51 protein-coding genes, 1 tRNA gene and 2 pseudogenes (2 of these 54 only partly in view) are annotated in these 57,475 nt (G+C 71.2%); 17 read left to right on the forward strand and 37 right to left on the reverse strand.

The annotated features are described in order from the left end of the window. From KYY02_RS09810 to KYY02_RS09870, 13 genes and pseudogenes are all read right to left on the reverse strand, one after another. Positions 1–72 (reverse strand): annotated as a pseudogene (locus tag KYY02_RS09810) (ATP-binding protein); it reaches 1,540 nt to the left of the window's first position. Between the two features lie 378 nt (positions 73–450). Further along, the gene (locus tag KYY02_RS09815) at positions 451–3,309 is read right to left on the reverse strand and encodes a DEAD/DEAH box helicase (RefSeq protein WP_371237311.1); all 2,859 of its coding nucleotides are present in this window, start codon (positions 3,307–3,309) and stop codon (positions 451–453) included. A 40-nt stretch (positions 3,310–3,349) separates the two neighbouring features. Further along, positions 3,350–4,240, reverse strand: coding sequence for a diacylglycerol kinase (locus KYY02_RS09820; protein ID WP_371237313.1), 891 nt, complete (start codon positions 4,238–4,240; stop codon positions 3,350–3,352). A 31-nt stretch (positions 4,241–4,271) separates the two neighbouring features. Beyond that, a complete protein-coding gene (tatC, locus tag KYY02_RS09825; RefSeq protein ID WP_371237314.1) occupies positions 4,272–5,141 on the reverse strand; it encodes a twin-arginine translocase subunit TatC in 870 nt (289 codons plus the stop codon). A gap of 92 nt (positions 5,142–5,233) precedes the next feature. Next, complete coding sequence (gene tatA / locus KYY02_RS09830; protein ID WP_371237315.1) at positions 5,234–5,515, reverse strand: Sec-independent protein translocase subunit TatA; 282 nt, start codon at positions 5,513–5,515, stop codon at positions 5,234–5,236. Between the two features lie 596 nt (positions 5,516–6,111). After that, entirely contained in the window at positions 6,112–6,306 is a 195-nt protein-coding gene (locus tag KYY02_RS09835; RefSeq protein ID WP_371237317.1) for a hypothetical protein, read from the reverse strand. A gap of 10 nt (positions 6,307–6,316) precedes the next feature. Then, the gene (locus KYY02_RS09840) at positions 6,317–6,610 is read right to left on the reverse strand and encodes a hypothetical protein (protein ID WP_371237319.1); all 294 of its coding nucleotides are present in this window, start codon (positions 6,608–6,610) and stop codon (positions 6,317–6,319) included. Continuing rightward, positions 6,607–7,647: a helix-turn-helix transcriptional regulator gene (locus KYY02_RS09845; RefSeq protein ID WP_371237320.1), complete on the reverse strand. Its 1,041-nt coding sequence runs from the start codon at positions 7,645–7,647 to the stop codon at positions 6,607–6,609. The genes KYY02_RS09840 and KYY02_RS09845 overlap by 4 nt, the downstream gene beginning before the upstream one ends. A gap of 18 nt (positions 7,648–7,665) precedes the next feature. Further along, positions 7,666–8,619 carry a helix-turn-helix transcriptional regulator gene (locus tag KYY02_RS09850; protein WP_371237322.1) on the reverse strand — a complete coding sequence of 318 codons (954 nt, stop codon included), beginning with the start codon at positions 8,617–8,619 and terminating at the stop codon, positions 7,666–7,668. A gap of 123 nt (positions 8,620–8,742) precedes the next feature. Then, on the reverse strand, positions 8,743–9,114 hold the full coding sequence (locus tag KYY02_RS09855; protein WP_030835713.1) for an FKBP-type peptidyl-prolyl cis-trans isomerase: 372 nt from the start codon (positions 9,112–9,114) through the stop codon (positions 8,743–8,745). Between the two features lie 61 nt (positions 9,115–9,175). After that, positions 9,176–10,177, reverse strand: a complete 1,002-nt coding sequence (locus KYY02_RS09860) for an FKBP-type peptidyl-prolyl cis-trans isomerase (RefSeq protein WP_371237323.1) — start codon at positions 10,175–10,177, stop codon at positions 9,176–9,178. A 138-nt stretch (positions 10,178–10,315) separates the two neighbouring features. Beyond that, a complete protein-coding gene (gene pafA / locus KYY02_RS09865) occupies positions 10,316–11,677 on the reverse strand; it encodes a Pup--protein ligase (RefSeq protein WP_037932358.1) in 1,362 nt (453 codons plus the stop codon). 9 nt (positions 11,678–11,686) lie between these two features. Then, positions 11,687–12,946 (reverse strand): MFS transporter, encoded by a 1,260-nt coding sequence (locus KYY02_RS09870; RefSeq protein WP_371237325.1) that lies wholly within the window; start codon positions 12,944–12,946, stop codon positions 11,687–11,689. Between the two features lie 94 nt (positions 12,947–13,040). Between KYY02_RS09870 and KYY02_RS09875 the strand changes: the two genes are divergently transcribed. Next, entirely contained in the window at positions 13,041–14,063 is a 1,023-nt protein-coding gene (locus KYY02_RS09875) for a LacI family DNA-binding transcriptional regulator (protein ID WP_371237327.1), read from the forward strand. A gap of 469 nt (positions 14,064–14,532) precedes the next feature. Here the strand turns inward: KYY02_RS09875 and prcA are convergent, their stop codons facing one another. The 6 genes from prcA to arc form a co-directional block, all read right to left on the reverse strand. Next, complete coding sequence (gene prcA / locus KYY02_RS09880; protein WP_371237329.1) at positions 14,533–15,285, reverse strand: proteasome subunit alpha; 753 nt, start codon at positions 15,283–15,285, stop codon at positions 14,533–14,535. A gap of 64 nt (positions 15,286–15,349) precedes the next feature. Beyond that, on the reverse strand, positions 15,350–16,195 hold the full coding sequence (prcB, locus tag KYY02_RS09885) for a proteasome subunit beta (protein WP_371237330.1): 846 nt from the start codon (positions 16,193–16,195) through the stop codon (positions 15,350–15,352). Between the two features lie 51 nt (positions 16,196–16,246). Further along, positions 16,247–16,618, reverse strand: a complete 372-nt coding sequence (locus KYY02_RS09890; protein ID WP_371237332.1) for an endonuclease domain-containing protein — start codon at positions 16,616–16,618, stop codon at positions 16,247–16,249. 159 nt (positions 16,619–16,777) lie between these two features. Continuing rightward, positions 16,778–16,996, reverse strand: a complete 219-nt coding sequence (locus tag KYY02_RS09895) for a ubiquitin-like protein Pup (protein ID WP_217130297.1) — start codon at positions 16,994–16,996, stop codon at positions 16,778–16,780. 177 nt (positions 16,997–17,173) lie between these two features. Continuing rightward, the gene (gene dop, locus KYY02_RS09900; protein ID WP_371237333.1) at positions 17,174–18,685 is read right to left on the reverse strand and encodes a depupylase/deamidase Dop; all 1,512 of its coding nucleotides are present in this window, start codon (positions 18,683–18,685) and stop codon (positions 17,174–17,176) included. A gap of 231 nt (positions 18,686–18,916) precedes the next feature. Next, entirely contained in the window at positions 18,917–20,683 is a 1,767-nt protein-coding gene (arc, locus tag KYY02_RS09905) for a proteasome ATPase (RefSeq protein WP_371237335.1), read from the reverse strand. 246 nt (positions 20,684–20,929) lie between these two features. On the opposite strand from arc, the gene KYY02_RS09910 reads away from it, so the two are divergent. Continuing rightward, positions 20,930–21,235 carry a ferredoxin gene (locus KYY02_RS09910; RefSeq protein WP_371237336.1) on the forward strand — a complete coding sequence of 102 codons (306 nt, stop codon included), beginning with the start codon at positions 20,930–20,932 and terminating at the stop codon, positions 21,233–21,235. A 79-nt stretch (positions 21,236–21,314) separates the two neighbouring features. On the opposite strand, the gene KYY02_RS09915 is transcribed toward KYY02_RS09910, so the two are convergent. From KYY02_RS09915 to KYY02_RS09925, 3 genes are all read right to left on the reverse strand, one after another. Beyond that, positions 21,315–21,893: a hypothetical protein gene (locus tag KYY02_RS09915; protein ID WP_371237338.1), complete on the reverse strand. Its 579-nt coding sequence runs from the start codon at positions 21,891–21,893 to the stop codon at positions 21,315–21,317. 171 nt (positions 21,894–22,064) lie between these two features. Beyond that, positions 22,065–22,967, reverse strand: coding sequence for a tRNA (adenine-N1)-methyltransferase (locus KYY02_RS09920; RefSeq protein ID WP_073933638.1), 903 nt, complete (start codon positions 22,965–22,967; stop codon positions 22,065–22,067). Between the two features lie 60 nt (positions 22,968–23,027). Continuing rightward, on the reverse strand, positions 23,028–24,461 hold the full coding sequence (locus KYY02_RS09925; protein WP_371237339.1) for a site-2 protease family protein: 1,434 nt from the start codon (positions 24,459–24,461) through the stop codon (positions 23,028–23,030). A gap of 310 nt (positions 24,462–24,771) precedes the next feature. Here KYY02_RS09925 and KYY02_RS09930 point away from each other — a divergent pair, with 310 nt between their 5' ends. Further along, the gene (locus tag KYY02_RS09930; protein WP_371237340.1) at positions 24,772–25,698 is read left to right on the forward strand and encodes a RecB family exonuclease; all 927 of its coding nucleotides are present in this window, start codon (positions 24,772–24,774) and stop codon (positions 25,696–25,698) included. A gap of 14 nt (positions 25,699–25,712) precedes the next feature. Continuing rightward, positions 25,713–26,384, forward strand: a complete 672-nt coding sequence (locus KYY02_RS09935; RefSeq protein ID WP_371237342.1) for a response regulator — start codon at positions 25,713–25,715, stop codon at positions 26,382–26,384. 58 nt (positions 26,385–26,442) lie between these two features. On the opposite strand, the gene KYY02_RS09940 is transcribed toward KYY02_RS09935, so the two are convergent. The 4 genes from KYY02_RS09940 to metH all read right to left on the reverse strand — a co-directional run bounded on the left by KYY02_RS09940 (position 26,443) and on the right by metH (position 34,486). Beyond that, on the reverse strand, positions 26,443–28,026 hold the full coding sequence (locus KYY02_RS09940) for an ABC transporter substrate-binding protein (RefSeq protein ID WP_371237344.1): 1,584 nt from the start codon (positions 28,024–28,026) through the stop codon (positions 26,443–26,445). Positions 28,027–28,088: 62 nt separating this feature from the next. After that, positions 28,089–29,696 (reverse strand): ABC transporter substrate-binding protein, encoded by a 1,608-nt coding sequence (locus KYY02_RS09945; RefSeq protein WP_371237345.1) that lies wholly within the window; start codon positions 29,694–29,696, stop codon positions 28,089–28,091. Positions 29,697–30,142: 446 nt separating this feature from the next. Beyond that, a complete protein-coding gene (locus KYY02_RS09950; RefSeq protein WP_371237347.1) occupies positions 30,143–30,844 on the reverse strand; it encodes an HAD family hydrolase in 702 nt (233 codons plus the stop codon). A 117-nt stretch (positions 30,845–30,961) separates the two neighbouring features. After that, positions 30,962–34,486, reverse strand: a complete 3,525-nt coding sequence (metH, locus tag KYY02_RS09955; RefSeq protein ID WP_371237349.1) for a methionine synthase — start codon at positions 34,484–34,486, stop codon at positions 30,962–30,964. A 300-nt stretch (positions 34,487–34,786) separates the two neighbouring features. On the opposite strand from metH, the gene KYY02_RS09960 reads away from it, so the two are divergent. From KYY02_RS09960 to KYY02_RS09985, 6 genes are all read left to right on the forward strand, one after another. Next, a complete protein-coding gene (locus tag KYY02_RS09960) occupies positions 34,787–35,551 on the forward strand; it encodes an IclR family transcriptional regulator (protein ID WP_371237350.1) in 765 nt (254 codons plus the stop codon). Positions 35,552–35,880: 329 nt separating this feature from the next. Further along, positions 35,881–36,675: an MIP/aquaporin family protein gene (locus tag KYY02_RS09965; RefSeq protein WP_371237352.1), complete on the forward strand. Its 795-nt coding sequence runs from the start codon at positions 35,881–35,883 to the stop codon at positions 36,673–36,675. A gap of 65 nt (positions 36,676–36,740) precedes the next feature. Beyond that, positions 36,741–38,279: a glycerol kinase GlpK gene (glpK, locus tag KYY02_RS09970; RefSeq protein WP_371237354.1), complete on the forward strand. Its 1,539-nt coding sequence runs from the start codon at positions 36,741–36,743 to the stop codon at positions 38,277–38,279. A gap of 8 nt (positions 38,280–38,287) precedes the next feature. Beyond that, a complete protein-coding gene (locus tag KYY02_RS09975; protein WP_371237356.1) occupies positions 38,288–39,904 on the forward strand; it encodes a glycerol-3-phosphate dehydrogenase/oxidase in 1,617 nt (538 codons plus the stop codon). A 132-nt stretch (positions 39,905–40,036) separates the two neighbouring features. Beyond that, positions 40,037–40,708: a FadR/GntR family transcriptional regulator gene (locus KYY02_RS09980; RefSeq protein WP_371237357.1), complete on the forward strand. Its 672-nt coding sequence runs from the start codon at positions 40,037–40,039 to the stop codon at positions 40,706–40,708. A 127-nt stretch (positions 40,709–40,835) separates the two neighbouring features. Next, positions 40,836–41,840: a PAC2 family protein gene (locus KYY02_RS09985; protein ID WP_371237358.1), complete on the forward strand. Its 1,005-nt coding sequence runs from the start codon at positions 40,836–40,838 to the stop codon at positions 41,838–41,840. A 51-nt stretch (positions 41,841–41,891) separates the two neighbouring features. On the opposite strand, the gene mshC is transcribed toward KYY02_RS09985, so the two are convergent. The 4 genes from mshC to KYY02_RS10005 form a co-directional block, all read right to left on the reverse strand. Then, positions 41,892–43,121, reverse strand: a complete 1,230-nt coding sequence (gene mshC, locus KYY02_RS09990) for a cysteine--1-D-myo-inosityl 2-amino-2-deoxy-alpha-D-glucopyranoside ligase (protein WP_371237359.1) — start codon at positions 43,119–43,121, stop codon at positions 41,892–41,894. 103 nt (positions 43,122–43,224) lie between these two features. Then, positions 43,225–44,058 (reverse strand): SCO1664 family protein, encoded by an 834-nt coding sequence (locus KYY02_RS09995; protein WP_371237360.1) that lies wholly within the window; start codon positions 44,056–44,058, stop codon positions 43,225–43,227. Then, the gene (locus KYY02_RS10000) at positions 44,022–44,612 is read right to left on the reverse strand and encodes a DUF3090 domain-containing protein (protein ID WP_371237361.1); all 591 of its coding nucleotides are present in this window, start codon (positions 44,610–44,612) and stop codon (positions 44,022–44,024) included. Before KYY02_RS10000 ends, KYY02_RS09995 begins: the two co-directional genes overlap by 37 nt. 100 nt (positions 44,613–44,712) lie before the next feature. Next, entirely contained in the window at positions 44,713–45,399 is a 687-nt protein-coding gene (locus tag KYY02_RS10005; RefSeq protein ID WP_371237363.1) for a histidine phosphatase family protein, read from the reverse strand. A 62-nt stretch (positions 45,400–45,461) separates the two neighbouring features. On the opposite strand from KYY02_RS10005, the gene corA reads away from it, so the two are divergent. After that, entirely contained in the window at positions 45,462–46,454 is a 993-nt protein-coding gene (corA, locus tag KYY02_RS10010) for a magnesium/cobalt transporter CorA (RefSeq protein WP_371237364.1), read from the forward strand. Positions 46,455–46,480: 26 nt separating this feature from the next. Here the strand turns inward: corA and KYY02_RS10015 are convergent. Both KYY02_RS10015 and KYY02_RS10020 read right to left on the reverse strand, forming a co-directional pair. Then, a pseudogene (locus KYY02_RS10015) lies at positions 46,481–47,252 on the reverse strand (ferritin-like domain-containing protein). Positions 47,253–47,504: 252 nt separating this feature from the next. Further along, positions 47,505–48,560: an LLM class F420-dependent oxidoreductase gene (locus KYY02_RS10020; RefSeq protein ID WP_371237366.1), complete on the reverse strand. Its 1,056-nt coding sequence runs from the start codon at positions 48,558–48,560 to the stop codon at positions 47,505–47,507. A gap of 719 nt (positions 48,561–49,279) precedes the next feature. Between KYY02_RS10020 and KYY02_RS10025 the strand changes: the two genes are divergently transcribed. Beyond that, positions 49,280–50,266 (forward strand): aldo/keto reductase, encoded by a 987-nt coding sequence (locus KYY02_RS10025; RefSeq protein WP_371237368.1) that lies wholly within the window; start codon positions 49,280–49,282, stop codon positions 50,264–50,266. Continuing rightward, the gene (locus KYY02_RS10030) at positions 50,263–52,308 is read left to right on the forward strand and encodes a helix-hairpin-helix domain-containing protein (RefSeq protein ID WP_371237369.1); all 2,046 of its coding nucleotides are present in this window, start codon (positions 50,263–50,265) and stop codon (positions 52,306–52,308) included. Before KYY02_RS10025 ends, KYY02_RS10030 begins: the two co-directional genes overlap by 4 nt. A gap of 56 nt (positions 52,309–52,364) precedes the next feature. Here KYY02_RS10030 and KYY02_RS10035 read toward each other — a convergent pair whose 3' ends face one another. Beyond that, positions 52,365–53,051, reverse strand: coding sequence for a hypothetical protein (locus tag KYY02_RS10035; RefSeq protein ID WP_371237371.1), 687 nt, complete (start codon positions 53,049–53,051; stop codon positions 52,365–52,367). Between the two features lie 47 nt (positions 53,052–53,098). Between KYY02_RS10035 and KYY02_RS10040 the strand changes: the two genes are divergently transcribed. Next, positions 53,099–53,287, forward strand: coding sequence for a DUF5703 family protein (locus KYY02_RS10040; protein WP_371237373.1), 189 nt, complete (start codon positions 53,099–53,101; stop codon positions 53,285–53,287). A 72-nt stretch (positions 53,288–53,359) separates the two neighbouring features. On the opposite strand, the gene KYY02_RS10045 is transcribed toward KYY02_RS10040, so the two are convergent. From KYY02_RS10045 to KYY02_RS10055, 3 genes are all read right to left on the reverse strand, one after another. Beyond that, positions 53,360–54,025, reverse strand: coding sequence for a chaplin (locus KYY02_RS10045; protein ID WP_371237374.1), 666 nt, complete (start codon positions 54,023–54,025; stop codon positions 53,360–53,362). 166 nt (positions 54,026–54,191) lie between these two features. Continuing rightward, the gene (gene chpH / locus KYY02_RS10050; protein ID WP_217130323.1) at positions 54,192–54,425 is read right to left on the reverse strand and encodes a chaplin ChpH; all 234 of its coding nucleotides are present in this window, start codon (positions 54,423–54,425) and stop codon (positions 54,192–54,194) included. 152 nt (positions 54,426–54,577) lie between these two features. Continuing rightward, the gene (locus tag KYY02_RS10055; RefSeq protein ID WP_371237375.1) at positions 54,578–55,903 is read right to left on the reverse strand and encodes a M20/M25/M40 family metallo-hydrolase; all 1,326 of its coding nucleotides are present in this window, start codon (positions 55,901–55,903) and stop codon (positions 54,578–54,580) included. A gap of 201 nt (positions 55,904–56,104) precedes the next feature. Between KYY02_RS10055 and KYY02_RS10060 the strand changes: the two genes are divergently transcribed. The 3 genes from KYY02_RS10060 (at position 56,105) to KYY02_RS10070 (ending at position 57,026) form a co-directional block, all read left to right on the forward strand. Next, positions 56,105–56,189: transfer RNA gene (locus KYY02_RS10060), tRNA-Leu, on the forward strand. Between the two features lie 63 nt (positions 56,190–56,252). Continuing rightward, complete coding sequence (locus KYY02_RS10065) at positions 56,253–56,627, forward strand: YchJ family protein (RefSeq protein ID WP_371237376.1); 375 nt, start codon at positions 56,253–56,255, stop codon at positions 56,625–56,627. Positions 56,628–56,666: 39 nt separating this feature from the next. Further along, entirely contained in the window at positions 56,667–57,026 is a 360-nt protein-coding gene (locus tag KYY02_RS10070; RefSeq protein ID WP_371237377.1) for a winged helix-turn-helix transcriptional regulator, read from the forward strand. Positions 57,027–57,135: 109 nt separating this feature from the next. Here the strand turns inward: KYY02_RS10070 and KYY02_RS10075 are convergent, their stop codons facing one another. Next, positions 57,136–57,475 carry the 3' end of a FadR/GntR family transcriptional regulator gene (locus tag KYY02_RS10075; protein WP_371237379.1) on the reverse strand. The gene runs 362 nt beyond the window's last position, so only the last 340 of its 702 coding nucleotides appear in the window; its start codon lies beyond the right edge, outside the window; the stop codon is at positions 57,136–57,138.

The raw sequence follows: 57,475 nt of genomic DNA on the forward strand, positions 1-57,475 counted from the left end.
TCCGGCCGCCGCGGCCATCACTGTGGCCGGCAGCAGCAGCACGCGCGTGCAGGGACGTTGGTCACTCGCCATGGGAGCCCTCTGAACGAATCGACTGACGGTCGGAAAACGTGCACATAGGGGAACAAGCGCACGAATTCATCTCAACCCGGTGCACTGTGGGCGAGCTTAGTCCGACAGGATCATCGCCATGTCATATTCGGCAAGCGCCGGAAATGACCCCTGGAGCAGGGGTACGCTCAGACCGTTTGCACACTGGGCACCTGGTCGAACACGGCGCGCCAGGACGGTCGGACGTACGAAGAGCACTCACCGTCACGGGTGAGGAAGGTCCCGGGCCTCACGATCCTGCCCACGGAACCGGCCGGTGACGCCCCCGGTGAGGGGTACGACAGGAGCCCGGCACGCGCGGGGCGCGCCGGGCTCCTGCGGGGTGACGGACCGGGCGGTTCAGCCCACGGACGAGTAGGCGACCACACCGCGCAGCAGTCCGTCGACCGCCTTGCGGGCGTTCCTGGCGACCGTCGAGCCCTCGGCGGAGGGCGCGGCGGCCGAGATCTGCCCCAGCACGTCGATGACCTGCTTGCACCAGCGCACGAAGTCGCCGGCCGGCATCTCCGCCTCGCGCAGCACTTCGTCCAGGCCCTTGCCCGACGCCCACATGTAGGCGGCCCAGGCGAAGCCGAGGTCGGGCTCGCGCTGGCCCACGCCCTCCGTCTGGCTGATCCGGAAGTCCTCCTCCAGGGCGTCCAGCCGCCCCCAGATGCGGACCATCTCGCCGAGCGCCGCCTTCGCCCTGCCCGAGGGCAGCTTGGGCGCCAGCGCGTCGTCGGAGACCCGGGCCTCGTACACCAGCGCCGACACGCACGCGGCGAGTTCGGCGGGGGCGAGCCCCTCCCAGACGCCCTCGCGCAGGCATTCGCTGGCCAGCAGGTCGAGTTCGCCGTACAGCCGGGCCAGCCGCTTGCCGTGCTCGGTGACCTCGTCGCCGCGCAGGTAGTCCATCTCGGTCAGCAGCGCGACGATCCGGTCGAAGGTGCGGGCGATGGTGTTCGTCCGGCCCTCGATGCGGCGCTCCAGCTGTGAGGTGTCGCGCAGCAGCCGGTGGTAGCGCTCGGCCCAGCGGGCGTGGTCCTCCCGGTCCTGGCAGCCGTGGCACGGGTGCGCCCGCAGCGCCTTGCGCAGCCGCGCGATCTCCCGGTCGTCGACCGCCTGGGAGCGCTGCTTGCGGTGCCGCTCCGGCGCGATGTGCCCGGCCTTGGTGCGCAGCGCGGAGGCGAGGTCCCGGCGGGACTGCGGGGAGCGCGGGTTGAAGGACTTCGGGATCCGCATCCGCTCCAGCGCCTCGACCGGCACCGGGAAGTCGATCGACGCCAGCCGCTTGACCTGTCGCTCGGCGGTCAGCACCAGCGGGCGCGGACCGTCGTGGTGGTCGAAGCCGCGGTGGCCGTTGGACCGCCCCGCGGGCAGGCCGGGGTCGAGGACCAGCGCCAGTCCCGCGTACTTGCCGGTGGGCACGTGAATGATGTCACCGGGCTTGAGCTTCTCCAGCGCGACGGCGGCCTCCGCGCGACGCTGCACCGCGCCCTGCCGGGCCAGCTCGTTCTCCCGGTCCTTCAGCTCGCGGCGCAGCCGCGCGTACTCCTCGAAGTCGCCGAGGTGGCAGGTCATGGAGGCCTTGTAGCCCTCGAGGCCCTCCTCGTTGCGCTGCACCTGCCGGGAGATGCCCACGACCGACTTGTCCGCCTGGAACTGCGCGAAGGACGTCTCGAGCAGTTCGCGCGAGCGGTGCCGGCCGAACTGCTCGACCAGGTTGACCGCCATGTTGTACGACGGCCTGAAACTGGAACGCAGCGGATACGTGCGCGTGCCGGCCAGTCCCGCGAGGTGCTCGGGGTTCATGCCGCGCTGCCACAGCACGACCGCGTGGCCCTCGACGTCGATGCCGCGCCGGCCGGCCCGGCCGGTCAGCTGGGTGTACTCGCCGGGAGTGATGTCGGCGTGCTGCTCGCCGTTCCACTTGACGAGCTTCTCCAGGACCACCGAGCGGGCGGGCATGTTGATGCCGAGCGCGAGGGTCTCGGTCGCGAACACGGCCTTGACCAGACCGCGCACGAACAGTTCCTCGACGACCTCCTTGAACGTCGGCAGCATGCCCGCGTGATGGGCGGCGATGCCGCGCTCCAGGCCCTCCAACCACTCGTAGTAGCCCAGGACGTGCAGGTCCTCGGCCGGGATGGAGGCGGTGCGCTCCTCGACCAGGGCGCGGACCTTCTCCCGCGCCCCCTCGTCGTTGAGCCGGAGCCCTGCGTACAGGCACTGCTGGACGGCGGCCTCACAGGCGGCGCGGCTGAAGATGAAGGTGATCGCGGGCAGCAGGCCCTCGGCGTCCAGCCGCTCGATGACCTCCGGCCGGCTCGGCGTCCACACCCGCGAGCGCTGCCTGCGCTCCCGCTCCCGGTCCGCCTCGCGTGTGTTGCCCCGTCCGCGCCGGCGGTCGCCCCAGGAGGGACGGCTCGCCTCCAGACGGGCCATGCGCGTGAGGTCGGGGTTGACGGCCTTCTTGCCGCCCTCGCCCTCCTCGAACAGGTCGTATATCCGGCGTCCTGCGAGCACGTGCTGGAACAGCGGCACGGGCCGGTGCTCGGAGACGATCACCTGGGTGTCGCCGCGGACGGTGTCCAGCCAGTCGCCGAACTCCTCCGCGTTCGACACCGTCGCGGACAGGGACACCAGGGTCACCGACTCGGGGAGGTGGATGATCACTTCCTCCCAGACGGCGCCGCGGAAGCGGTCGGAGAGGTAGTGCACCTCGTCCATCACCACGTGGCCGAGACCGAGCAGGGTCTGCGACCCGGCGTACAGCATGTTCCGCAGCACCTCGGTGGTCATCACGACCACCGGCGCGTCGGAGTTCACGCTGTTGTCGCCGGTGAGCAGACCCACCTTGTCCGTCCCGTAGCGGCGGCACAGGTCGGCGTACTTCTGGTTCGACAGCGCCTTGATGGGGGTGGTGTAGAAGCACTTCCTGCCCTGCTGGAGGGCGAGGTGGACGGCGAACTCGCCCACGATCGTCTTGCCGGATCCGGTGGGCGCGGCCACCAGCACGCCCTTGCCCGCCTCGAGCGCCTGGCAGGCCTCGATCTGGAAGGGGTCGAGGCCGAAGTCGTACATCTCGCGGAAGGAGGCGAGCGCGGTGGCCTGCTCGGCAGTGCGCCTGCGCGCTGCCGCGTACCGCTCGGCCGGTGAGAGGTCCTCTGTCATCGTGCTTTCGAGCGTACCGGGCCGCACCGACAACAGGACGATCATTATCCGGAACCGTCCCGGTGAGCGGCGGAAGCCGCCCGGATCAGGGTCCCACGACCCGCAGGGCGCCCGGCACGCACCGCGCGGTCAGCGGCAGCGGGCCCACCGGCTCCCCGTCCGCGTAGCCGGTGACCTCCTCGGCGACCAGCTCCACGCTCGCCGCCCGCAGCACGGTGATCGCGGGGTGGTCGACGTGCGTCCCCCGGTACACCCTCGGGAACAGGCGCAGCAGCGTGGCCCGACTGCACTCGCCGACCACCGTGATGTCGAACAGCCCGTCGGTGAGATCCGCTCCGGGGCATATCCGCATGCCGCCGCCGTACGACGGCCCGTTCCCGACGGCCACCAGCGTCGCCTCGACCTCACGGACCTCGCCGCCGTCGAGGGCGAGCCGGTAGGGCAGCGGCCGGAAGGCGGCCAGCTCGGCGACCATCGCGACGTCGTACTTCAAGCGTCCGAGGGGCAGCCGCATCCGGTTGCCGCGGTCGTTGACCCGGGAGTCGAAACCGGAGGCGAGCACGGCGCCGAACCAGCGGTCGCCGGCCCGGCCGAGGTCGATGTCGCGGACCCGGCCGCACTTGAGGGCGTCGGCGATCATCCGGCCGGCCGCGGCCGGTTCCCGCAGGGGCATGCCGAGCGCGCGGGCGAAGTCGTTGCCGGTTCCGGCGGCGACCAGGCCGAAGGGGGTGCCGGTGCCGACGACGGCCTGCAGGGCGAGGTTCGCCATGCCGTCGCCGCCGACGGCGATCAGGGCGCCGGTGCCCTCCTCGACGGCGGCGCGCGCCCGGGCCAGGGCGTCCCGCGGGTCGTCGCCGAGCACGGTCCGCACCGAGAAGCCGGCGTCCCGCAACGCGGAAGCGGCCGGCCGCGCCGCGCGGGCGCCCCGGCCGCGGCCCGCGGCGGGATTGACGAAGAGGGTGATCTCGCTGGTCACGGGGATGACCCTATGAGCTGCGAGACGGTCCTCAGGTCACGTCGTCATAACCGTTGACCCGGTCCTTGGTCGTCTGCTCGGGCAGGGCGGCCACGGGCTCCACCGGTTCGATGGACTCGGGGGTGAGATCCAGCTCGGAGGCCTCGTCGTCGGCGGGGCCCTCGGCCTCCTTGCGGGCGCGCCGCTTGTCGTTGAGCAGCGAGATCGCCACGGCTACGAAGTAGAGGACGATGATCGGTCCGGAGAGTGCGATCATCCCCACCGGGTCCGTGGTGGGTGTGGCGACCGCGCCGAAGACGAAGACGCCCATGACCACACCGCGCCACCAGCCGATCATGCGGTGGCCGGAGACGATGCCGACCAGGTTCAACATGATGAGCAGCAGGGGAAGCTCGAAGGCCAGGCCGAAGACCAGCACCATCCTGATGGTGAAGTCGAGGACCTCGTCGAGCGAGAGGATGTTGGCCGACCCCCCGGGCGTGAGGCTGAGCAGCACCTTGATGCTGACGGGGAGAATCACGTACGACAGGTAGGCACCGCCGACGAACAGCGGAACCGCGGCCGAGACGAAGTAGTAGGTGTACTTCTTCTCGTGCTTGTGCAGCCCGGGGGCGATGAAGGCCCAGAGCTGGTAGAGCCACACCGGGCTGGAGACGATCAGGCCGGCCATGAGGCTCACCTTGATCGTCGTGGTGAACGGCGACGTCAGAGTGTTGAAGGAGACGATGGCGCAGTTGCCGCCGTCGCTGTTCGCCAGGTCCTCGCACTTCGGCACCGGCTCCGCGAGGAACTGCATGAGCTGCTCGCTGTAGAACGCGGCCACGATCATCACCACGACGATCGCGAGCACCGCCTTGGCGAGCCGGTTGCGCAGCTCACGCAGGTGTTCCACGAGGGGCATGCGCCCCTCGGGATCCCTCTCCTCTTTGCGGGCAGACTTGAGCAACCCACGTTCCCATCTCGTGCGGCGGGCCGGAGTTCACCGGCCCTGCGTCAGCGCTTGGTCGTGTCCGTCGGCTCGGTGACCGGACGGGAGCTGGTCACGTCACCGGGGGCCGCCTGGATGGTGCGCTGCGCCGCGGGCTGCTCGTCGGGAGCCGGCGGGTCGGCCGGGGCCGAGGACTTGTTCTCGTCCTTCATCGCCTTGGCCTCGCTCTTGAGGATGCGCGCGGACTTGCCGAGCGACCGCGCCATGTCCGGAAGCTTCTTCGCGCCGAACAGCAGGATGATGACGACGAGGATCAGAATGATCTCGGTGGGTCCGAGCCGTCCCATAAGTCTTTACCTTCTCACCGAGGCGGTTGGGTGGGTGGCTGTCCGACCGGCCGGACAGGCGTCCGAACGACGGTGCTGGCAGCGATCGTAACGCTCAGGGGTAAACGTCCGGCAATCCCCGCGCGTACTCCCGTCCGCGACCCGGGCCTCGTTCTCCGGACCGCGCTCAGCAGCGTACCTGCCGGAACCCGCAAGGTGACAGGGCGAACCGGAGGCGACCGGCACCACTCCCCCGTTCCACCTCACGCCCCCGCACCCGAACCCGCACGTCCGGGCCCTGTCCGGCTGCGGCCCGCCGCCACCGGCCGCGACGGGGATCACCCGGAGCACGGAGGCACTGTGCCCCTGTGACACCAGGGACGCGAGGAGCCGCGGGCCTCCGGCCGCCGCTCCCCCGGGAGGGGCGCGGGTCCCGGGCCGGCGGAGGCGCGGCGGGTCGCGCTCTCCCGGCAGTCGGGACGCACCGGACCCGGGCGGGTTTCGTCCGCCCGCGCTTGCCGGAGCACCTCCCCGCCTTCGAGGCACCGGGGGAGGCACCACTTGCCCGCAGGCGCGCCGGGCCCGTCGGGGCGGGACGCGTGGAGGTGCCGGGGCGGTCAGAGGGATCCGGCCGAGCGGGTCGCGGCGGTCGCCGCGTGTTCCAGGTCCTCCGCGGCACGGCCGATGCGGCGCGCCGAGTCCGCGACCTGCCTGCCGAGCCGCTCCGCCTCGACGAAGACCTTCACGGCGAGCACTCCGAGCACCAGCAGACCCAGGAACCCCACGGCAATCGCGAACATCGGCCAGAACATGAGGGCGAGCCTAGACGGTCGAGTGCAGCCGCAGCGTCCGGACCCCGCCGCCGGTCAGCAGCTCCACGATCCGCTCCCCCGCCGGCTTGCGGACGGCCGCACCGCACTCGGGGCAGGTGAAGGAGTAGAAGGTGGTGCGGCTGCTGGCACCGATGGCCAGGCGCAGCGCGCTCGCGGCGAGCTCGAAGCGCTCCCGGCAGTCCGGGCAGCCCGCCCGGAACATCACCGGGGCCACGCTTCTCATCCCCGCGAACGCGGACGCCGCCGTCATCGTCCGCGCACCGGACGTCACCGACTCGCTCAAAGCACTCGCTCCTGCCTGTCGTCCTGCCCGTGCGGCCCCGGTCGTCCGGCCGCCTCGACCCCGTCGTACGCCGCCAGCGCCTCGCGGGCCGCCTGCCGGGCGCTGTCGGCCAGCGCGCGCGGCTCGACGATGCGGCCGTCGCGGCCGAGCCGCAGGGCCAGCCGTCTGAGCGAGGCCGGGTCGGGCGTGCGCAGGGTGATACGCAGCCCGCCGTCGGGAAGCTCGTCCGCGCTGTCGTGCGGGTAGTACTCGGCGACCCAGCGGCCGCCCGGCCCGACCTCGACCACGACCTCCGGGTCCTCGGCCGCGGGCTGCACCAGCGCTTCCGACAGGTCCCGCAGCTCGACCTCGGGCGGCGCGGACGGCTCGTCGAGGATCCTGATCTCGGCGACCCGGTCGAGCCGGAAGGTGCGGCGCGCCTCGGAGCGCCGGCACCATGCCTCGACGTACGTGTGCCCGACGCTGACCAGCCGGATGGGGTCGATCTCCCGCTCGGTGACCTCGTCGCGCGCGGGCGAGTAGTAGCGGATCCACAGTCTGCGGCGCTCGGCGATGGCCCGGTCGACGTCCGCGAAGACGCCTCCCTCGGACTCGAAGGTCACCGACAGCCGGGAGCTGGCGCCGGCCGTCTCGCCGGCCGCGGTCTCCACCTTCGCGGTGGCCCGCAGCAGCGCCTGCCGGTCGCCCTCGCGCAGTCCGGGCAGCGTGGCCACGGCGCGGGCGGCGACCAGCAGCGCGGTGGCCTCGTCGGCGGCGAGCCGCAGCGGCTCGGCCGCCTCCGCGCCGAGGGCGGCCGGGTTGTGCCACCAGATGCGCTCACCGTCGGTGTCGATGTCCAGCAGATCGCCGCCGCGGAAGCTGGTGCCGCACATGGGCAGTACGTCGAGGTCGGAGACCAGCTCGTCCTCGGTGATCCCGAAGGCGCGCGCCACGTCCTCGATCCGGGCGCCGGGGCGCTCCCGCAGATACGTCACCAGGGACAGCATCCGCCGGGTCTGGTCGATGGCGTTCACGGGCCTGACCGGTTTGCCTGCCACGTTCTTGTCCGCTCCCCCTCAGCCCTTGGCCACGGCACGCAGCCGGTCCACCACGTCGGCCCGCAGCTCGGCGGGCTCCAGGACCACCACGTCCGGTCCGAACTCCACCAGCCAGGCGTCCAGACCGTGCCCGTACGGAATCTCCAGCTCGTCCCAGCCGTCACCGACCTCCCGCACCACCGTGGCCTTCGCCCGAAGGGGGTAACCGGCGCCGGAACGCAGCCGGATCCGCGCCGAGCGGTCGGCGGTCTCCCCGGCCCAGCTCGCCACGGTCTCCCGCACGGTGACGACGTCCGGCACCGGGACGGTGAACCGGCCGCTGCGCGAACGCACCTTCCCGGTGATCCGGGAGAGCCGGAAGACCCGCTCGGCGCCCCGGTCGCGGTCCCAGCCGGCCAGGTACCAGTGGCCGCGCCAGCACTCCAGCGCCCACGGTTCGACGTGCCGCTGCCCGGGCTGGGCGGCGCTGGCCTTGCGGTAGTCGAAGACGACCGGCCGGTGGTCGCGGCAGGCCAGCATCAGCGGCTCGAACGCCGCCTCGTGCACCGGGATGCGCGGCTCCAGCGCGCCATGGGCACCGTACGGGTCGACGTCCTCGGGGAGGCCGGCCGCGCGCAGTTTCTGCAGGGCGCCGCTGGCCGCTCCGGCGAGCCGGGCCTGCTGCCACACCTTGGCGGCGAGCCCGAGGGCGGCGGCCTCCTCGGCGTCGAGGGTGATGGGCGGCAGCCGGTTGCTGTCGCGGCGGGCGAGGTAGCCGACCTCGCCGTCGAGGTTCTCCACGGTCTCGATCACCAGTCCGAGTTCGCGCAGATCGTCCTTGTCGCGCTCGAACATGCGGTTGAAGGAGTCGTCCGAGCCCGCTTCGAGGTACGCCTCGATGGACTCGCGCAGCTCGCGCTTGCTGAGCGGCCGCCGCGTCCCGAGCAGACACAGCGCCAGGTTCATCAGCCGCTCGGCCTTGGCAATGGCCATCGACCCGCTTCGCCTCCCTACGGTGCTTACGACCGATGACCGTACCGCCCCGAGGTGGCGCGGCAAAAGCCGAGGGCCCACGCCCGGACAGGCATGGGCCCCGGATGATCGACTCCGGTCGGATCAGACACCGAGCAGGTCGACCACGAAGATCAGGGTCTCACCGGGCTTGATCGCCGGGGTGGGGCTCTGGTTGCCGTAGGCGAGGTGGGCGGGGATGGTCAGCTGACGGCGGCCGCCGACCTTCATGCCCTGCACGCCCTGGTCCCAGCCCTTGATGACCCGGCCGCCGCCCAGCGGGAAGCGGAAGGGGGTGCCGCGGTTCCAGCTGGCGTCGAACTCCTCGCCCGTGCTGAAGGCCACGCCGACGTAGTGCACGGTGACGGTCTGGCCCGCCTGCGCCACCTCGCCGTCGCCCTCCCAGATGTCCTTGATCTCGAGGTCCGCCGGGGGCTCGCCGCCCGGGAAGTCGATCTCGGGCTTGTCGATGCTCACGTCTAACGCTCCTGCTTGTCTGCGGAAAGGCGAACACGCACAGTCTTACATCCTCACGGCGTCACAGCTTCGCGAGGATGTCCACCGAGAAGACCAGGGTCGAGTCCTTCTTGATACCGCTGCCCTCCGGCGGGTTGTCCCCGTACCCCAGCTCCGGCGGGATGACGATGAGGACCCGGCTGCCGACCTTCCTGCCGGTCAGCCCCTGCGCCCAGCCCTTGACGACCTGCTGCAGCGAGAACGACGTCAGCTGGCCCCGGCCGTACGTGGAGTCGAACTCCTTGCCGCCGTCCCACAGCACCCCCTTGTACTGCACCAGGACGCTGTTCTCGGCGCCGACCTCCTCGCCCTCGCCCTCGATGACGTAGCTCGACACGAGCTTCTTCGGGGCGTCCGCGTCGGGCACCTCGATGGCGGGGGCCTTGCCGTCGGTGTTGGTGCCGACCTCGGGCAGGTCCTTGTCGTCCTGCGCCACCTCGGTGCCCTTGGCGGAGCTCTTGGCGTTGAACGCGTCCTGCACGTCCACCACGAACACCAGCGTGTCGGTGCCCTCGATACCCGCCTTCTCGTTGCCCTGCTCGCCGTACCCCCACGTGGGCGGGACGGCCATCTGGACACGGCTGCCGGTCTTCTTCCCGGTCAGCGCGTACCGCCAGCCGTCGATGATGGAGCCCTGGGCGAGCTGGATGGCCAGCGGGCTCTTGCGGTCGTAGGAGTTGTCGAACACCTTCGCGGTGCTCCACACCTGGCCCAGGTAGTGAGCGACGATGAAGTCGTTCTCCGCCACCGTCTTGCCGCCGCCCGCGACGACCGTCTTGACCGCGAGGTCCTTGGAGGGGTCCCCGCTGCCCTTGGCGACCGTGGGCTTCTCACCGAACTCCGTGCCCGCCGTGATCGCCGGCAGCGGTCCGTCGACGATCTTCGGCGGGGACGCCGCGGACGTCTGGGGCGTCGAGGGCGACGCGCTGTCGCTGGCCTTGCCCGATTCGGCCTTGTCGTCGCCGCACGCGGCGAGGGTGGCCAGTCCAGCGGGAACGGCAATGAGGAGTGAGCGTCGGCGCACGGTGGGGGCCTCGTAATCATCGATCTTGTGGATGGCGTCCGCGCAACTCTACGGCGTGAGAAGGGCGCCGCACGGTGTAACGTACGGCGCCCGTGTGACGTTCCGGGAATTTTCCGATCCCCTGGCGGAACGCGCCTCTCACATTCCGGCGATCAGCTTCTCCACCCGTTCGTCCACCGAGCGGAACGGGTCCTTGCACAACACCGTGCGCTGAGCCTGGTCGTTGAGCTTGAGGTGCACCCAGTCGACGGTGAAGTCGCGCCGCTGTTCCTGGGCCCGCCGGATGAAGTCGCCCCGCAACCGGGCCCGAGTGGTCTGCGGCGGAACGGACTTGCCCTCGAAGATCTTCAAATCGTTGCAGATCCGGGCCGCCTGCCCCTTCTTCTCCAGCAGGTAGTACAGGCCCCGCCGACGGTGGATGTCGTGGTAGGCGAGGTCTATCTGCGCGACCCTCGGGTGCGACATCGTCATGTTGTGCTTGGCCCGGTACCGCTCGAGGAGCTTGTACTTCATGACCCAGTCGATCTCGGTCCCGATGCGGTCGAGGTCCTCGGACTCGATCGAGTCCAGCGTACGGCCCCACAGCTCCAGCACCTGCTCGACGGTGCCGGTGCGGATGCCCCGGCGCTCGCAGAAGTCCAGCGCCTTCTCGTAGTACTCGCGCTGCACCTCCAGCGCGGAGGCCTCCCGGCCACTGGCCAGGCGCACCTTGCGCCGCCCCGTGATGTCGTGGCTGACCTCACGGATCGCCCGGATCGGGTTCTCCAGGGTGAGGTCGCGCATCACGGTGCCCGCCTCGATCATGCGCAGCACCAGGTCCGTGGCGCCGACCTTGAGCAGCATGGTCGTCTCGGACATGTTCGAGTCGCCCACGATGACGTGCAGCCGTCGGTAGCGCTCGGCGTCCGCGTGCGGCTCGTCGCGCGTGTTGATGATGGGCCTCGAGCGGGTCGTCGCCGAGGAGACCCCCTCCCAGATGTGCTCGGCGCGCTGGCTGACGCAGTACACCGCCCCGCGCGGCGTCTGCAGCACCTTGCCCGCCCCGCACAGCAGCTGGCGGGTGACCAGGAACGGGATGAGGATGTCCGCCAGCCGGGAGAACTCCCCGTGCCGGGCCACCAGGTAATTCTCGTGGCAGCCGTAGGAGTTGCCGGCGGAGTCGGTGTTGTTCTTGAAGAGGTAGACGTCGCCCGCGATTCCCTCCTCGTGCAGGCGTCGTTCGGCGTCCACCAGGAGCCCTTCGAGAATGCGCTCGCCGGCCTTGTCGTGGGTGACCAGTTCGGTCACGTTGTCACATTCCGGTGTCGCGTATTCCGGATGTGATCCCACGTCGAGATAGAGGCGGGCGCCGTTCCGCAGAAAGACATTGCTGCTGCGGCCCCATGACACGACACGGCGGAAGAGGTACCGCGCCACCTCGTCAGGCGACAGCCGGCGCTGTCCCCTGAACGTGCACGTGACGCCGTACTCGTTCTCCAGCCCGAAAATGCGGCGGTCCATGAGGGAACATTACGCCCGATCCGCCGACCTGAAACGAGGTTCGACGGCACGATCTGGATCATTTTCCGAACGGGCCGCAACCGCCACCCTCCCGGCGGGAACCGCCAGTACCCGCCCCGTGGCGGTCAGAACCAGCAGCGACACGCCGCCCGCGGCCCCCGGCACGGCGAACCCCCACAGCGCCCCGCCCGCCTCGACGACCGGGCCGGTGAGACCCGTTCCGACCGACGCGCCGACGGTGAAGGTGGTCACCAGCCAGGAGAACGCCTCCGTGACCGTGCCACGCGGCGCGTGCCGGTCGACCAGCACGAAGGCGCAGGCGATGGCCGGGGCGAGGAAGAGACCGGCGACTACGGTGAGCAACGTCATGGCCACCACACCCGGCATCAGCATCAGCGGCAGGTAACACACCGCCAGAAGCGCCACCAGCACCCGTAGTCGCCGCGCGGGCTCGCCGCTCCACTGTCGTGCGCCGTACACCGCCCCGCCGATCAGGGCGCCCAGCCCGATCCCCGCCATCAGCCAGCCGTACACATGGTCCCCGCCGTGCCCGTCCGCGTACGTCACGGCCGCCACGGTGATGGACCCCAGCGCCATCCCCACGGCCAGGAAGGCGCCCAGCAGCGCGAGCAGCCCCGGCGAGCGCAGCGCGCCCAGCCAGTGTGCCTCGCGCGGCGCCGACCGCCAGGCGCGCGAGGGCGGCGAGAGGGCCACGGAGAGGGCGCCCAGCACGCCGATGACGTTCAGCACCAGCAGCGCGGCCTGCGCCGACCACACCGAGGTGCACACCGTCACCAGCAGCGGCCCGACGGTGAACATGACCTCCTGGGCCACGGCGTCCATGGCGTACGCCCGGTGGACATGGTCCTCCTCGGGCAGCACGGACGACCACAGGGCGCGCAGCCCGCCCTCCAGGGGCGGCGTGAGGAGCCCCGCGGCGGCCACCGCGCCGTAGGCCACCGTGAGCGACCCGGTCCCCGTGAAGGCGAACAACGCCATCGCCAGCGCCGACAGCACGGCGGCCGGCAACTGCACCCGCGGCTGCCCGCGCAGATCCACCAGCCGCCCCAGCACCGGCTGCCCCACGGCGTTGGCGACGCCGTACACCGCGGCCAGGGCGCCGGCCAGGCTGTACGTACCGCCCTCCGCACGCACGAACAGCACGATCGCGATGGCGGCGGTCGCGTTGGGCAGCCGCCCCACGAGCGTGCCCACGAGCAGCCGGGCGGCGTGCCGTACCCGGAGGATCTCCAAGTATCCCGTGGCCATCCAGGCCCCTCCACTGGAAGTTTTACGTATAACTGAGATCTCCATACGTACCATGGCCGCTGTCCACCAGTCCAGACGAAGGAGCGGCCCGACGATGCCCCGAGCCGGCACCCGCCCCACCAGCCGGGACGTCGCCCGGGCCGCAGGCGTCTCGCAGGCCGCGGTCTCCCTGGTCCTCGGCGACAAGTGGCGTGGCCGGGTGTCCGAGACCACGGCGGAGCGCGTCCGCGAGGCCGCGCGCACCCTGGGCTACCGCCCCAACCTGGCCGCCCGCAACCTCCGCCTGGGCCGCACCCGTACGGTCCTCCTGGTCGTCCCCGCCCTCACCACGGAGTTCTTCGCCGGCGTCTACACCGGGGCCGCCCGGGTGGCCTCCCGGCACGGCTTCGGCGTGGTCCTCTACCCCTCCCCCGAGGGCACCGGCCCCGCCCGCGACCCTTTCGCGTCCGCGCAGGCCGCCCTGGACGGCGTCATCGCCTCCTCCATGGCGGCGGAGGCCCTCACCGCGATCCGCGGCGACCAGCTGCCGCTGGTGATGCTGGACAGCGACCCCGAGGGCAGTGTGGGCACGGCCACGGTCAACCTCGACATCGCCCACGGTGTCCGCCAGGTCACGGACCACCTGCTCGGCCTGGGACACCGGCACTTCCTCCACCTGGCGGCGGATGTGGCGTCCTGGACCTTCGAGGTACGCGCGCGGGAGCTGGCGGCACGGCTGCGGGAGGTCCCGGGCACGTCGCTGCGCACCGTGCGGGCACCCATCTCGATCAGGGGCGCGGAGGCCTCGGCGAAGGCCTCGCTCTCCGAGGCGCCGGCCCCCCGTCCGACTGCCGTGATCTGCGACGACGACCAGCTGGCGGCCGGCGCCTACAAGGCGGCGCGGCGGCTGGGGGTGCGGATCCCGGAGGAACTGTCCGTCACCGGGATGGACGACCTGGCGCTGGCGACGGCGATCGACCCGGAGCTGACGACCGTCCGGCTGGACGCGGAGCTGTTCGGGGAGCGGGGGATGCAGGCCCTGCTGGCGGTCCTGGAGGGACGCTCGCCCTCGGCGGGCGACATCCCGGTCGAGCTGGTGGTACGGGGCTCCACGGCCCCGGCGCGCTCCCCGCACTGACGGCTTGCGGCCGGCCGGGGAATTCGTGCAGCCCGGCCCTTGGTGGGCACCTCCTGCCGGGGCGGACCGGGGGCGGCTTCACCACCCGGCGCCCCACGAGGAGCCCCGCCCTGGTACGGGCCGGGGGCGCAGCCCGGTGCCTTCGGGGTGTCTCCCCCGCTCCCGGCTCCACTCGAGCGGGAGACCCTCCTCGCCCTGCGGCACGACTGCCCGCGGGGACGCGGTAGCGGCGGCCGCGTACGGCGCGGAGGGGGCGGGGCGGGGGTGGCCGCCCGCAGCGGCCGGCGCGTCCGCACCCCGCACCCCCTCCGGCAGACGTGGTCCGCGCCGGCCCGAGGCCGGACACCCCCGACACGGCCCCGCCCCACCCACCGACCGCAGGCGCCGCCCGATCCCCGCCGGAACCGGCCGCAGGCGCCACCCGATCCCCCACTGGAGCGGAAGCCGCGCCGCAGGCGACCCAGCCGCGCTACTCGGCGTCTCCGCCGGAGTCCGCCTCCGCCTCGGAGGCCGTCTCCGCGCCACCGGCTTCCAGCAGACGGGACAGCTGACGCCCCCCGATCCGCTTGAACTTCCGCTTCTGCGGGCGCGTACGGTCCAGCACCGCCACCTCCAGCCGCTCCGCGGGAATCTCCCGTTCACTGCCGTTGGTGTCGCGGGACAGCGACTGCACCGCCAGCTTCAGCGCCTCCGCCAGCGTCATCCCGTCCCGGTGCCGCTGGTCCAGGTACCCGCTGATCTGCTCCGCGTTGCCCCCCACCGCCACCGAGCCGTGCTCGTCCACGATGGACCCGTCGTGCGGCAGCCGGTAGATCTGGTCGCCCTCCGCGGTCTCCCCGACCTCGGCCACCACCAGCTCCACCTCGTACGGCTTCTCCCCCACACTCGAGAAGATCGTCCCCAGCGTCTGCGCGTACACGTTCGCCAGGCCCCGGGCCGTCACGTCGCCCCGGTCGTAGGTGTAACCCCGCAGATCGGCGTACCGCACGCCCCCGATCCGCAGATTCTCGTACTCGTTGTACTTGCCGGCCGCGGCGAACCCGATCCGGTCGTAGATCTCGCTGAACTTGTGCAGCGCACGGGACGGGTTCTCACCGACGAACACGATCCCGTCGGCGTACTGCAGCACAACAAGGCTGCGGCCACGGGCGATGCCCTTGCGGGCGTACTCCGCCCGGTCCGCCATCGCCTGCTGGGGTGAGACATAGAACGGCGTCGACACCGGTTATCCGTCCCTTTCTGTCGAAGTCACTGGACCACCAAACAACCGAACGAACCGCCCGTACTCACAGCAGCGGGGCCCGCGGCCCGTCCGGCTGCTCCAGCCGCCGCTCCAGCACCGACCGGGCGATGTCGGACGCCTCGTCCTCGGTGAGCCGGCGGAAGCCGTCGTCGGTGATCACGGTGACGATCGGATAGATCCGGCGGGCGACATCGGGACCACCGGTCGCCGAGTCGTCGTCTGCCGCGTCGTACAGCGCCTGCACCACCAGCGTGGTGGCCTCGGCCTCGCTCAGGTCGTCCCGGAACAGCTTCTTCATCGCACCGCGCGCGAAGATCGAACCGGAACCGGTCGCGGCGTACCCGTGCTCCTCCGAACGCCCGCCCGTGACGTCGTAGGAGAAGATCCGCCCCTTCTCCCGGTCCACGTCGTACCCGGCGAACAGCGGGACCACGGCCAGCCCCTGCATGGCCATGCCCAGATTCGAACGGATCATCGTCGACAGCCGGTTCGCCTTGCCCTCCAGCGACAGCTGCGCGCCCTCGACCTTCTCGAAGTGCTCCAGCTCCAGCTGGAACAGCTTCACCATCTCCACGGCCAGCCCCGCCGTACCGGCGATACCCACCGCCGAGTACTCATCGGCCGGGAACACCTTCTCGATGTCCCGCTGCGCGATGACGTTCCCCATGGTGGCCCGCCGGTCACCGGCGAGAACCACGCCGCCCGGGAACGTGACGGCCACGATCGTCGTCCCGTGCGGGGCCTCGATCACGCCCTTCACGGGCGGCAACGACCTCCTGCCCGGCAGCAGCTCCGGCTGGTGCTCGGAGAGGAAGTCCATGAAGGAGGAAGAGCCTGGCGTCAGGAAGGCAGCTGGTAGACGCCCGGTGCTACGAGTGTTGGCTTCCACGCGATTCCTTCCACGTATGCGGCAGCCCGCCTTATGGCATCGGGCCGGTCCTTAGAACTGCCCCAGCGCCGCGTTGCGGCTGAAGCACAGTACGCCACGGACCCTACCCGTCCCGTGGCGGTGATCCACATGCTCGGCCGGAGCGGCAGGACATACGCAGCAGATGCCCCGCCGCTCCGCGGCCGGCGCGTCCAGGTCCGCCGGTGTCAGCCCGTACTCGCACGTGAAGCAGCCGACCCGATTCCGTTCCGCCCGGCGGTGGCTCGCCCAGACGTCCGACGAGGACTTGTCGCGCTCCCACTCGGAGCGCGCCTTCACCCCTCCGCACCGCGGGCAGCACTTGCGCCCCGGTGGGACCGACGCCTTCTCCCGGACCTTCCTCCCTCGGCCCCCTGACGCTGCCGGCAGTACTCGGCGGAGCACTTCCGGCAGTACGCCTGGAGACCATCGGGCACCGCCTCGTCACTCGCGGACGCCGCACGCGGCAGGAACTGTCGGCAGCGCGAACGGCGCCTTGCGTCCGGCTCCTGGTTCACTTCGGACTTCCTCCGACTCCACCTTCGGACAGAAGGTGGAAGTGGCCTACTGGCCACCCTTCTGGACGAAGGACCTCACGAAATCCTCGGCGTTGGCTTCGAGTACGTCGTCGATCTCGTCCAGGACGTCGTCCACGTCCTCGCTCAGCTTTTCCTGACGCTCCTTGAGGTCCTCCGAAGCCTGCGCCTCCGCCGCCTGCTCCTCGACCTCCTCCGTGGACCGGGTGGCCTTCTGCTGTCCGCCGCCGGTGTCCTTGGTCGCCATCACCCTCACCCCGCTCGGTTCGCCCGACACACTTGCTCGATCAAGATCAGACCCTACTCGCCGGGTCCGACAATGCCCCGTGGTTGCTCCAACCTACGGGGATCACTCCGATGATTCCCGGACCCGGCGTTTTCCACCCTGTCCGGCCGGCCCTTCCCGGGCGCCCGCGGTACCCGCTCAGTCTCCCGACAACACCCTGACCAGGTCTTCTGCCGTACGGCAGCGGTCCAGGAGCTCCTTGACGTGATTACGCGTTCCGCGAAGCGGTTCCAGGGTTGGGACCCGCTGCAACGAGTCCCGGCCCGGCAGGTCGAAGATCACCGAGTCCCAGGAGGCAGCCGCGACGTCGTCCGCGTACTGCTCCAGACAGCGCCCGCGGAAGTACGCACGGGTGTCCTCCGGAGGCTTCGTACGGGCCCGCTCGACCTCTCCCTCGTCCAGCAGCCGCTTCATCCTTCCCCGGGCCACCAGACGGTTGTAGAGGCCCTTCTCGGGGCGCACGTCGGCGTACTGCAGGTCCACCAGGTGCAGCCGGGCGGCGTCCCAGTCCAGGCCGTCCCTGCGCCGGTAGCCCTCCATGAGTTCCCGCTTGGCGACCCAGTCCAGCTCGCCGGCCAGGCTCATCGGGTCGTTCTCCAGCCGGGTGAGCGTGTCCTCCCAACGTGCGAGGACGTCCTTGGTCTGGTCGTCGGCGTCCGCCCCGAACCGCTCCTCGACGTACTTGCGGGACAGCTCGAAGTACTCCATCTGGAGCTGTACGGCGGTCAGGGTGCGCCCGCTGCGCAGCGTGACGAGTCGTTTCAGGGTCGGGTCGTGCGAGACCTGGTGCAGGGTGCGTACCGGCTGGTCGACCGCCAGGTCCACCGCGATGAACCCGTCCTCGATCATGGACAGGACCAGCGCCGTCGTACCCAGTTTCAGGTACGTCGAGATTTCGGACAGGTTCGCGTCGCCGATGATCACGTGCAGTCGGCGGTACTTCTCCGCGTCGGCGTGCGGCTCGTCCCGGGTGTTGATGATCGGGCGCTTCAGAGTCGTCTCCAGGCCCACCTCGACCTCGAAGTAGTCCGCCCGCTGGCTGAGCTGGAAGCCGTGCTCGTGGCCGTCCTGGCCGATGCCGACGCGGCCGGCGCCGGTGAAGACCTGGCGGGAGACGAAGAACGGGGTGAGGTGGCGCACGATGTCCGAGAAGGGGGTCTCCCGCTTCATCAGGTAGTTCTCGTGCGTGCCGTAGGAGGCGCCCTTGTTGTCGGTGTTGTTCTTGTACAGGTGGATCGGCTGGGCGCCGGGGAGCTGGCCGGCGCGTTCCGCCGCCTCGGCCATGATCCGCTCGCCGGCCTTGTCCCAGAGGACGGCGTCGCGCGGGTTGGTGACCTCGGGGGCGCTGTACTCCGGATGGGCGTGGTCCACGTAGAGCCGCGCGCCGTTGGTGAGGATGACGTTGGCCAGGCCGATGTCCTCGTCGGTGAGCTGGCTGGCGTCGGCGGCCTCGCGGGCGAGGTCGAAGCCTCGCGCGTCCCGCAGCGGGTTCTCCTCCTCGAAGTCCCAGCGGGCCCGGCGGGCCCGGTGCATCGCCGCCGCGTAGGCGTTCACGATCTGGGACGAGGTGAGCATGGCATTGGCGTTGGGGTGGCCGGGGACGGAGATGCCGTACTCCGTCTCGATGCCCATTACTCGCCGTACGGTCATGCGGCCCTCCTTGCCCGGCGGCGTCCCCGGTCGGGGGCGCTGCTGTACCGCCGGCGCTCCGGTGCGTGTGCGGTGCCCGTCCCCGCACTGCGCGATTCGGCGGTACGGAAGAGCCTAGAACGCCTTTGTGCTGGTGGGGAGATCATTTGCGTCATTGCTGTGCTCCAGCCGTGGCCCGAAAAGCAGTCGGCTGCGGGTACCCGTCGAAGGCACCCGCAGCCGCCCTGGCTTTTACAGGTACTGACCGGTGTTCGCCACCGTGTCGATGGAGCGTCCGGTGTCCGCGCCCTGTTTTCCGGTGATGAGGGTGCGGATGTAAACGATCCGCTCGCCCTTCTTTCCGGAGATGCGGGCCCAGTCGTCCGGGTTGGTGGTGTTGGGCAGGTCCTCGTTCTCCTTGAACTCGTCCACGCAGGCCTGGAGCAGGTGGGAGACGCGGAGGCCCTTCTGGTTCTTCTCGAGGAAGTCCTTGATCGCCATTTTCTTGGCGCGGCCCACGATGTTCTCGATCATGGCACCGGAATTGAAGTCCTTGAAGTAGAGGACTTCCTTGTCGCCGTTGGCGTAGGTGACTTCCAGGAAGCGGTTCTCCTCGGATTCGGCGTACATCTGTTCCACGGCGGTCCGGATCATGCTCTGGACCGTCATGGCCTTGTCGCCGCCGTGCTCGGCGAGGTCGTCGCCGTGCAGCGGGAGGCGTTCGGTGAGGTACTTGCCGAAGATGTCCTGGGCCGCCTCGGCGTCCGGACGCTCGATCTTGATCTTCACGTCCAGCCGGCCGGGCCGCAGGATGGCGGGGTCGATCATGTCCTCGCGGTTGGAGGCGCCGATCACGACCACGTTCTGCAGGCCCTCCACACCGTCGATCTCGGCGAGCAGCTGCGGGACGATGGTGTTCTCCACGTCCGAGCTGACGCCGGAGCCACGGGTGCGGAAGAGGGATTCCATCTCGTCGAAGAAGACGATGACGGGGGTGCCCTCGCTGGCCTTCTCCCGAGCCCGCTGGAAGACCAGGCGGATCTGCCGCTCGGTCTCGCCGACGTACTTGTTCAGCAGCTCGGGGCCCTTGATGTTGAGGAAGAAGCTCTTGCCTGCGGCCTGGCCGGTGACCTCGGCGACCTTCTTGGCCAGCGAGTTGGCGACGGCCTTGGCGATGAGCGTCTTGCCGCATCCGGGGGGCCCGTAGAGCAGCACGCCCTTGGGCGGCCGCAGTTCGTGCTCCTTGAACAGGTCCGGGTAGAGATAGGGCAGCTCGACCGCGTCGCGGATGGCCTCGATCTGGCCGCCGAGGCCGCCGATCTGCTCGTAGCCGATGTCGGGGACTTCCTCGAGGACGAGTTCCTCGACCTCGCTCTTGGGAACGACCTCGTAGACGTATCCGGAGCGGGGCTCCATGAGCAGGGCGTCACCGGGGCGGATGGTGACGTCCAGCAGCGGCTCGGCGAGCCGCACCACCCGTTCCTCGTCGGTGTGCCCGACCACCAGGGCGCGCTCGCCGTCCTCCAGGATCTCCTTGAGGGTGACGATGTCGCCGACGCGCTCGAACTCCATGGCCTCGACCACGTTGAGCGCTTCGTTGAGCATCACCTCCTGGCCGCGCCGGAGCTCGTCGAGCTCGATGCTCGGGCTGACGTTCACCCGCAGCTTGCGGCCGCCGGTGAAGATGTCGGCCGTGCCGTCCTCGTTCGCCGTGAGGAAGACTCCGAAGCCGGCCGGAGGCTGTGCGAGCCGGTCGACCTCCTCCTTGAGGGCCACGATCTGGTCCCGGGCCTCGCGGAGCGTGCCGGCGAGTCGTTCGTTCTGGGCGGACACGCCGGCCAGGTTGGTCTGCAGCTCGACGATCCGCTCTTCGAGAATCCTCGTGTGTCGCGGAGAGTCGGCGAGCTTGCGTCGCAGGACGGCGATCTCCTGCTCGAGATAGGCAATCTGCCCGGCCGGGTCGTCGGACCCGCGTCCCGGGCGGATGCCGCGGTTCATGTCGTCGTCGTGGGCTGCCACGGTCCTCACCTCCTCCAAGGGGAGCTGGACGCTTCCAGACCCTACCTGGGCGGGTGTCGATTGAAACCCCTAGATCACAAAGACGGTCGGGGTGTGTCCGATCTTCACCCTTGCGCTCTCCCTCACGCCAGGGGGAATACCCACCGAGGATGATTGGAATCCAGGCGAAGGTAGGGTCGAAGTGTTCAACACCCGTCAGAGCTGGCCGGATTCCCGTTCGGTTCGACGCAGGAAACGGCAGGAGACATGAGCGTGCAGCAGGAGGCCGGAGTCGGTGGCGAGGCCCTGGAGGTCTGGATCGACCAGGATCTGTGTACCGGCGACGGCATCTGCGCCCAGTACGCGCCCGAGGTGTTCGAGCTGGACATCGACGGTCTGGCCTATGTGAAGAGCCCGCAGGACGCGTTGCTGCAGGACGAGGGGGCGACCGCTCCCGTGCCGCTGCCGCTGCTCACGGACGTGGTCGACTCGGCGAAGGAGTGTCCGGGCGAGTGCATCCACGTCCGTCGGGTTTCGGACGGCGTCGAGGTGTACGGCCCGGACGCCGGGTGACGGGTTCGGCACGGCGCGTCACGTCCGTCCGATGTCCCGCACGCGAGTGCGCGCCCTTCGCCGCACGTCCGCGCGCGGGTCACACGCTCCTGGCGCCGGAGGGGACGGACCGCACGAACGCGCCGTCCTCCCACCGCCACTTCACGCTCTCGCGCACATCGGGGCAGCAACTGGGCACGTCGGCGGAGGAGTAGCCGAGGAGTGCGGCGGTGACCTCGCCGTCACGTACCGCGAAGCCGTCGACGTTGGTGCGGTCCTCGGGGTCGACGAGGGTGGCCACCACCCGCGGTTCGGCGCTGTCGGCAATCCGGGTGAGGACGTACACGCCGTCGGGCGGGGTGCCCATCGGGGCGTCGCAGTGGACCACGGCCACCGTCTCCGGGTGTCCGTCGCCGTCGAGGTCGCCGGATGCCTTCTTCTCCACCACGGCCTTCACCCGGCCGCAGTCGAGGGGGAACTCGACGGCCGCGGGGTCGGGCGGGGCGATGCGCGCCGGGGCGCTCTTCGTGTGCGGTCCGGGCGTCGGGGCCGCGGTGGCGGCGTCGGGGTCCAGGACCGAGGAGAGGGCCACGACACCGGCGAGGGCCGTGGCGGTGGCGACCCAGTGGATGGGCCGGGTGTGCGTGTGGGCGAGCTCCGGAACGGCGGAAGGCTGCACGAGGAGTGTCTCCTGTGAGGGCTGTGCCGGTGGGGGTGGCCAGCATCGTGCCACACGTCACAGGACGAGGGAACGTCGGGGGGCGCGGTTCCGGTACGGGGGACCTGGAAGGGTTCCCCGCTGGGCGCCGTCGGTCGGGCCGCCTGTCCGTTGTGGAGTGGCGGGCCCGCCTCAGCGGGCGGCGCCTCCGTCGGCGTTGGGACCTGCGTAGTCCTCGCCGTAGGCGCCCTTGGCGGGGCGGCGACGACGCATGGGCGGCTCGACGCCGTCGGCGAGGCGGCGGGCGGTGAGCAGGAAGCCGGTGTGGCCGATCATCCGGTGGTCCGGGCGGACGGCCAGGCCCTCGATGTGCCAGTTGCGGATCATCGTCTCCCAGGAGGTCGGCTCGTTGAAGCAGCCGATCTCGCGGATGGACTCGACGGTCCGGGCGAGCTGGGTGGTGGTGGCGACGTAGCAGCACAGGATGCCGCCGGGGACGAGTGCCTTGGAGACGGCCTCCAGGCACTCCCAGGGGGCGAGCATGTCGAGGATGACACGGTCGACGTCGGTGTCGGACAGGTTGTCCTGGAGGTCGCCGACGGTGAGCTGCCAGGCGGGGTGCGGGCCGCCGAAGTAACGCTCGACGTTCTGCCGGGCGATGTCGGCGAAGTCCTCGCGGCGCTCGTAGGAGTGCAGCATGCCCTGGTCGCCGATGGCGCGCAGCAGGAAGCTGCTGAGCGAGCCGGAGCCGACGCCGGCCTCGACGACGCGCGCGCCGGGGAAGATGTCTGCGAAGGCGAGGATCTGCCCCGCGTCCTTCGGGTAGACGACGGCTGCCCCGCGGGGCATGGACAGGACGTAGTCGGGGAGCAGGGGGCGCAGCGCGAGATAGGCGACGTTCCCGGTGGTGCGGACAACGCTGCCCTCGGGAGCGCCGATCAGCTCGTCGTGGGGGAAGGAACCCTTGTGGGTGTGGAAGTTCTTCCCGGCCTCGAGCGTGAACGTGTAGTGGCGGCCCTTGGGGTCGGTCAGCTGAACCTGGTCCCCGACCTTGAAGGGCCCGCGCCTGCGGGCGGCACCGGTCGGTTCGGACATGTGAACAGCCTACCCGTCCCGGGAGTGGGCGCCGACCACCGCCGGTGCGGGCGGGGGAGGTCAGCTGGGCCGCGCCATCGCCTTCACGAAGGCGCGCTCGACGTCGGCCGCGGACAGGACGCCGTAGATCTCGCCGGTGTCCTCGACCACCAGGTACTCGGTGGCCGGGGTGGTGCGCAGCGCGTCCAGGAGGTTCTCCCCGGCGAGCTCGGCGGAGACGTGCATGCCGTCGGTGAGGTCCTGGGCGAGGGTGCCGACCGGTACCCAGGGGCGGCGGTGCTCGGGTACGCCGACGATGGCGGCCTCGCGGACCAGGGAGAGAGGGGCGCCGTCGGGGTCGACGACCACCAGGGCGCGGGCGCCTGCGGCGTTGGCGCGGCGCAGGGCCTCGGAGAGGGGCGTGTCGGTCTCCACGGGCACCGCGCGGCGGGTGAGGTTGCGGGCGCGCAGCTCGGGGAGGTGTTCGCGCAGCCGGGCCATGCGCAGGCTGTTGCCGGCGCCGGTCCAGATGATCGCGGCGAGGATGGCGGCGAGCAGGGCGTCCAGGACGGTGTCCATGCCCACGTTGTCCACGGCCTCGGAGCCGAGGGCGCCGGACTGGGTGAGCAGCGGGAGGCCGATCAGGACGGCGACGGCGAGGGCGCGGCCGACCCAGGCGGCGGCGACGGTGCCGGTCATGGGGTTGCCGCTGATCGCCCAGACGACGGCCCGGAGCATGCGGCCGCCGTCCAGGGGGAGGCCGGGCAGGAGGTTGAAGACGGCCACGATGAGGTTGGAGATCATCAGGCCGGCCAGCAGGACGCCGGGGACGCTGCTGGGGTCGACGGCCAGCAGCGCGAGGTAGAAGAGGCCGGACAGGACGAGGGAGAGCAGCGGGCCGACGAAGGCCAGCACGAATTCGCGGCCGGGGGTCTCGGCCTCCTTCTCGATCTCGGAGACGCCGCCGAAGAACTGGAGCTGGATGCGGCGCACCGGGAGTCCGAAGCGGAGGGCGGCGAGGGTGTGGGCGAGCTCGTGGACGAGTACGGAGGCGTAGAAGGCGACCGCGAAGAACAGGGAGACGAGGTAGCTGGCAGCGCCGAGCTCGGGCAGCACCCGGTCGATCTGCCCGCCGAACACCCAGGTGATGAGGATGGCGACGAGGAACCAGCTGGGCGCCACGTACACGGGCACTCCGAACGGGCGTCCCATCAGCAGCCCGCCCCGCTGCTGCTCCTGCGGCCGCTGCGGTGGCGATGTCCGGCCGGCACCGGAGCGGGCCGGCGGTCGTCCTCCGTCGTGCCCGCCGCCCGGTCCGCCCGCGGACGCGGAGGGCTCGCCGGGCCCGGCGGCCGGCGCCCGGGAGCCGGCGGGGGCGCTGTCGGCGGCGGGCTCGCCCGCGGGGCCGTCGGTGGGACGGCCGGGCTCGGGGGTGGTCGTGGGCCGAGGGCCCGTGTGGTCGGGCGACTCGTCATTGCCGGTTCGCGGCTGTCCGCGCCCGCCGCTTGCGTCCACCGGTGTCCCCTCGTTCGCTGCGTCTCCCACGCCTGCCGGGCGGGAGGGTCTCGTGTCGATGGTATGCGGCCTGCGCCGCGCGTTCCGCCCCGGCACCCTGTCTCCTCCTCCCCCTCCCCCGCCCTCCCCGCCGTCACGCGCAGCGCCCGCGACCGGTCGGGGGTCCGGCCTCGGCCCGGCGCGCGACCGGCCCGTCGAGGGGTGCGGGACACGGACGCGCCGGCCGCTGCGGGCGGCGGTGCCCGCCCCTGCCCCTCCGCTCCGTCGGCGGGTGCCCGCCCTGTCGGTGGCGGGCCGTAAGGTCTGTGTCATGGAGACCAGCACCGAGGGCGAGAAGCGGGCCGGCGACGGCCCGGGCACCGTGGGCGTACGAGCGGACACGGCCGCCATACCGCCGGCTTCGCTGTCCCCTTCGCGTGCGAGTGACTTCATGCAGTGCCCGCTGCTGTACCGGTTCCGGGTCATCGACCGGTTGCCGGAGAAGCCGAGCGAGGCGGCGACCAGGGGCACGCTGGTGCACGCGGTGCTGGAGCGCCTCTTCGACGTCCCGGCCGCCGACCGCACCGCGCCCCGGGCGAAGTCGCTGGTCCCGGGTCAGTGGGAGCTGCTGCGCGAGACCCGGCCGGAGGTCGTGGAGCTGTTCGCCGACGATCCGGAGGGCGAGCGGCTGGCGCGCTGGCTGGCGGAGGCGGAGAGGCTGGTCGAGCGGTGGTTCTCGCTGGAGGATCCGAGTCGGCTGGAGCCCGCCGAGCGGGAGCTGTTCGTCGAGGCGGAGCTGGACTCCGGGCTGAGACTGCGCGGCATCATCGACCGGGTGGACGTCGCGCCGACCGGCGAGGTGCGGATCGTCGACTACAAGACGGGCAAGGCGCCCCGGCCTGAGTACGCCGAGGGCGCGCTGTTCCAGATGAAGTTCTACGCCCTGGTGGTGTGGCGGCTGAAGAAGGTGATCCCGCGCCGGCTCCAGTTGGTGTACCTCGGCAGTGGTGACGTGCTGACCTACGACCCCGTGCTCGCGGATCTGGAGCGGGTGGAACGCAAGCTGCTCGCGCTGTGGGACGCGATCCGGCTGGCGACCGAGACGGGTGTCTGGCGTCCGCGGCCCACGAAGCTGTGCGGCTGGTGCGACCACCAGGCGCACTGCCCGGAGTTCGGCGGCGCTCCCCCGCCGTACCCCCTCCCGGTGAGGGCGCCCGAGTCCGGTGGGGCCCAACAGGGCAGAATGGGGCCGGACTAGCGAAGGAGACTCAGGTGGCCATCCGCGTCCTACTGGTCGACGACCAGCCGCTGCTGCGTACCGGGTTCCGGATGATTCTGGAGGCCGAGCAGGACATCGCGGTCGTCGGCGAGGCCGGAGACGGCCTCCAGGCCCTGGACCAGGTGCGGGCGCTGCAGCCCGATGTGGTGCTGATGGACATCCGCATGCCGCGGATGGACGGGGTGGAGGCGACCCGGCAGATCACCGGGCCCGAGCGGGACGGGCCGGCGAAGGTGCTGGTGCTGACGACGTTCGATCTCGACGAGTACGTGGTGGAGGCCCTGAGGGCGGGGGCCAGCGGCTTCCTGTTGAAGGACGCCCCGGCCAACGAGCTGGTGCAGGCGATCCGTGTGGTGGCCTCCGGGGAGGCGATGCTCGCGCCGAGCATCACGCGCCGGCTGCTGGACAAGTACGCCACGCATCTGCCGTCCGGTGACGAGCCGGTGCCGGACACGCTGCACACGCTGACCGAGCGTGAGGTCGAGGTGCTGAAGCTGGTGGCGCGCGGGCTGTCCAACGCGGAGATCGCCGCCGATCTGTTCGTCAGCGAGACCACCGTCAAGACGCACGTCGGCCATGTCCTGACCAAGCTGGGACTGCGCGACCGGGTGCAGGCGGCGGTGTACGCCTACGAGAGCGGGCTGGTGCGCCCCGGCGCGCAGTAGCGGTACGACGAGGGCGCCCTCCTCGACAGGAGGGCGCCCTCGTCGTACCGGCACGGCGTCAGCTCTTGTTCAGTTCCCAGAACCGGAACACGGTCGAGGCGTCGAGGCAGTACTCCAGGCCGTACACGCCCTCCCGGACGACCGCGTACTGCTTGGCCTGCCAGACCGGGAGGACGGGGATGTCCTCGGCGACGACGTCCTGGATCCGGCCGAAGTCCTCGTCGGTGGCGGAGCGGTCGCCCTCGGCGGCCGTACGCGGGAGGAGCGTCCTGGTGATCGTGCCCGCGTCGTAGTTGTTGTCCAGCACGTTGCCCTCGCCGAAGAAGGGCCCGGTGAAGTTGTCGGCGTCCGGGTAGTCGGGCACCCAGCCCTTGACGTAGACGCCGTACTTGCCGGCCGCGATGTCCTTCTCGTACTGGGCGAAGGGGACCGACTCGACGTCGGCGTCGAAGAGTCCGCTGGCGTTGAGCTGCCCGGCGATCGCCTTCAGTTCCTGGTCGGTGGCCGGGCCGTAGCGGGAGGGGGTGGACCACAGGGTCAGCTTCACCTTGTCGGTGATGCCCTCCTTCTCCAGCGCCGCGGCGGCCTCGGCCTTGGAGGGGCGGGCTCCGTAGGTGTCGAAGAAGGCGGTGTTGTGGCCGCCGATGCCGGCCGGGACGATCGAGTACAGCGGACTGGCCGTGCCCCGGTGGATGTCCCGGACGAGGGCGTCACGGTCGATCAGACGGGCGATGGCCCGGCGCACGCCGAGCTTTCCGGCGACCGGGTCGTCCATGTTGAAGACCAGGTGCTGGACCTCGGCGCTGCTGCCTTCGACGATCTTGATGTCGCCGGTGCCGTCGTCGGCCCGCTCGATGTCGTTGATGGCCTCGGCGTCGAGGCCCCGGTAGGCGACGTCGACCTCGGCACCCTGTACGGCCTTCTTCAGGGCGTTCTGGTCTCCGTGGAAGAACTCCAGGGTCACGCCGGAGTTCCTGGTCTCGGCGGTGCCCTGGTAGTGCTCGTTGACGGAGAAGACGGCGCGGTCGTTGGCGAACGAGTCCAGCTTGTACGGGCCGGAGCCGACCGCCTTGCCGTCCTCGCGCAGTCCGTCGGCGTCGTACTCGCGGTGGTCGACGATGGAGCCGGCGCCGGACGCGATCTTGCTGGGGAAGGTGGCGTCGGGTGTGTTGAGTTCGAAGACGACCGTCTTCTCGTCGGGGGTGCTGACCTCTTCCAGCGTGGGGAACATGACCGCGGGCCCCTCGGGGTCGCTGATCTTCATCATGCGGTCGAAGGAGAACTTCACGTCCTTCGAGGTGAGCGGGGCACCGTTGCTGAACTTCAGTCCGTCCCGCAGCGTGCAGCTGTAGACGGTGGTTCCGGCGTCCGCGAAGCCGCAGCTCTCGGCGGCGTCCGGCCGTGGCTCGGTGGCTCCCTTGGGGAAGCTGAGCAGCGACTGGAAGACGTTGTTGAACAACAGCCAGGAGCCGGGGTCGTAGCCGGAGGCGGGGTCGGTGGACAGAACGTCGTCGGACATCCCCACCACTATGTTGGAGCCGTTGGCCGCGGTGCCACCGCTCTCGGTGCCACAGCCGGTCAACAGGCCGGAGGCCAGCCCCGCCGCGATGGGCAGGACTGGCCACGGGTTACGCAGATTCACGTGTTATGCCTTGTCGTTCTTGCTGCCCGGGCCATGCCGCTGGTCCGGGTTGGTGCGGTTCGTCACCCGGTGACGCCGCGCCCGAGCTCCCACAGCTGGAGAGTCGAGGAGGAGTTGAGCGCGTAGGCGGTGCCGGTGACGCCGTCGCGAACGGCGACGTACTGCTTACCCTGCCACAACGGAATCACCGGGACCTCCTCGGCGACGATGTCCTGGATCCTCGTGAGACTGTCGGAGGCGGACAGCCGGTCGGCCTGGCGGCGCGACTCGGGGATCAGCTCCTCGATGATCTTGGCGTTGGCGTAGGGCGAGCTGAGGAAGTTGTCCTCGCCGAGGAAGGGGGCGGTGAAGGCGTCGGCGTCCGGGTAGTCGGGGAACCAACCCATGCCGTAGACGTCGTACTTCTCGTTCTGAGCGGCGGTCTTGAACTTGTTCCAGGTCTCGCTCTTGATGTCGGTCTCGAACAGACCGCTGTCGTTGAGCTGCTTGCTCAGCTGCTCGAACTCCGTCTTGGCGGCGGGACCGTAGTGGTCGTGCGTGTAGTGCAGCGTCAGCTTCACCGGGGTGCTGACGCCGGCATCCTCCAGCAGCTCGCGGGCCTTGGCCACGCTCGGGTCGCCGTACTTGTTGAAGAAGGCGTTGGAGTGGCCGGTGATGCCCGCGGGGACCAGGGAGAACAACGGCTCGGCCTGGGAGCCGTAGACGTTGCCGACCAGCTCGCTGCGGTTGATGATCTGGGCCATCGCCTGACGGACGGCCTTGTCCTTCACGGTGGCGGCCTCGGTGTTGAACGCCAGGTAACGGATCTCCAGACCGGGCGACTCGACCAGCTCGATCTCGTCGTCGGTGGAGTGGCCGAGCTCCTGGATCTGCTCGGGCGACATGGTGCGGGTCGCCATGTCGATGTCGCCCTTCTCCAGCGCCTCGCCCATGGCGTCGGCACTGTCGTAGGAGACCATCTCGACCTTGTCGTTGTTCACCTTCAGCGCGCCCTTGTAGGCGGGGTTCTTGGTGAAGGTGGCACTGACCAGCGTGTCGCCCTCGACCTTGCCCTCGAAGGTGTACGGACCGGAGCCGTCGACCTCGAAGCCCTCGCGCAGCTCGCCCTTGCGGTAGTCGTCCGAGTTGACGATGCCCGCGACCGGGGTGGACAGCTTGTACGGGAAGGTGGCGTCGGCGCTCTTGAGGTGGAAGATCACCTCGCGGTCGCCCTGCGTCTCGACGGTGTCGATGGTGGACAGCAGCGCGAACACACCACTGTCCCCCTTGAGGGAGATGGCGCGCTCGATGGAGAACTTCACGTCCTCCGCGGTGATCGCGTCACCGTTGGAGAACTTCAGACCGTCACGCAGGGTGCAGCTGTAGCGCTCGTTGCCGGCGTCGGTGAACACGCACGACTCGGCGGCATCGGGCACCGGCTCGCCGTCGCCCCGGGGCTGGACCATCAGGGTCTGCACGGTCTGCCGCAGGATGTTCCAGGTACCGACGTCATAGGCCCAGGCCGGGTCGAGGGGCGCGGGGCCGTCCTCCTTGGATGCGGTGAACCGGTCCGTGGTGCCCACGGCGATCGCGTCGCCGTCTCCGCTCCCGCCCTCGGTGTCGCCGCAGGCGGCGAGCACCGGCGCGAGCAGGCCCATCGCGGCCGCCAGCACCAAAGTCTTGCGGTTCATGCTCGAGTTTCTCCAGGACTGTCGACTCCGTGCATCCGGCATGCGGGGTTGCTGCAGCGGATCACGGGGATGGGGGCGAGGTTCTCGCGACGACATTAGTCCGCACCCGCAGGAGGGCTCGCAGCCGCCGGAGTTGAGGGCACATCACGCAGTGGAACCAGGTGTGGACGCACCGGTAAAGGGACCCGGGGAAGGATTGGTGCACCTTTTCACGAATCGGGACACAAGGGCGCGTCGATGACCCCCGAAATGGTGCGGAAGGCACAGACGGACATCGTTGTCGACCTCCTCTCATGTGGCGAACCTCACATGCGGAAACAGGGTCAGCGGAATCGGAACCCGGCCATCGGCGAGCGGGCCGAATTCCTCCGGGCGGATGCGCCCGGGAGTCCCCGAAGCCGGACTGCGGAAATTCCGGCGGTGACACCGCTGCGCTGGGTGAACGCCTAGCGCATTTCCGTCATCACACCGCGCAGGAATGTCAGGTCCACAACTTCCAGGGAGGGAACGACCGTCCGCCCGGCGGCCGGGGCGATCGGACCCACCGAGGGCACCGCGACGACCCGGCAGCCCGCCGCCTCGGCGGCGGCGACACCGGTGGCGGTGTCCTCGACGACGGCGCACCGCACGGGGTCCACGCCCAGGCCTGCGGCGGCCGCGAGATACGGGTCGGGATGCGGCTTGGTGCGCGGTACCTCGTCACCGGCGATCGACAGCGCGAAGTGCCGGTGGCCCAGCGTGTTCAGCACCTGGTCGATGATGCGCCGGTGGGAGGCGGAGACGAGCGCGGTGGGGATCTCGTACGCGGACAGCTCGGCGAGCAGTCGCGCGGCGCCCGGCATCAGCGGCAGGGCGTGGTCGATACGCTTCTCGAAGCCGTCGTTGAGCAGCACCGTCAGCTCGGGGAGGCCGATGTCGGCACCGGTGGCCTCGATGAGGAACCCCGCGCTGCGGGTCATGGGGCCGCCGACCACGACATGGCGCCAGGACTCGTCGAGGGTGTGGCCGAGGGAGGCGAAGACCTCCTTCTCGACGTCCCACCAGAAGCCCTCGGTATCCACCAGGGTGCCGTCCATGTCGAGGAACACGGCCTGCAGGGCCGAACCCTCGGCTGTCCGGGTTCCGAGCGCGGGGACCGTACTGGTCATCCACGTACCTCCTTCACAGGGACGACCAGGCCGGTCCCCACGGGGGGAACCGGCCTGCGATGGACCGACCAGTGTACGTCGTGCGGGACGCGAACGCCCGGTGCGACCGGTGGAGCCTCAGCGGGCGTTGAAGTACTTGGCCTCCGGGTGGTGGATGACGATGGCGTCCGTGGACTGTTCGGGGTGCAGCTGGAACTCCTCGGAGAGCTGTACGCCGATGCGCTCGGGTTCGAGCAGGGCGGCGATCTTGGCGCGGTCCTCCAGGTCGGGGCAGGCGCCGTAGCCGAGGGAGAAGCGGGCCCCCCGGTACTTCAGGGCGAACATGTCCTCCATCGCGGCCGGGTCCTCGCCCGCGAAGCCGAGCTCGGAGCGCACGCGGGCGTGCCAGTACTCGGCGAGGGCCTCCGCCAGCTGCACGGACAGCCCGTGCAGTTCCAGGTAGTCGCGGTAGGCGTCGGCCTCGAACATCCGGGCGGTCTCTTCGCCGATCCTCGATCCGACGGTGACCACCTGGAGGCCGACCACGTCGGTCTCGCCGGACTCCTCCGGGCGGAAGAAGTCCGCCAGGCACAGCCGGCGGCCGCGGCGCTGGCGCGGGAAGGTGAAGCGGGTGCGCTCGTTGCCCCGCTCGTCCAGGATGATCAGGTCGTCGTCCTTGGAGACGCACGGGAAGTAGCCGTAGACCACGGCCGCCTCCAGCAGGTTCTCCGTCTGGAGGCGGTCGAGCAGTCCGCGCAGCCTGGGTCGGCCCTCGGTCTCGGCCAGCTCCTCGTAGGTCGGCCCGTCGCCGGTGCGGGCCTGCTTCAGGCCCCACTGGCCCTTGAAGAGGGCGCCCTCGTCGAGCCAGCTCGCGTACTCCTTGAGCTGGATGCCCTTGATCACGCGCGTGCCCCAGAAGGGCGGGGCGGGGATGGGGTTGTCGGCGGCGACGTCGGAGCGGACGTGCCCCTCCTCGGGCCGTTCCTCGATCTCCACGGTGGCCGCGCGGACCCGGCGCTGCTTCAGTTCCGGCAGCTGTGCGCCGGGCACTCCGCGCTTGATGCCGATGAGGGCGTCCATCAGGCGCAGGCCCTCGAAGGCGTCGCGTGCGTAGCGGACCTCGCCCTGGTAGATCTCGTGCAGGTCCTGCTCGACGTAGGCGCGGGTGAGGGCGGCGCCGCCGAGGATGACGGGGTAGTCGGCGGCCAGGCCGCGCTGGTTGAGCTCCTCCAGGTTCTCCTTCATGATCACCGTGGACTTCACCAGCAGCCCGGACATGCCGATGACGTCGGCCCTGTGCTCCTCGGCGGCGTCCAGGATCGCGGAGACCGGCTGCTTGATGCCCAGGTTGACGACGTTGTAGCCGTTGTTCGACAGGATGATGTCGACCAGGTTCTTGCCGATGTCGTGCACGTCGCCGCGCACGGTGGCCAGCACGATGGTGCCCTTGCCGACGGCCTCCTCGCCGTCTGCGACTTTCTCCATGTGCGGCTCGAGGTGCGCGACGGCGCTCTTCATCACCTCGGCGGACTGGAGCACGAACGGCAGCTGCATCCGGCCGGAACCGAACAGCTCACCGACCACCTTCATGCCGTCCAGAAGGGTGTCGTTGACGATGTCGAGGGCCCTGCGGGTCTTGAGGGCCTCGTCCAGGTCCGCCTCCAGGCCGCCTCGCTCGCCGTCGATGATGCGGCGCTTGAGGCGCTCCTCCAGGGGCAGCGCGGCCAGTTCCTCGGCCTTGCCCGCCTTGAGGGACTTGGCGGTGGCGCCCTCGAAGAGCTGCATGAGCCTCTGGAGCGGGTCGTAGCCCTCGGCGCGGCGGTCGTAGATCAGGTCCAGGGCCGTTCGGACCTCTTCCTCGCTGAAACGGGCGATGGGCAGGATCTTCGACGCGTGGACGATCGCCGAGTCCAGTCCGGCCTTGACGCACTCGTCGAGGAAGACCGAGTTCAGCAGGATGCGGGCGGCCGGGTTGAGGCCGAAGGAGATGTTCGACAGGCCGAGGGTGGTCTGCACCCGCGGGTGGCGCTCCTTCAGCAGACGGATGCCCTCGATGGTGGCCAGGCCGTCCTTGCGGGACTCCTCCTGGCCGGTGCAGATGGTGAAGGTCAGACAGTCGACGAGGATGTCCTCCTCATGGATGCCCCAGTTGCCGGTCAGGTCGTCGATCAGCCGTTCGGCGATCTCGGCCTTCTTCTCGGCGGTGCGGGCCTGGCCCTCCTCGTCGATGGTCAGCGCGATCAGCGCGGCGCCGTGCTCCTGCGCCAGCCGCGTGACCCTGGCGAACCGCGACTCGGGCCCGTCGCCGTCCTCGTAGTTCACCGAGTTGATCACCGCGCGGCCGCCGAGCCTCTCCAGTCCGGCCCGGATGACGTCGACCTCGGTGGAGTCCAGGACGATGGGCAGGGTGGAGGCGGTGGCGAAGCGTCCGGCCAGTTCCTCCATGTCGGCGACGCCGTCGCGGCCCACGTAGTCCACGCACAGGTCCAGCATGTGCGCGCCCTCGCGGATCTGCTCGCGGGCCATCTCCACGCAGTCGTCCCAGCGGCCCTCGAGCATCGCCTCGCGGAACTTCTTCGATCCGTTGGCGTTCGTCCGCTCGCCGATCGCCAGGTAGGAGGTGTCCTGGCGGAAGGGGACGCTCTGGTAGAGGGAGGCCGCGCCGGGCTCCGGGCGCGGGTCGCGCTCGGCCGGGGCGAGGTCGCGCACACGCTCCACGAGCTGCCGCAGGTGCTCGGGCGTGGTGCCGCAGCAGCCGCCCACCAGGGACAGTCCGTAGTCGCGGACGAAGTTCTCCTGGGCGTCCGCCAGCTCTCCGGGGGAGAGCGGGTAGCGGGCGCCGTCCTTGGTGAGTTCCGGCAGGCCGGCGTTGGGCATGCAGGACAGCCGGACGCGGGAGTGGCGGGCCAGGTGGCGCAGGTGCTCGCTCATCTCGGCCGGGCCGGTGGCGCAGTTCAGGCCGATCATGTCGATGCCCAGCGGTTCCAGCGCGGTGAGCGCGGCTCCGATCTCGGAACCGAGCAGCATGGTGCCGGTGGTCTCGACCGTGACCGACACGATCAGCGGGACCTCGAACCCGGCGGTCTCCATCGCGCGGCGGGCGGCGATCACGGAGGCCTTGGTCTGCAGCAGGTCCTGGGTCGTCTCCACCAGCAGCGCGTCCGCGCCGCCCGCGAGCAGGCCCTCGGCGTTCCGCCGGTAGGCGTCCCGGATGGCGGAGAAGGTGGTGTGGCCGAGGGTGGGCAGCTTGGTGCCGGGGCCCATGGAGCCGAGCACCCAGCGGGTGCGGCCGTCCCGCGCGGCGTACTCGTCGGCGGCTTCGCGGGCGATGCGGGCGCCCGCCTCGGACAGCTCGGCGATGCGCTCCGGGATGTCGTACTCGCCGAGGGCGGTGAGGTTGGCGCCGAAGGTGTTCGTCTCCACGCAGTCGACTCCGGCGTCGAAGTACTCGGAGTGGACCGAACGGACGATGTCCGGGCGCGTCAGGTTCAGGATCTCGTTGCAGCCCTCGAGGTTCTGGAAGTCCTCGAGCGTGGGGTCCTGGGCCTGGAGCATGGTGCCCATGGCTCCGTCGGCGACCACCACCCGGGTGGCGAACGCCTCACGGAGGGCGGACACGCGGGTCCGGCTGTCGGCGGAAGGGGTCTGCGGCAACGAGGCCATGAAAGGGGCTCCCTCTGGGTGCGACGGCTGTCGGCTTTACGGCTGCCGGGGATTCCCCTCACGGAGCGTCCCCGGTTGAGCGCACCTCGCCAGGGTATCCGGGACCGCCCTTTGGTGTTCAGGGCGTCCACGGGACGGACGATGATGGCCGGGAGCCGACGTACGGGGCACGAGTGGCAGAACCGATCGCGACCGACCATTAGCGAGAGGTCGGCATCGACCGGTAGTGTTCGGCATTGCCGAACAGCGGCAGCGGCGCGTCGCGGGTGGACGGCCGAAGGGGACGGAGGCAGTACGGCGATGGCACGGAACATCCAGTCGCTCGAACGGGCGGCGGCGATGCTGCGGCTGCTCGCGGGGGGCGAGCGGCGGCTCGGCCTGTCGGACATCGCCTCGTCACTGGGCCTCGCCAAGGGCACCGCCCACGGCATCCTGCGCACGCTCCAGCAGGAGGGATTCGTCGAACAGGACGACGCCTCCGGGCGCTACCAGCTGGGCGCCGAGCTGCTGCGCCTGGGCACCACCTACCTCGACGTGCACGAACTGCGGGCGCGTGCCCTGGTGTGGGCGGACGACCTGGCCCGCTCCAGCGGCGAGAGCGTCCACCTCGGCGTGCTGCACCAGCAGGGCGTGCTGATCGTGCACCACGTCTTCCGGCCGGACGACAGCCGGCAGGTGCTGGAGATAGGGGCCATGCAGCCGCTGCACTCCACGGCCCTGGGCAAGGTGCTGTCGGCCTACGACCCGGTGGCCCACAGCGAGGCCCTGGAGTCCGAGCGCAAGGCCTTCACCGACCGCACGGTGTGCGACCCGGACGGTTTCGAGCACGTCCTCGACCTCACCCGCGCGCGCGGCTACGCGGCGGACGTGGAGGAGACCTGGGAGGGCGTCGCCGCCGTCGCCGCCCCCATCCACGACCGGCGGCGCATGCCGGTGGGCGCGGTGGGCATCACGGGCGCGGTGGAGCGGCTGCGCCGGGACGGCGAGCTGCGGCCCGAGCTGATCGCGGCGGTACGGGACTGCGCCCGCGCGGTTTCGCGGGACCTGGGCGCCGGGCGGTTCTGAGCGGAACACGGAGAGGACCGGGACGCGGTACGGCGTCCCGGTCCTCGGCGCGCCCCGGGGCATACCGGGCGCGAGCCGACGCAACCGCCGCGAAGATCGACAACTCGGGACGCTTCATAACGATCGCGTTTTCGACAACCAAACTCTTGACGCCTGCGGGGTGTCGGGAAAGACTCCCGTCCATCGGTCGGCATTGTCGAACACCTACCGGTAATACGAGTTAGAGTGTGACAACGCCAAGGGCCGGCATCGCTCTCATCCCTGAGGGCGCCAATCCCCGGTGGGACCCGGGGTTCGGCTTCCCTGGACGAAGGACAAAGGAGTCGCGGGTGTCCAGCTCCGACATCTTCATCGGCGAGACCATCGGTACCGCCATACTCATCCTGCTCGGCGGCGGCGTCTGTGCCGCCGTGACGCTGAAGGCCTCCAAGGCCCGCAACGCCGGCTGGCTCGCCATCGCCCTCGGGTGGGGCTTCGCCGTCATGACGGCGGTGTACATCGCCGGACCGCTCTCCGGCGCCCACCTCAACCCGGCCGTCACCGTGGCGCTCGCCCTCAAGGACGGCGAGTGGGGCGACGTCCCGGTCTACCTCGCCGGAGAATTCCTCGGCGCGATGATCGGCGCGGCTCTGGTCTGGGTGGCCTACTACGGCCAGTTCCTGGCCCACCTCACCGACAAGGAGATCGTCGGCGGTCCGGGCGCGCAGGCCACCGCCGTCAAGGCGGTCGAGGCGCAGGAGAAGGGTGCGGGCCCGGTGCTCGGCATCTTCTCCACCGGTCCGGAGATCCGGCACACGGTGCAGAACCTCGCCACGGAGATCGTCGGCACCTTCGTGCTGCTGCTCGCCATCCTCACCCAGGGCCTGAACGACGCGGGCAACGGCCTGGGCGTGCTGGGCGGTCTGATCACGGCGCTCGTCGTCGTCTCCATAGGCCTGTCGCTGGGCGGCCCGACCGGGTACGCCATCAACCCGGCCCGCGACCTCGGTCCGCGCATCGTGCACGCCCTGCTGCCGCTGCCCAACAAGGGCGGCTCCGACTGGTCCTACGCCTGGGTCCCGGTGGTCGGTCCGCTGATCGGCGGCGCCCTCGCGGCCGGCCTCTACAACATCGCCTTCGCGTAGGCCCCGCATCTTGTGACAGCGCTGTACGTACTGCCCCGTACCCAAGGAACTTTCAGGAGCACACCGTGACCGACGCCCACACCGCCGGCCCGTTCATCGCCGCCATCGACCAGGGGACCACCTCCTCCCGCTGCATCGTCTTCGACCGCGACGGGCGCATCGTCTCCGTCGACCAGAAGGAGCACGAGCAGATCTTCCCCAAGCCGGGCTGGGTCGAACACGACGCCACCGAGATCTGGACCAACGTCCAGGAGGTCGTCGCCGGAGCCGTCGAGAAGGCCGGCATCACCCGCGACGACATCAAGGCCATCGGCATCACCAACCAGCGCGAGACCACCGTGCTGTGGGACAGGAACACCGGTGAGCCGGTCCACAACGCCATCGTCTGGCAGGACACCCGCACCGACGCCCTCTGCCGCGAGCTCGGCCGCAACGTCGGCCAGGACCGCTTCCGCCGCGAGACCGGCCTCCCCCTGGCCTCCTACTTCGCCGGCCCCAAGGCCCGCTGGCTGCTCGACAACGTCGACGGCCTCAGGGAGCGCGCGGAGGCGGGCGACATCCTCTTCGGTACCATGGACACCTGGGTCATCTGGAACCTGACCGGCGGCACGGACGGCGGGCACCACGTCACCGACGTCACCAACGCGTCCCGCACCATGCTGATGAACCTGCACACCATGCAGTGGGACGAGAGGATCGCCGAGTCCATCGGCGTCCCCACCCCAATGCTGCCCGAGATCCGCTCCTCGGCCGAGGTCTACGGCGAGATCAAGGGCGGCAGGCTGGGCGAGCTGCTCGGCGGCGTCCCGGTCGCCTCCGCACTGGGCGACCAGCAGGCCGCCCTGTTCGGCCAGACCTGCTTCGCCGAGGGCGAGACCAAGTCGACGTACGGCACCGGCACCTTCATGGTGATGAACACCGGCGACAAGATCATCAACTCCTACAGCGGCCTGCTGACCACGGTCGGCTACCAGATCGGCGACCAGAAGCCGGTCTACGCCCTGGAGGGCTCGATCGCCGTCACCGGCTCGCTGGTGCAGTGGATGCGCGACCAGATGGGCCTGATCTCCACCGCCGCCGAGATCGAGACCCTCGCGCTCTCCGTCGAGGACAACGGCGGCGCCTACTTCGTGCCGGCCTTCTCCGGCCTGTTCGCCCCGTACTGGCGCTCCGACGCCCGCGGTGTGATCGCCGGCCTCACCCGGTACGTCACCAAGGCGCACCTCGCGCGCGCCGTGCTGGAGGCCACCGCCTGGCAGACACGGGAGATCGCGGACGCCATGACGAAGGACTCCGGCGTGGAGCTGGCCGCCCTCAAGGTCGACGGCGGCATGACCTCCAACAACCTGCTGATGCAGACGCTCTCGGACTTCCTGGACGCCCCCGTGGTGCGTCCGATGGTCGCCGAGACCACCTGTCTCGGCGCCGCCTACGCCGCCGGCCTCGCCGTCGGCTTCTGGAACAGCACCGACGACCTGCGCGCCAACTGGCGGCGGGCCGCCGAGTGGACCCCCCGCATGGACGCGGAAACCCGCGACCGTGAGTACAAGAGCTGGCTCAAGGCCGTCGAGCGGACCATGGGCTGGCTCGAGGACGAGGAGTAAGAAACGCCATGACCAGCCAGCCCACCCTGCAGTCCGTGCCTGCCCTGGGGACGCACCCGGCGTCCGGCTCGAACCCGAGCCGCGCCGAGACCCGGGAGCAGCTCTCCAAGGCGTCGTACGACCTCCTCGTGATCGGCGGCGGCATCCTGGGCATCTCCACCGCCTGGCACGCCGCGCAGTCCGGCCTCAGGGTGGCCCTGGTGGACGCCGGCGACTTCGCCGGCGCCACCTCCTCCGCCTCCTCCAAGCTGCTCCACGGCGGCCTGCGCTACCTGCAGACCGGTGCGGTGAAGCTGGTGGCGGAGAACCACTTCGAGCGCCGTGCGGTCTCCCGTCAGGTGGCCCCCCACCTGGCGAACCCGCTCACGTTCTACCTCCCCGTGTACAAGGGCGGGCCGCACGGCGCGGCGAAGCTCGGCGCCGGTGTCTTCGCGTACTCGGCGCTGTCCGCCTTCGGCGACGGCGTCGGGCACCTGCTCTCGCCGGCCAGGGCCGCGCAGGACGTGCCGGAGCTGCGGACCGACAACCTCAAGGCCGTGGCCGTGTACGGCGACGACCAGATGAACGACGCGCGCATGGCGCTGATGACGGTCCGCGCGGCGGCCGAGTCCGGCGCGGTCGTCCTCAACCACGCCGAGGTGACGGGACTGCGTTTCACCCGGGGCCGGGTCACCGGAGCCGAACTGCGCGACCGTCTCTCGGGCGACGAGTTCGGCGTCAACGCCCGCCTGGTGCTGAACGCGACCGGTCCGTGGGTCGACCACCTGCGCCGCATGGAGGACCCGGACGCCGCGCCGTCCATCCGGCTGTCGAAGGGCGCGCACCTGGTCCTGAAGCGGACCTCCCCGTGGAAGGCCGCGCTGGCCACGCCGATCGACAAGTACCGGATCACCTTCGCCCTCCCCTGGGAGGACATGCTGCTGCTCGGCACCACCGACGAGGAGTTCGAGGGCGATCCGGCGGACGTCGCGGTCACCGAGAAGGACACCGCGCAGATACTCGACGAGGCCGCGTTCTCCATCCGCGACCAGCAGCTCGACCGGGACCTGATCACCTACGCCTTCGCGGGGCTTCGGGTGCTGCCCGGCGGCCCCGGGAACACGGCCAAGGCCAAGCGGGAGACGGTCGTCACCGAGGGCCGGGGCGGGATGCTGTCCGTCGCCGGCGGCAAGTGGACCACCTTCCGCCACATCGGCCGCACGGTGATGCGCAAGCTCCAGGAGCTGCCCGGCCATCCGCTGGGCGACGACTTCGAGCCGATCGCCTCGCTGCCGAAGAAGCTGCCGCTGCCGGGCGTGGCCAACCCCCGCGCGGTGGCCCACCGGCTGCTGGTCGACAGCCCCGCGCCCGGCCCGCGCATGGCGGCGGACACCGCCCGGCACCTGGCCACCCACTACGGTTCGCTGGCCTTCGACATCGCCCGCCTGGCCAACGACGACCCGGCGCTCGCCCGGCGCGTCCACCCGGACGCCCCGGAGATCTGGGCGCAGGTCGTCTGGGCCCGCGACCACGAGTGGGCCGAGACCGTGGACGACGTGCTGCGCCGCCGCACCACTCTGACGATCCGGGGCCTGGCCACGGACGAGGTCCGCGCGAACGTCCAGGAGCTGCTCGACGAGAAGTGACCGGTGCTCCCCGGCTCCCCCGCACGGGAGCCGGCATACGGGTCAGGGGCGACTCCGCGCCGACGGAGTCGCCCCTGACCCGTACATTATGGGCTGGATACATCGGAGGTCCGGTCCGCAGGGAGGCGCGGTATGGCAGTGACCGACGAGGCGATCGAGAAGATCAAGACAATGATCGTCTCGGGTGCGCTGCGTCCCGGCGCCCGGCTGCCCAAGGAGAGCGAGCTCGCGGCCGAGCTGGGGCTGTCCCGCAACTCGCTGCGCGAGGCGGTGCGCGCCCTGTCGCTGATCCGCATCCTGGACGTACGGCAGGGCGACGGCACCTATGTCACCAGTCTCGATCCGCAACTCCTGCTGGAGGCGCTGAGCTTCGTCGTCGACTTCCACCGCGACGACACGGTCCTGGAGTTCCTCGCCGTACGCCGCATCCTGGAGCCGGCCGCGACGGCCCTCGCGGCCACCCGGATCGACGAGGAGCAACTGAACGCGTTGGCGGAGCAGTTGGACAGGCTCGGCGACGAGCCGTCGGTGGAGGACCTGGTCGCCGCCGACCTGGAGTTCCACCGGGGCATCGTGCGCGGCTCCGGCAACTCCGTGCTGTGCTCCCTGCTCGACGGCCTCTCCGGCCCCACCACGCGGGCCCGGATCTGGCGCGGGCTCACCCAGAAGGACGCGGTCGGCCGCACCCTGCGCGAGCACCGGGCCATCCTCGCCGCCCTGCGGGACCGGGACGCGGAGGCGGCGCGGTCCTGGTCGACGGTGCACATCGCGAGCGTGGAGCAGTGGCTGCGGTCCACGCTGTGAGTGGTGTTCCGGGAGGTGCGGCGGGTCAGTGATGGGGCACTCCCCTTGTGAAGGGGACTGCGGGCGCTCCTGCGGGCACGCCGTAAGGTTGGGGCGTACACGAGGGCACGTCGGAAGGAGGCGCTGGGTGATCGAGCTCGAGGGGGTTCCCGAGCTGGTCGACCCGGTCATGGTGGCCGCGTTCGAGGGCTGGAACGATGCCGGCGACGCCGCCTCCACCGCGGTCGCGCACCTGGACCGGGAGTGGAAGGGCGAGGTGTTCGCGGCTCTGGACGCCGAGGACTACTACGACTTCCAGGTGAACCGCCCCACGGTGTTCATGGACGGCGGGGTCCGCAAGGTCACCTGGCCGACCACGCGCTTGTCGGTGGTCCGGGTCGGCGGCGAGAAGCCGCGCGACCTGGTGCTGGTCCGCGGCATCGAACCGTCCATGCGGTGGCGCTCGTTCTGCAACGAGATCCTCGGCTTCGCGCACGAGCTCGGCGTGGAGCTGGTGGTCGTGCTGGGCGCGCTGCTCGGTGACACCCCGCACACCCGGCCGGTCCCGGTCAGCGGGACCACCTCCGACCCGGACCTGGCCCGCCGCATGGACCTGGAGGAGACCAAGTACGAGGGCCCCACGGGCATCGTCGGCATCCTCCAGGAGGCGTGCACGCATGCGGGTGTGCCCGCGGTGTCGCTGTGGGCGGCGGTCCCGCACTACGTCTCGCAGCCGCCCAACCCGAAGGCCACGCTGGCCCTCCTCAACCGCCTGGAGGACCTGATCGACGTGCGGATCCCGCTGGGCGAGCTGCCCGAGGACGCGCGTGCCTGGCAGGTGGGCGTGGACCAACTGGCCGCGGAGGACAGCGAGGTGGCCGAATACGTCCAGACGCTGGAGGAGGCCCGGGACACCGCCGAGCTGCCGGAGGCGTCGGGCGAGGCGATCGCCCGCGAGTTCGAGCGCTATCTGCGGCGCCGCGACGGGGCGTCGGGTCCGCCCGGCGGACACGCCACGGCCGACGGATCGGACGGTACGTCGTACCGGCGGGAGGGCCCGGGCGGGCGCACCCGCCCGCCGAAGCCGCCGAAGCCGGACGCGGAATCCGATCCGGACCCGGGCTCCGGCGGCGACGATTCGTCGGAGGACTGAAGGAAGGGGCGCCCCGTTCACCACGGGGCGCCCCTTCGTCGTCGTGTCCGGTTACAGCGCCACGCCGAGCAGCGCGTCCACCGCGCGGGAGACGACGCCGGGCGCGCCGGTGTCCGTGCCGCCGCTCTCCTCCTGGAGCACGGTCCAGCGGTCCACGGCGGCCAGCGCGGCCGGGGCGTCCAGGTCGTTGGCCAGGGCCTCTCGGATCTCCTCGACCAGTGCCTCGGCGGGTGGGCCGTCGGGGCGGGAGACCGCGGCACGCCAGTGGCCGAGACGGGTCACGGCGTCCTGGAGGACCTGGTCGGTCCACTCCCAGTCGGCGCGGTAGTGATGGGCGAGCAGCGCCAGCCGGATCGCCGCCGGGTCCACCCCGTCACGCCGCAACCGGGACACGAAGACCAGGTTGCCCTTGGACTTGGACATCTTCTCGCCGTGCAGGGCGACCATGCCGGCGTGGACGTACGCCTTGGCCATGGGGAACTCACCGGTGAGTACCTGGGCGTGCGAGGCGCCCATCTCGTGGTGCGGGAAGACCAGGTCGGATCCGCCGCCCTGGACGTCGAAGCCCATGCCGAGGTGGTCGAGGGCGATGGCCACGCACTCGATGTGCCAGCCGGGGCGGCCCCGGCCTAGCGAGCCGCCGTCCCAGCTCGGCTCGCCCTCGCGGGCGGCCATCCAGAGCATCGGGTCGACGGGGTTCTTCTTGCCCGGACGGTCCGGGTCGCCGCCGCGTTCGGCGGACAGCAGCCGCATGGCGGCGGCGTCGAGGTTCGAGACCTGGCCGAAGTGCGGGTCGGACTCGACGGAGAAGTAGATGTCGCCCTCGATCTCGTAGGCCGCGCCGAGCTCGCGCAGCCGTTCGACGAGCGGGACGATGCCGGGTATCGCCTCCACGGCGCCTATGTACTGCCGCGGGGGCAGCATCCGCAGGGCCGTCATGTCCTCGCGGAACAGCGTGGTCTCGCGCTCGGCGAGCGCGGTCCAGTCGACGCCGTCCCGTGCGGCCCGCTCCAGCAGCGGGTCGTCGACGTCGGTGACGTTCTGGACGTAGTGAACCTGCCGCTTGGTGTCGAGCCACACGCGCTGCACCAGGTCGAACGCGTTGTAGGTCGCCGCGTGCCCGATGTGGGTGGCGTCGTAGGGAGTGATGCCGCAGACGTAGATGCGGGCGACGGGACCGGGGTCTGAGGTGACCAGGCCCCCGGTCGTGGTGTCGTGGATCCTCAGGTCGCGGCCCTGACCGGGCAGGGCGGGGACCTCGGAAGCGGGCCAGGCATGCATGTCATGAGCCTAACCGGACCGCGGTTCGGAAAACGAACGGGAGCAGGCCGGATGACCGGGAAGGCGCTCTTGCGCCGCGCCGTCCGGCGTGCTCACGGTCCCGTCAGACCGGGGGCCAGGGAATGGCCGGCCAGTCGCCGCCCGGCTGCGGGTGGGTGCCGGTGGCGAGGAGGTTCTCGACGCGTGCGCGGGTGGCGTCGATCTCCGCACGGGTGAGGAGGGGGGTCAGGGCGGTGGTGAGGGGACCGGTGTCGGTGAGGGCCGTTCCGAGTCCCTCCAGGACGTCCAGCGCCTCCGCGGTCAGGGGCTCGCCCGCCCAGCCCCACAGCAGGGTGCGGAGCTTGTTCTCGGTGTTGAAGGTGACCCCGTGGTCGATGCCGTACAGCAGGCCCTCCGCGGTGGGCAGCAGGTGTCCGCCCTTGCGGTCGGCGTTGTTGATCACCGCGTCGAGGACCGCGAGCCGACGCAGCCGCTCGTCGTCGGCGTGCACGAGCAGCGCGGTGCGGCCCTCGCCGACCTCGGCGAAACCGATCGCCTTCCAGCCCGGCTCCGGTTCCTCGCCGTCGACCAGGGCGAGGAGTTCCGCGCCGGGCGCCGTCTCGATCCACAGCTGGCACATGCCCTCGCCGTAGGGGCCGTCGCGGAGCACGGTGGGCGGGACCAGGCCCCAGCCGGTCGCCTCGGAGACCGCGTGGGCGGCGACCTCGCGGCCGGCGAGCGTGCCGTCGGGGAAGTCCCACAGGGGCCGCTCCCCGGCGACCGGCTTGTAGACGCACGCGGCTTCCCGGCCCTCGTGCGTCACGGTGCAGTACAGCGCCGCGTTCGACGCCTCGTGGATGCGTCCGCGCACGGTCAGCTCGCCCTCGGCGAGCAGCACCGCGGCGGCCGGGTCGGCGGCCGTCACGCTCCGCGGCGGTATCCGTTCTGGCGCGGACATACGTGTCCTTCCGGGTCGAGCGGGAGGCTGCACAGCGGGCACGGCGGCCGCCCGGCGTTGACGACGTCGAGGGCGCGCTTGGCGAAGGCCCGGGCCTGCGCGCCGGTGAGCCGGACGCGGAGCATCGGGGGCCCGTTCTCCTCGTCCTGGAGCAGCCGCTCCTCGGCCTCGGCGAGGTCCTCCTCCGAGTCGGCGTCCAGTTCGACGAGCGCCTGCGCCTCGACGATCATGCGCTGTTCCTCGCCGTCCCAGGCGAGCGCCATGGTGCCGACGCGGAACTCCTCCTCCACGGGGGTGTCCAGAGGGGCGCTGTCGGCGATCTCGGCCGGCGTCATCGCGGGCACCGCGGCGCTGCCGCCGCTGCGGCGCACGACCTCGTCGAGCAGTTCGTCCATCCGTTCGGCGAGCGCCGCGACCTGGGTCTTCTCCAGGGCCACGCTGGTCACCCGGGAGCCGGCGGAGGCCTGGAGGAAGAACGTACGGCGCCCTGGCAGCCCGACCGTACCGGCCACGAAACGTTCCGGCTGGTCGTAGAGGAACACCTGACGGGACACGTCCTGTCTCCATTGAGAGTCGTGGTGGGCGTGGGGGACGGGCGGTTGGTCGAAACGGGGACGCACTGCTGCGACCGCTTCACCCTACTGCGCCCGGCGATCACGGTGCGCCCGCGCCGCCCCCTACCGTGGCGTCGTCGGCCGGCGGCTCCTCGCGCGGCGCCAGGGACGCGAGGTCCCCGGTGTCGCCGAGGCGGACGAGGAAGGGGCGCAACCGTGTGTAACGGATGGCGGTGATGGAACACGGTTCAACGGAAATTCGCTGGAAGAGGTCGAGATGAAGTCCGAGCGCGTCCGCGACGAGGGACTTGATGATGTCGCCGTGCGAGCACATGAGGTACACGGCGTCGGCGCCGTGGTCGCGCTCCACACGCGCGTTCCACTCGTGCACCGCCTCGGCGGCGCGCGTCTGCATCGCGCGCATGGACTCCCCGCCGGGGAAGGCCGCCGCCGACGGGTGCGCCTGCACCACCTCCATCAGGGGCTCGTCCTTGAGCTCGGCGAGTTTGCGGCCCGACCAGTCGCCGTAGTGGCACTCGCCGATGCGGTCGTCGGTGTGCGGGGTGAGGCCGGGACGGGCCTCCAGCAGCGGCCGGAGGGTCTCCCGGCAGCGCTGGAGCGGGCTGGTGACGATCTCGGCCAGGGGCAGCTCGGCGAGCCGTCCGGGCAGTGCGGCGGCCTGGGCCGCGCCGCGGTCGTCGAGGGCGACGCCGGGCGTCCAGCCTGCGAGCAGTCCCTCGGTGTTGGCGGTGGAACGTCCGTGCCGGACCAGCAGCAATGTGGGCATGCGGCCCAGGGTAGGCGCACACGCGCGTGGTGTGTCCGTCGTGGGAAGGGAGAAGGCGTCTCGTGATCGTCGACTGTGCCGTCTACCGGGAGGGGCGGCGGTCGGAGGGGCCTCACGACTTCTCCGACGCGCTGGACCAGGCCCGGTCGGCCGGGGGGTTCGTCTGGGTCGGGCTGCACGAGCCGACGGCGGACGAGTTCGACCTGGTCGCGCAGGAGTTCGGTCTGCATCCGCTGGCGGTCGAGGACGCCCTCAAGGCCCATCAGCGGCCCAAGCTGGAGGTGTACGACGACTCGCTCTTCGTGGTGCTGAAACCGGTCGGGTACGAGGCGCAGAGCGACACCGTGTCCTCCGGTGAAGTCATGATCTTCCTCGGTGACTCCTTCGTGGTGACCGTACGGCATGGAGAGGACGTGCCGCTCGGGGCCGTGCGGGGGCGGCTCGAGCATGAGCCCGAGCTGCTGGGCGAGGGGCCCACGTCCGTGCTGTACGCGGTCGCCGACGCCGTCGTCGACCACTACCTGGACGTGGCGACCGAGCTGCAGACCGACCTGGAGGAACTGGAGGCGGAGGTCTTCACCCCCGACGGGGGTTCGCGGCACACCGCGTCCAGGATCTACGACTTCAAGCGGCAGATCCTGGAGTTCCGCCGGGCGACCGGACCGCTGGCCCTGCCGATGACGCGGCTGGCGGGGGCGGGCACGTACGGGGGGAAGGTGCCGTTCGTGGAGGACGGGGCGCTGCCCTTCTTCCGTGACGTGCACGACCACCTCACCCGGGTGAACGAGTCCGTGGAGGGGCTGGACCGGCTGGTCTCGGACATCCTCTCGGCGCATCTGGCGCAGATGAGCGTGCGGCAGAACGACGACATGCGGAAGATCTCCGCGTGGGCGGCCATGGCCGCGGTCCCCACGATGATCGCGGGGATCTACGGGATGAACTTCGAGCACATGCCGGAGCTGCGGTGGAAGTGGTCGTACCCGGTGGTGGTCCTGGTGATGGTGGGGCTGGAGGTGCTGCTGTTCCGCCTGTTCAAGCGGCGGGGGTGGATGTGAGGGCCCGGCCCGGCGCCCGTGCGTGGTCACGCGGACTCCGGTTCCGGGCCGCCGGGCGCGTCGCGGCGGCCGGGCGTCCTGAGGGAGACCATGCGGCGCCAGCCGCCCAGGCGTTCGTACGCGTACACCGCGTGGATGCCTGCCGCGAGGATCGCCGCCCTGGGCCAGCCCAGGACGCGGCCCGTGTGGGCCATCACCGCCGGGCTGACGTCCCGGTGGACGCGGATCTCCGCGAGCGCGCACTCGCGCAGCGTGCGCTGGACGGCGCGGCCGTGTCCGGCGTGCGCGAGGCCCAGCAGTTCCTCGTGGCAGTGGGCGAGGTGGTCGTCCTCGTCGTCGGAGATCATCCTGACCGCGCGGCCGAGGTCGGGGTGGTCGGCGAAGTGCTTGCGGAGCAGGTCCATCCGCTCGGAGGCACGTTGTTCGGTGACCCTGCTGTGGGCGAGGTAGGTGACGACGTCCTGGACGGTGAGCGGCTCGTCGCGTTTCAGCCGGCCGTGGGCCAGACCGATGCCGTTGTTCTCGAGGAGCATGGTGCAGTCGGTCTCCGGAGGGCCGGGACGGGTTTCAGGCCGCGCTTCTTCGGCGGGGCGTCGAGGATGCGGCCGTGCTTGTCCTCGTCGGCACCGCGCCTGGTGATCTTGGGGCGAGTTCGCGCCGGCTCTCGGGGACCAGTGCGGCGGTACGGGCGTTCTCCCAGCCGCCCTGCGACTCGCCGCTCGCGGCGGCGGAGCAGAACAGGGCGAAGGACTCGTCGTTGTCGACGATCCCCTGGAACGGACTCTTGGCCGAAAGCATGGTGGGCCACCTCTCCGCAGGCTTTCCGCTCTCCGCGGGTTTCTGCGGTTCCGGAGTCCCGGAGTCCCGGAGTTGCGCGAGGGACGAGTCAAGTACGCGGGGCGGTGGGCGGCAACAGGTACGCCGGGCAACTCCGCCGAAAGGAGTACGGGGCCGGGGGCTCGGGAGCGTGACCGGGCGGGTCGACGGGCGTTGTGGTGGGTGACGGCCGTGGCGGGGTGGGCCCCCGAGCCCCCACCACGGCCGTGGGACCTACGCGAGGCCCGCGCGTTCCAGGGCCTCGGTGCCGGCGCGGAGCGAGGCGAGGCGCTCGTCGAGCGTGAAGCCTGCCGGGGCGAGGGTGAGGGTGGTGACTCCGGCGGCGGCGTAGGCCTTCATCCGGTCGGCGATGCGGTCGACCGAGCCGAGGAGGGTCGTCCTGTCGATCAGGTCGTGCGGAACGGCTGCTGCCGCACCCTGCTTGTCGCCGGTGAGGTACTTGTCCTGGATCTCGGCCGCCTCGCGCTCGTAACCCATGCGTCGGGCGAGCTGGTTGTAGAAGTTCTGCTTGCGGCTGCCCATGCCGCCGACGTACAGCGCGGTGTAGGGGCGGAAGGTGTCGGCGAGGGTGGTGACGTCCTTGTCGTCGCCCACGGCGAGGGGGACGGTGGGGCAGATGTCGAAGCCGTCGAGGGTCCTGCCGGCCTTCTCGCGGCCGGCGCGGAGGTGTCGTACGGCGGTGTCCTCGAGGTGGTCGGCGGAAGGGAAGATCAGCAGGGCGCCGTCGGCGATCTCGCCGGTCTGTTCGAGGTTCTTCGGGCCGATGGCGGCGATGTAGAGGGGGATGTGCTCGCGCTGGGGGTGCACGGTGAGCTTGATGGGCTTGCCGGGGCCGCCGGGGAGGGGCAGGGTCCAGTGCCGGCCCTCGTAGGAGAGGCGTTCGCGGGTCATGGCCTTGCGGACGATCTCGACGTACTCGCGGGTGCGGGCGAGCGGCTTGTCGAACTCGACGCCGTACCAGCCCTCGGACACCTGGGGGCCGGAGACACCGAGGCCGAGGCGGAAGCGGCCCTGGGAGAGGGAGTCCAGGGTGGCCGCCGTCATCGCCGTCATCGCGGGCTGGCGGGCGGGGATCTGGAAGATGGCCGAGCCGACGTCGATGCGGCGGGTCTGGGCGGCGACCCAGGTGAGGACGGTGGCGGCGTCGGAGCCGTAGGCCTCCGCGGCCCAGCAGACGGCGTATCCGAGGCGGTCCGCTTCCTGGGCCACGGCGAGGTTGTCCGCGTCCATTCCGGCACCCCAGTAGCCGAGGTTGATCCCTAGCTGCATGGCGGCTCTCCCCTTACCGATGAGTAACGTCGCTTGTGCGGAGACCTTATACCTCCGACGGTCCTGTGGGGTGCCTGCGGCGCAGGGTTCGGTCCGGTGGGAACGCGGGCCCTGTGCCCGCGGCGCGGCTTCCGGCCCGGCGGGGGCGGGCCCAGCGCCCGTGGTCGGTGGGTGGGGCGGGGCCGTGTCGAGGGTCTCCGTCCTCGGACCGGCGCGGATCACGTCCGCCGGAGGGGGCGGGGCGCGGACGCGCCGGCCGCTGTGGGCGGCCACCCCCTCCCCGGCCCCTTCCCGCCGTACACGGCCGCCGCTCCCGCAGGGGGCGTGCCCTGTGTCGCGGTGCGGGGGATCAGGCGTCACGCGTTCCGGTACGTGGCCCCGGACGATCTCCGCGGAGGCTGTGGCCACGGGGCGCCCTGCCGGGGCGCGTCGACACCCGGTCCGGGGTCCACCGCCTCCGATCCGCGGATCCCGGCGCGCTGACCACCCGCACCACCAGGCGGGACGCCGTCCCCGCGGGCAGTCGTACCGCGGGGCGGTGGGGGAGGCACCCCGTGAGCGCCGGGCTTCGCGAACGTCCCCCGGCCGGCGCCGTACGGGGTCCCCCGGTCGGTGCCGGAGCACGCGGGCCGACCGGCCCGCACCAGCGCCGGGCCGGTCGGAAATCCCTCGTCCACAGGTCCCCACACCCAAGGCTCTGGCCAGTAATCTCGGCGTTCATGGAGCAGAGGCATCTCGGCCGTACCGGCCTGCGTGTGTCCCGGATCGGGCTCGGGACTCTGACCTGGGGCCGGGACACCGACGAGCACGGCGCCGCGGACCTCCTGAAGACCTTCTGGGAAGCCGGCGGGACCCTCGTCGACACCGCCGACGTGTACGGGGACGGGGAGTCCGAGTACCTGCTCGGCAGGCTGATGGACGGACTCGTACCCCGCCGGGACCTCGTCATCTCGACGAAGGCCGGGAACGTGGCCGACCCGGACCGCCGGGTCGACGGCTCGCGCGGCCATCTGCTCTCCGCCCTGGACGCCTCGCTCGCCCGCCTCGGCACCGACTACGTCGACGTGTGGCACGTCCACGCCTACGACCCCGCCACCCCGCTGGAGGAGACGCTCGCCGCGCTCGACACCGCCGTCGGCAGCGGGCGCGTGCGCTACGCCGGTGTCTCCGACTTCTGCGGCTGGCAGCTGGCCAAGGCGGCGACCTGGCAGCTCGCCGCGCCGGGGACGCGGACCCGGCTGGCGAGCACCCAGATGGAGTACTCCCTGCTCCAACGGGGCATCGAGCGAGAGGTCCTTCCCGCCGCCCTCGACCTGGGGATCGGACTGTTGCCGTCCTCGCCGCTCGGCCGGGGCGTGCTCACCGGCAAGTATCGCAACGACGCCGCCCCGGCGGACTCCCGGGGCGCCTCGGAGCACCTCGCCCCGTTCGTCGCGCCGTATCTCGACGACACGGCGAGCCGCATCGTGGACGCCGTGACCACGGCGGCGGACGGGCTCGCCGTGACCGCGCTGCAGGAGGCCCTCGCATGGGTCCGTGACCGGCCCGGTGTGGCCGCCCCCATCGTCGGCGCGCGCACCGCGCAGCAGCTCACGGCGGCATTGTCAGTGGAGGCCCTTACTCTTCCTGACGAGATCTGCCGGGCCCTCGACGATGTGTCGGCGCCCGTGCACCGCTATCCCGATCACGACTGGAGCACGCTGTGAGCACGGAGCCGCCCGAGACCGCGGAGGACGCCGAGGAGCCGGGGACGTCTGCCGAGGGCGCGCAGGTGTCCGAGGCCGGGGCCGAACTGGCCGCGCAGCGCGTGGAGCGGGAGCGGATCGAGCGGCGGAGGGCGGAGCGGCAGGGGCCGATCGAGGCCGGGGGCAAGCTGAGCGGCACGGCCGCGGATCTGCTGGCCGCCGTGCGGGCCGTGGAGAGCGGGGAGAAGCCGGCCGTCACCGTGTTCGCGGAGGCCGCGCCCACACCGCGGCGGCCCGAGCCTGAGCCCGTACGCCGGGTCGCGGCCGTGGCTCCGGGGCCGGCGGCTCCCGCCGCCGACGCCGTCGAGGACGTGCGGGGAGTGCTGGTCCAGGGGGGTGCGCCGGAGGGGATCGCCGTACAGGCCGCCGCTGCGCTCGGGGACGGGGGCGCCGACGTGCTGCGCGCCGATCCCTGGCAGCTGCTGCGGGTCCCCGGGGTGCGGCCCGAGCAGGCGGACGGTTTCGCCCGGGCGTTGCTCGGCGCCGGGGCCGGACCGGACGACGAGCGGCGGGGGCGGGCGGTCACCGTGTGGCTGCTGGAGCAGGCCGCGCTGGCCGGGCACACCGTGCTGGACATGGCCGCGCTGGTCGCCGCGCTGGGGCGGCAGGGAGTGCCCGGGGCCGAGGAGGCCGTGCGGAACGCCGTCTCGGAGGGGGACGTACTCGTCTTCCAGGACGCCGTCGGCGAAGCCGGTGGCACCGAGGAGGACGAGGAGCGGCCGGTGCGGGTGCTGGTGGGGCTGGAGCGGTGTGCGCTGGCCGAGGAGAGTCTGGCCGACGGACTGGCCCGCCTGGCCGACTCCGTGACCGGGCAGGACGGCGCGGGCGAGGAGTGGGAGCGTGCGGCCGCCGCGGCGGAGGGTTCCGCGGGGGAGCTGATCCGGGCGGTCGCCGGGCACGGGCTGGTGCTGCACACCGGTGGGGAGGCCTCGCTGACCGAGCCGGCGGCCCTGGTGCGCGCCGCGCGGGGTCTGGGGTTGCGGGTCTGGGCCGCCACCCACGGTCCGGTCGGGCGTGCCCGGTTCGCGGGCCTGGTCGAGGGGACCGGGGTCGCCACCGTCGCGGGACTGCTGTCCGGTGCCGAGGGGCCCGGGCGGGACGCCGACGGGGCGCTGGACGTGGATCTGCTGGTGGTGCTCGACGCACCGCAGCTGGATGTCGAGACCGCCGCGCTGGTGACGGAGTCGCTGCCGGACGGGGCGCGGCTGGTGCTGGCCGGTGATCCGGGAGTGCTGTGGTCGGCGGGGCCCGGGCGGGTGTTCGCGGATCTGCTGGCGGCGCGGGTCTGCCCGCAGATCGCCTCGCGGCGGCCGGACCCCGGCCCGCTGGGCGAGCTGCTCTCGGGTATCGGAGCCGGCGAACTGAACCATGTGGCGGCGCCCGGCAAGGAGGTCGTGATCGTGCCGGTGCGGGACGCGGGAGAGGCCGTGCACCGGACCGTCCAACTGGTGGTGGACTCGGTGCCGCGCGCCATCGGGGTACCGGCCGAGGAGACCCAGGTGATCACCCCGGGGCACGGGGGTGCGGTGGGCACGCGGGTGCTGAACGCCGCGCTGAAGGAACGGCTGAATCCGGGGCCGGGGCGCTTCGGCGGGTTCGATCCGGGTGACCGGGTCGTCTACTCCCCTGTTCCGGGACGTACGCTGCCGGGCCGCGTGGTACGGGCCGACGGCGAGGGACTGCGCCTGGAGTGCGGCGACGAGGAGATCGTCGTATCGCGGGAGCGGGTGGAGTCATCCGTGCGGCACGGGTGGGCACTGACCGCGCACCAGGCGGTGGGATGCCGGTGGCCCGCGGTGGTCGTGGTGCTGCCCGGTGACGCCGTACAGGTGCTGAGCCGGCCCTGGGTGTACACGGCGTTCGGCCGGGCCGACCGGCATCTGTCCGTGGTGCACGGTGCGGACCAGGCGCTGCCGCGTGCCGTGGCCGAGGTGTCGGCGAAGCCGCGGACCACCCGGTTGCCGGTACTGCTCGCCCCGCAGGTTCCGGCGGCGAAGGGCTGAGCCCACCCCGCACGGCGGCGGCACCGGGGTGCCGCCGCCGTGCGGGGTGGGTGCGGTCAGCGGTCAGCGTCGAGGGGGTCCAGGCCCCCGTCCTCGTCAGGGCCGGGGGTCAGCTCGTCCTCCAGGTCGTCCTCGTCCTCGAGGCCCTCCTCGTCGTCGAAGACCGCGCTGACGTCGAAGCGGCACACCACCCGCTGCGGGTCCACCTGCTCGAACGGCGCCTCCAGCCACTCGCCGGGTTCCGCAGGGGCGTCCGATGCCGTCACCCAGAGCGTGGAGTCGCCTTCCTCCAGCCCGAACTCCTTGTGCCGGGAGGCGATCTCGTCCGGCTCGAACTCACCGAACAGCAGGCCGAGCGCACCGTGGACGGTGCTCGACGTCTGCGCGCTCCCGTCGTCCGCCGCCTCGATCCGCTGGGCGTGCGCGCGCAGCCGCCGGGGTTCCACGACGGCGTAGTCGCGGCGGATCAGCACGCTGAGCCCGGCCGGTTCCTCGGGGCCGGTGTACGGCGGCGCGTCCTCCACGCCGGGGATCTCGAAGGGGGTGACCTCGTCGTAGCGGTCGTAGAGCAGTTCGTCGTACGTCTCCGCGGCCGCGGCCAGCTGGTTGAACGCCTCGTAGACGGCCGGGTCGTCCTCCCCCGACCGGCGTTCGACCGCGGCCAGGTGGCGGTCGAGCGCGGTCTTCACCGCCTCGGCGGCGGCGCGTACCTCGGCAGCGGTGGGCTGCGCAGCATCAGACATAGTGCAGACGCTATCCGTAGCGGGGCCCGGACCGCACAATAGATGCGATGCCGGAATACGAATTTGTCGATGTGCACGTACCGCGCGGGGTCACCCGCAGCGAGACGGCACGTCTGCTGACGGACCATGCAGAGTACGGTCACTGGGAGTTGTACCGCCTGACGCTGATGCGTGACGGCAGCCGCAGGGTACGGCTGCGGAGGCGGATCATCCGCCAGGTGCGCGCCACCTGGTGATCTTCGACACCCGACCGGAATCACACACGGAGCGGACCCCGCGGTCGCGGGGTCCGCTCCGTGTGTCCGGTGTCACGCGGCGGCCCGTGCCTTGCGGTAGAGGACCGCGCCGGCGAGCAGCGCGCCGGCGCCGACGGGAAGGAAGAGGCCCATCGGCAGCTCGCTGCCGGTCTGCGCGAGCTGTGCGTCGTGCCGGGGCCGGGTGAGGGAGTGGACACCCTGCCGACTGTCGGCCGACAGGCGGTCCGGGGCGCCCGGTTCGTCGCCGGGACGCCCGGGGTCGCCGGGCTTTCCCGGGCTGTCGTGGCCCGAGCCGCCGTTCGCGCAGTCGCCGCCCTCGGCGGCGTTGCCGGCGCCGAGGATGTCGACGTCGTTGCCGCAGACGTTCACCGGGACGTGGATCGGGACCTGGATGTGGTTGCCGGAGCCCACACCGGGCGAGCCGGCGGTGTGTCCGTCGGCGTGCGAGCCGCCGTGTCCACCCGGTGAGAAGGCCCCCTGGCCGGCGCAGGAGTTCCCCACCGACGGATCGAGGACACCGACCACGTCGACCGTGTTCCCACAGACGTTCACCGGCACATGCACCGGCACCTGCACCGTGTTCCCGGAACCCACACCGGGCGAGCCGGCGGCATGGCCCGACACGCCGGAGTCGGCGTGTGCGGCCCCGCCCGCGGCGGCGAGGACGCCCGTGGCCGCTGCCATGGTCATCAGGCCCTTGCGGGTGACCTGTCGCATTGCTGAAATCCCTGCCTTCGACCTGGTGCCGGGAATCGGCGTTCCGCAGGATCCCCGGTGTTCCGACGTTCGATGAGACCGGTCGGCCCCGGAGCGCATGGCGCGCGCTCCGGGGCCGACGGGCTCAAGCCCTCAGCGGGCGTGCCCTAGAGGGTGAGGCACAACGTCACTTGTTGATGCAGACGTTGCCGAAGGCAGGGTTCAGCAGCCCGATCACGGAGATCGTGTTGCCGCAGACGTTCACGGGGACGTGGATCGGGGCCTGCACGACGTTGCCGGAGAGGACACCCGGGGAGTGCGCGGCGACACCCTGGGCACCGGAGTCGGCGGCGGCCATGCCCGCGCCCGCGAGAACCAGACCACCGGTGGCAGCCGCGACGGCGACGACCTTCTTGAGCATTGTTCCTCCTTGTTGGCAAAGCGATCCAAAGTCGCGGATCACATCACGGCCAACGAGGGCGGAGTAATGAGGCTACGAGCCTATCGTCGCATTCACTCTTTCCAGTCAACTCTGCACACCTGCACGATTGTTGAGGACACCGGACCACCGTCTCAGATCGCGTCGAGAAAGCGGTCGAGCACCCGCACGCCGAACTTCAGACCGTCCACCGGCACCCGCTCGTCGACCCCGTGGAACATGCCGGCGAAGTCCAGCTCCGGGGGCAGCTTCAGCGGCGCGAAGCCGAAGCCGCGGACACCGAGGTCGTCGAAGGACTTGGCGTCCGTCCCGCCGGAGAGCATGTACGGGATGGCCTTGGCGGCCGGGTCCTCGGCCACCAGCGCGGACTGCATCGCGTCCACCAGGGCTCCGTCGAACGTGGTCTCGACGGCCTTGTCGGAGTGGACGTCCTCGCGCCGCACCTTCGGGCCGAGGATCCGGTCCAGGTCGGCGAGGAACTCCTCCTCGTATCCGGGCAGGAACCGGCCGTCCACGTGCGCGGTCGCCTCGCCCGGGATGACGTTGACCTTGTAGCCCGCGCCCAGCTGGGTGGGATTGGCGGTGTTGCTCAACGTCGCGCCGATGAGCTTGGCGATGCCGCCGAGCCTGGCGAGGGTCCCCTCCATGTTCTCCGGGTCGAGCTCGGTCCCGAGGGCGTCGCCCAGTTCGTCGAGGAAGGCCCGGGTCGTCTTCGTGACGCGGACGGGGAACTTGTGCCGGCCGAGGCGCGCGACGGCCTCCGACAGCTCGGTGATGGCGTTGTCGCGGTGGATCATCGACCCGTGCCCGGCGGTGCCGGCCACGGTCAGCTTCATCCAGTGCATGCCCTTCTCGGCCGTCTGGATCAGGTACAGGCGGCGCTGCTCGCTGACGGTGAACGAGAAGCCGCCCACCTCGCTGATCGCCTCGGTGACGCCCTCGAAGAGGTGCGGGTGCTCGTCGACCAGGTGGCGGGCTCCGTACGTGCCGCCGGCCTCCTCGTCCGCGAGGAAGGCGAGGACGATGTCGCGCGGGGGCTTGCGTCCGCTGCGCAGCCGGTCGCGGACGACCGCGAGGGTCATCGCGTCCATGTCCTTCATGTCGACGGCCCCGCGTCCCCACACGCACCCGTCGGCGATCTCGCCGGAGAAGGGGTGGTGGGTCCAGTCGTCGGCGTTGGCCGGTACGACGTCGGTGTGGCCGTGGATGAGCAGCGCCGGCCGGGACGGGTCCTCGCCCTCGATCCGGGCCACCGTGGAGGCGCGTCCGGGGTGCGACTCGAAGATCTTCGGTTCCAGGCCCACCTCGGCGAGCTTCTCGGCGACGTACTCCGCCGCCTTGCGCTCGCCGGGGCCCGAGTGGTCGCCGTAGTTGCTGGTGTCGATCCGGATCAGCTCGCGGCAGAGGTCCACGACCTCGTCCTCACCGGTGACGCTCCTGGCCGTGTCCGTCTCGCTCACGTGCTTCCTCCCGCTGCTGGTGTCCCCGCTGATGGTCGTCCCCTCATCCTCCCTCCCCCGCGGTCGCGCCCCAAGACCCGGCCCGGCCCGTCACACGCCGTTCACGCGACGGCGCGGCCGGGCGGGGTGATCGGCCACCCCGGAACACCTGGTAATGTTTACGTCGTCGCCAAGGGGGGAACCCCGCGCGACAGACACCTTGTCCGGGTGGCGGAATGGCAGACGCGCTAGCTTGAGGTGCTAGTGCCCTTTATCGGGCGTGGGGGTTCAAGTCCCCCCTCGGACACGAGAAGCCCGAGGGCCGCGACCACGAGGTCGCGGCCCTCGGGCGTTGTCGCGGAGGCCGACCATGACCACCCTTCCCTGCCCCTGTGGGCTCCCCGAGGCGTACGAGGCCTGCTGCGGCCGGTTCCACACCGGGGCCGCAGCCGCGCCCACCGCCGAGCGGCTGATGCGGTCGCGGTACTGCGCGTTCGTGCGGCGGGACGGCGCGTACCTGCTGCGGAGCTGGCATCCGGGGACGCGGCCGGAGCGGGTCGACTTCGATCCCGGAATGCGGTGGACCGGGCTGGAGATCCTGGACACGAGCGGCGGGTCCGCGTTCCACTCCAGCGGGACGGTGACCTTCCGGGCCTCCTACCGGGGCGGCTCGCTGCACGAGCGCAGCCGCTTCGAGCGGGTCGACGGGGCCTGGATGTACGTCGACGGGGAGTTCCTGAGCTGAGGCCGCAGCCGGGTCGGCCGTCCCGTCGCCGGGATCAGGGTGTGGTGTCGGCGACGTCCACCGGCGCTTCGCCGGTCCCCGGCGCGGGAGATCTTCCCGGACGTCGCCGACAAGTGGGCGCTCCTGATCATCGAGGCGCTCGGCGAGCGCACCCTGCGCTTCAGCGAGGTGCGCGACGAGGTCGAGGGCGTCAGCCACAAGATGCTCACCCAGAACCTGCGCATGCTGGAACGCAACGGCCTGGTCGAGCGGAAGGTGCACCCCACCGTGCCGCCGCGGGTCGAGTACACCCTCACCGGACCGGGCCGGGCCCTGCGCACCACGGTCGACGCGATGTGCGGCTGGACCCACGAGCACCTCGGCCACATCGAGCGGGCACGCGAGCGTTTCGACGCCTGACCGGCGCGCAACGACGCCCCCGTGCCGGGTGCTTCCCCGGCCGACGGGCCGGCCGGACGGAAGCGGACGTCCCCGGTGATCCGGGACTTCGCGCCGCCCGGCGGCGCGGTCAGGGCGCCAGGATGTCCAGTTCCTGGAGAGCGCCCTCGGTGATCTCGCGGGTCAGCTTCTCCGCGCGGGCGGCGTCGCGTTCGCGGACCGCCTCCGCGAGCTGGACGTGCAGGGTGACGGCGGCGGGATCGGGGTCCTCGAACATCACCTCGTGGTGGGTGCGGCCGGAGAGCACCTCGGCCACGACGTCGCCGAGGCGGGCGAACATCTCGTTGCCGGAGGCGGTCAGGATCACGCGGTGGAACGCCACGTCGTGGAAGAGGTACTCCTCCAGCCGGTGACCGCTGGAGTTGGCGACCATACCGAGGGCGCACTCGGTCAGTTCGGCGCACTGCTCG

Origin of the sequence: Streptomyces pimonensis, assembly GCF_041380215.1 — a bacterium.
Taxonomy (GTDB): domain Bacteria; phylum Actinomycetota; class Actinomycetes; order Streptomycetales; family Streptomycetaceae; genus Streptomyces; species Streptomyces pimonensis.

Bases quoted from the DNA above. Each gene is read 5' to 3' on its own strand.
- metH (WP_371237349.1), bottom strand. From the start codon at position 34,486: ATGGCCTCGTTGCCGCAGACCCCTTCCGCCGACAGCCGGACCCGCGTG.
- KYY02_RS09895 (WP_217130297.1), bottom strand. From the start codon at position 16,996: ATGGCGACCAAGGACACCGGCGGCGGACAGCAGAAGGCCACCCGGTCC.
- tatA (WP_371237315.1), bottom strand. From the start codon at position 5,515: ATGGGACGGCTCGGACCCACCGAGATCATTCTGATCCTCGTCGTCATC.
- KYY02_RS10005 (WP_371237363.1), bottom strand. From the start codon at position 45,399: ATGCCCACATTGCTGCTGGTCCGGCACGGACGTTCCACCGCCAACACC.
- KYY02_RS09920 (WP_073933638.1), bottom strand. From the start codon at position 22,967: ATGTCCGAACCGACCGGTGCCGCCCGCAGGCGCGGGCCCTTCAAGGTC.
- KYY02_RS09930 (WP_371237340.1), top strand. From the start codon at position 24,772: ATGGAGACCAGCACCGAGGGCGAGAAGCGGGCCGGCGACGGCCCGGGC.
- KYY02_RS09950 (WP_371237347.1), bottom strand. From the start codon at position 30,844: ATGACCAGTACGGTCCCCGCGCTCGGAACCCGGACAGCCGAGGGTTCG.
- KYY02_RS09875 (WP_371237327.1), top strand. From the start codon at position 13,041: ATGCCCCGAGCCGGCACCCGCCCCACCAGCCGGGACGTCGCCCGGGCC.
- KYY02_RS09960 (WP_371237350.1), top strand. From the start codon at position 34,787: ATGGCACGGAACATCCAGTCGCTCGAACGGGCGGCGGCGATGCTGCGG.
- dop (WP_371237333.1), bottom strand. From the start codon at position 18,685: ATGACCGTACGGCGAGTAATGGGCATCGAGACGGAGTACGGCATCTCC.
- KYY02_RS09980 (WP_371237357.1), top strand. From the start codon at position 40,037: ATGGCAGTGACCGACGAGGCGATCGAGAAGATCAAGACAATGATCGTC.
- KYY02_RS09910 (WP_371237336.1), top strand. From the start codon at position 20,930: ATGAGCGTGCAGCAGGAGGCCGGAGTCGGTGGCGAGGCCCTGGAGGTC.
- pafA (WP_037932358.1), bottom strand. From the start codon at position 11,677: ATGGACCGCCGCATTTTCGGGCTGGAGAACGAGTACGGCGTCACGTGC.
- KYY02_RS09850 (WP_371237322.1), bottom strand. From the start codon at position 8,619: ATGGCCATTGCCAAGGCCGAGCGGCTGATGAACCTGGCGCTGTGTCTG.
- KYY02_RS10025 (WP_371237368.1), top strand. From the start codon at position 49,280: ATGGAGCAGAGGCATCTCGGCCGTACCGGCCTGCGTGTGTCCCGGATC.
- KYY02_RS10020 (WP_371237366.1), bottom strand. From the start codon at position 48,560: ATGCAGCTAGGGATCAACCTCGGCTACTGGGGTGCCGGAATGGACGCG.
- KYY02_RS09815 (WP_371237311.1), bottom strand. From the start codon at position 3,309: ATGATCGTCCTGTTGTCGGTGCGGCCCGGTACGCTCGAAAGCACGATG.
- KYY02_RS10035 (WP_371237371.1), bottom strand. From the start codon at position 53,051: ATGTCTGATGCTGCGCAGCCCACCGCTGCCGAGGTACGCGCCGCCGCC.
- KYY02_RS10045 (WP_371237374.1), bottom strand. From the start codon at position 54,025: ATGCGACAGGTCACCCGCAAGGGCCTGATGACCATGGCAGCGGCCACG.
- KYY02_RS09945 (WP_371237345.1), bottom strand. From the start codon at position 29,696: ATGAACCGCAAGACTTTGGTGCTGGCGGCCGCGATGGGCCTGCTCGCG.
- KYY02_RS09975 (WP_371237356.1), top strand. From the start codon at position 38,288: ATGACCAGCCAGCCCACCCTGCAGTCCGTGCCTGCCCTGGGGACGCAC.
- KYY02_RS09995 (WP_371237360.1), bottom strand. From the start codon at position 44,058: ATGTCCGCGCCAGAACGGATACCGCCGCGGAGCGTGACGGCCGCCGAC.
- KYY02_RS09870 (WP_371237325.1), bottom strand. From the start codon at position 12,946: ATGGCCACGGGATACTTGGAGATCCTCCGGGTACGGCACGCCGCCCGG.
- mshC (WP_371237359.1), bottom strand. From the start codon at position 43,121: ATGCATGCCTGGCCCGCTTCCGAGGTCCCCGCCCTGCCCGGTCAGGGC.
- tatC (WP_371237314.1), bottom strand. From the start codon at position 5,141: ATGCCCCTCGTGGAACACCTGCGTGAGCTGCGCAACCGGCTCGCCAAG.
- KYY02_RS10040 (WP_371237373.1), top strand. From the start codon at position 53,099: ATGCCGGAATACGAATTTGTCGATGTGCACGTACCGCGCGGGGTCACC.
- chpH (WP_217130323.1), bottom strand. From the start codon at position 54,425: ATGCTCAAGAAGGTCGTCGCCGTCGCGGCTGCCACCGGTGGTCTGGTT.
- KYY02_RS10065 (WP_371237376.1), top strand. From the start codon at position 56,253: ATGACCACCCTTCCCTGCCCCTGTGGGCTCCCCGAGGCGTACGAGGCC.
- KYY02_RS09835 (WP_371237317.1), bottom strand. From the start codon at position 6,306: ATGTTCTGGCCGATGTTCGCGATTGCCGTGGGGTTCCTGGGTCTGCTG.